The organism is Microbacterium sp. (assembly GCF_031179285.1).
In the GTDB taxonomy this organism is placed as follows: domain Bacteria; phylum Actinomycetota; class Actinomycetes; order Actinomycetales; family Microbacteriaceae; genus Microbacterium.
Genome location: NZ_JAPSHY010000023.1, coordinates 1 through 46540 on the forward strand (window position 1 = coordinate 1; position 46540 = coordinate 46540).

General features: G+C 68.7%; 42 protein-coding genes and 2 pseudogenes. 22 read left to right on the plus strand and 22 right to left on the minus strand.

Features of this window, described 5'->3' with window-relative positions:
* The 5 genes and pseudogenes from RIN18_RS13275 to pyrE form a co-directional block, all read right to left on the minus strand.
* A pseudogene (locus RIN18_RS13275) lies at positions 1–220 on the minus strand (ABC transporter permease); the annotation flags it as partial.
* Entirely contained in the window at positions 220–1107 is an 888-nt protein-coding gene (locus RIN18_RS13280) for an ABC transporter ATP-binding protein (protein WP_309104456.1), read from the minus strand. The gene RIN18_RS13280 and the pseudogene RIN18_RS13275, both read right to left, overlap by 1 nt.
* 674 nt (positions 1108–1781) lie before the next feature.
* Complete coding sequence (locus tag RIN18_RS13285; protein WP_309104457.1) at positions 1782–2939, minus strand: anhydro-N-acetylmuramic acid kinase; 1158 nt, start codon at positions 2937–2939, stop codon at positions 1782–1784.
* Between the two features lie 19 nt (positions 2940–2958).
* On the minus strand, positions 2959–3861 hold the full coding sequence (locus RIN18_RS13290; RefSeq protein WP_309104458.1) for an ROK family protein: 903 nt from the start codon (positions 3859–3861) through the stop codon (positions 2959–2961).
* The gene (gene pyrE / locus RIN18_RS13295) at positions 3858–4418 is read right to left on the minus strand and encodes an orotate phosphoribosyltransferase (protein ID WP_309104459.1); all 561 of its coding nucleotides are present in this window, start codon (positions 4416–4418) and stop codon (positions 3858–3860) included. Before pyrE ends, RIN18_RS13290 begins: the two co-directional genes overlap by 4 nt.
* Positions 4419–4494: 76 nt before the next feature.
* Here pyrE and RIN18_RS13300 point away from each other — a divergent pair, with 76 nt between their 5' ends.
* Together RIN18_RS13300 and RIN18_RS13305 are read left to right on the plus strand one after the other, a co-directional pair.
* The gene (locus tag RIN18_RS13300) at positions 4495–5340 is read left to right on the plus strand and encodes an exodeoxyribonuclease III (RefSeq protein WP_309104460.1); all 846 of its coding nucleotides are present in this window, start codon (positions 4495–4497) and stop codon (positions 5338–5340) included.
* Positions 5341–5358: 18 nt separating this feature from the next.
* Positions 5359–6168, plus strand: a complete 810-nt coding sequence (locus RIN18_RS13305; RefSeq protein WP_309104461.1) for an HAD family hydrolase — start codon at positions 5359–5361, stop codon at positions 6166–6168.
* Between the two features lie 12 nt (positions 6169–6180).
* On the opposite strand, the gene RIN18_RS13310 is transcribed toward RIN18_RS13305, so the two are convergent.
* A complete protein-coding gene (locus RIN18_RS13310) occupies positions 6181–8244 on the minus strand; it encodes a carboxypeptidase-like regulatory domain-containing protein (protein ID WP_309104462.1) in 2064 nt (687 codons plus the stop codon).
* Positions 8245–8492: 248 nt separating this feature from the next.
* On the opposite strand from RIN18_RS13310, the gene RIN18_RS13315 reads away from it, so the two are divergent.
* The 4 genes from RIN18_RS13315 to RIN18_RS13330 are packed head-to-tail and all read left to right on the plus strand — an operon-like array spanning position 8493 to position 11166.
* Positions 8493–8822, plus strand: coding sequence for a hypothetical protein (locus RIN18_RS13315; RefSeq protein ID WP_309104463.1), 330 nt, complete (start codon positions 8493–8495; stop codon positions 8820–8822).
* A 3-nt stretch (positions 8823–8825) separates the two neighbouring features.
* Complete coding sequence (locus tag RIN18_RS13320) at positions 8826–10037, plus strand: hypothetical protein (RefSeq protein ID WP_309104464.1); 1212 nt, start codon at positions 8826–8828, stop codon at positions 10035–10037.
* Between the two features lie 2 nt (positions 10038–10039).
* The gene (locus RIN18_RS13325) at positions 10040–10630 is read left to right on the plus strand and encodes a hypothetical protein (protein ID WP_309104465.1); all 591 of its coding nucleotides are present in this window, start codon (positions 10040–10042) and stop codon (positions 10628–10630) included.
* Positions 10627–11166, plus strand: coding sequence for a hypothetical protein (locus RIN18_RS13330; RefSeq protein ID WP_309104466.1), 540 nt, complete (start codon positions 10627–10629; stop codon positions 11164–11166). The genes RIN18_RS13325 and RIN18_RS13330 overlap by 4 nt, the downstream gene beginning before the upstream one ends.
* Here RIN18_RS13330 and RIN18_RS13335 read toward each other — a convergent pair.
* The 8 genes from RIN18_RS13335 to RIN18_RS13370 form a co-directional block, all read right to left on the minus strand.
* Positions 11138–11902, minus strand: a complete 765-nt coding sequence (locus tag RIN18_RS13335; RefSeq protein ID WP_309104467.1) for a hypothetical protein — start codon at positions 11900–11902, stop codon at positions 11138–11140. The genes RIN18_RS13330 and RIN18_RS13335 overlap by 29 nt on opposite strands.
* Before the next feature lie 86 nt (positions 11903–11988).
* Complete coding sequence (locus tag RIN18_RS13340) at positions 11989–13308, minus strand: C2 family cysteine protease (RefSeq protein WP_309104468.1); 1320 nt, start codon at positions 13306–13308, stop codon at positions 11989–11991.
* Positions 13309–13311: 3 nt separating this feature from the next.
* Positions 13312–13593: a hypothetical protein gene (locus RIN18_RS13345; protein ID WP_309104469.1), complete on the minus strand. Its 282-nt coding sequence runs from the start codon at positions 13591–13593 to the stop codon at positions 13312–13314.
* 116 nt (positions 13594–13709) lie between these two features.
* Positions 13710–14339, minus strand: coding sequence for a response regulator transcription factor (locus tag RIN18_RS13350; protein ID WP_309104470.1), 630 nt, complete (start codon positions 14337–14339; stop codon positions 13710–13712).
* Complete coding sequence (locus RIN18_RS13355) at positions 14332–15579, minus strand: sensor histidine kinase (protein WP_309104471.1); 1248 nt, start codon at positions 15577–15579, stop codon at positions 14332–14334. The genes RIN18_RS13350 and RIN18_RS13355 overlap by 8 nt, the downstream gene beginning before the upstream one ends.
* Positions 15580–15583: 4 nt before the next feature.
* The gene (locus RIN18_RS13360) at positions 15584–16288 is read right to left on the minus strand and encodes an ABC transporter permease (RefSeq protein WP_309104472.1); all 705 of its coding nucleotides are present in this window, start codon (positions 16286–16288) and stop codon (positions 15584–15586) included.
* A gap of 32 nt (positions 16289–16320) precedes the next feature.
* Positions 16321–17238 (minus strand): ABC transporter ATP-binding protein, encoded by a 918-nt coding sequence (locus tag RIN18_RS13365; protein WP_309104473.1) that lies wholly within the window; start codon positions 17236–17238, stop codon positions 16321–16323.
* Positions 17239–17375: 137 nt separating this feature from the next.
* Positions 17376–18011 (minus strand): dihydrofolate reductase family protein, encoded by a 636-nt coding sequence (locus tag RIN18_RS13370; protein ID WP_309104474.1) that lies wholly within the window; start codon positions 18009–18011, stop codon positions 17376–17378.
* Positions 18012–18237: 226 nt separating this feature from the next.
* Between RIN18_RS13370 and RIN18_RS13375 the strand changes: the two genes are divergently transcribed.
* The 8 genes and pseudogenes from RIN18_RS13375 to RIN18_RS13410 all read left to right on the plus strand — a co-directional run bounded on the left by RIN18_RS13375 (position 18238) and on the right by RIN18_RS13410 (position 25091).
* Positions 18238–18489, plus strand: coding sequence for a hypothetical protein (locus RIN18_RS13375; protein WP_309104475.1), 252 nt, complete (start codon positions 18238–18240; stop codon positions 18487–18489).
* A pseudogene (locus RIN18_RS13380) lies at positions 18471–19259 on the plus strand (DUF222 domain-containing protein); the annotation flags it as partial. The gene RIN18_RS13375 and the pseudogene RIN18_RS13380, both read left to right, overlap by 19 nt.
* A 72-nt stretch (positions 19260–19331) precedes the next feature.
* Positions 19332–19586 (plus strand): HNH endonuclease, encoded by a 255-nt coding sequence (locus tag RIN18_RS13385; protein ID WP_309104495.1) that lies wholly within the window; start codon positions 19332–19334, stop codon positions 19584–19586.
* Positions 19587–19697: 111 nt separating this feature from the next.
* Positions 19698–21041 (plus strand): sensor histidine kinase, encoded by a 1344-nt coding sequence (locus tag RIN18_RS13390; RefSeq protein ID WP_309104476.1) that lies wholly within the window; start codon positions 19698–19700, stop codon positions 21039–21041.
* Between the two features lie 41 nt (positions 21042–21082).
* A complete protein-coding gene (locus RIN18_RS13395; protein ID WP_309104496.1) occupies positions 21083–21766 on the plus strand; it encodes a response regulator transcription factor in 684 nt (227 codons plus the stop codon).
* 11 nt (positions 21767–21777) lie between these two features.
* Positions 21778–22980 (plus strand): benzoate/H(+) symporter BenE family transporter, encoded by a 1203-nt coding sequence (locus RIN18_RS13400; RefSeq protein ID WP_375163533.1) that lies wholly within the window; start codon positions 21778–21780, stop codon positions 22978–22980.
* Between the two features lie 132 nt (positions 22981–23112).
* Positions 23113–24003 carry an ATP-binding cassette domain-containing protein gene (locus tag RIN18_RS13405; RefSeq protein WP_309104478.1) on the plus strand — a complete coding sequence of 297 codons (891 nt, stop codon included), beginning with the start codon at positions 23113–23115 and terminating at the stop codon, positions 24001–24003.
* The gene (locus RIN18_RS13410) at positions 24000–25091 is read left to right on the plus strand and encodes an ABC transporter permease (protein WP_309104479.1); all 1092 of its coding nucleotides are present in this window, start codon (positions 24000–24002) and stop codon (positions 25089–25091) included. The genes RIN18_RS13405 and RIN18_RS13410 overlap by 4 nt, the downstream gene beginning before the upstream one ends.
* Positions 25092–25227: 136 nt before the next feature.
* Here RIN18_RS13410 and RIN18_RS13415 read toward each other — a convergent pair whose 3' ends face one another.
* Positions 25228–28689: a bifunctional proline dehydrogenase/L-glutamate gamma-semialdehyde dehydrogenase gene (locus RIN18_RS13415; RefSeq protein WP_309104480.1), complete on the minus strand. Its 3462-nt coding sequence runs from the start codon at positions 28687–28689 to the stop codon at positions 25228–25230.
* Positions 28690–28824: 135 nt separating this feature from the next.
* On the opposite strand from RIN18_RS13415, the gene RIN18_RS13420 reads away from it, so the two are divergent.
* The 3 genes from RIN18_RS13420 to RIN18_RS13430 all read left to right on the plus strand — a co-directional run bounded on the left by RIN18_RS13420 (position 28825) and on the right by RIN18_RS13430 (position 32896).
* The gene (locus tag RIN18_RS13420; RefSeq protein ID WP_309104481.1) at positions 28825–29751 is read left to right on the plus strand and encodes a LysR substrate-binding domain-containing protein; all 927 of its coding nucleotides are present in this window, start codon (positions 28825–28827) and stop codon (positions 29749–29751) included.
* Between the two features lie 198 nt (positions 29752–29949).
* A complete protein-coding gene (locus RIN18_RS13425; RefSeq protein ID WP_309104482.1) occupies positions 29950–30537 on the plus strand; it encodes a nitroreductase family protein in 588 nt (195 codons plus the stop codon).
* 46 nt (positions 30538–30583) lie between these two features.
* Positions 30584–32896, plus strand: a complete 2313-nt coding sequence (locus RIN18_RS13430; protein WP_309104483.1) for an excinuclease ABC subunit UvrA — start codon at positions 30584–30586, stop codon at positions 32894–32896.
* Here RIN18_RS13430 and RIN18_RS13435 read toward each other — a convergent pair.
* Both RIN18_RS13435 and coaBC read right to left on the minus strand, forming a co-directional pair.
* Entirely contained in the window at positions 32877–35024 is a 2148-nt protein-coding gene (locus tag RIN18_RS13435; protein WP_309104484.1) for an AAA family ATPase, read from the minus strand. The two genes, RIN18_RS13430 and RIN18_RS13435, sit on opposite strands and share 20 nt — an antisense overlap.
* A 70-nt stretch (positions 35025–35094) precedes the next feature.
* Entirely contained in the window at positions 35095–36312 is a 1218-nt protein-coding gene (gene coaBC / locus RIN18_RS13440; RefSeq protein ID WP_309104485.1) for a bifunctional phosphopantothenoylcysteine decarboxylase/phosphopantothenate--cysteine ligase CoaBC, read from the minus strand.
* 73 nt (positions 36313–36385) lie between these two features.
* Here coaBC and RIN18_RS13445 point away from each other — a divergent pair, with 73 nt between their 5' ends.
* Entirely contained in the window at positions 36386–37087 is a 702-nt protein-coding gene (locus RIN18_RS13445) for an NRDE family protein (protein ID WP_309104486.1), read from the plus strand.
* A 25-nt stretch (positions 37088–37112) separates the two neighbouring features.
* Here RIN18_RS13445 and RIN18_RS13450 read toward each other — a convergent pair whose 3' ends face one another.
* Complete coding sequence (locus RIN18_RS13450) at positions 37113–38084, minus strand: helix-turn-helix domain-containing protein (protein WP_309104487.1); 972 nt, start codon at positions 38082–38084, stop codon at positions 37113–37115.
* A gap of 88 nt (positions 38085–38172) precedes the next feature.
* On the opposite strand from RIN18_RS13450, the gene RIN18_RS13455 reads away from it, so the two are divergent.
* The 3 genes from RIN18_RS13455 to RIN18_RS13465 all read left to right on the plus strand — a co-directional run bounded on the left by RIN18_RS13455 (position 38173) and on the right by RIN18_RS13465 (position 39637).
* On the plus strand, positions 38173–38334 hold the full coding sequence (locus tag RIN18_RS13455) for a hypothetical protein (RefSeq protein ID WP_309104488.1): 162 nt from the start codon (positions 38173–38175) through the stop codon (positions 38332–38334).
* Positions 38335–38370: 36 nt separating this feature from the next.
* Entirely contained in the window at positions 38371–39003 is a 633-nt protein-coding gene (locus tag RIN18_RS13460) for a LysE family translocator (protein ID WP_309104489.1), read from the plus strand.
* A gap of 64 nt (positions 39004–39067) precedes the next feature.
* Entirely contained in the window at positions 39068–39637 is a 570-nt protein-coding gene (locus RIN18_RS13465; protein ID WP_309104490.1) for a hypothetical protein, read from the plus strand.
* Here RIN18_RS13465 and RIN18_RS13470 read toward each other — a convergent pair.
* Entirely contained in the window at positions 39622–40851 is a 1230-nt protein-coding gene (locus RIN18_RS13470) for a glycosyltransferase family 4 protein (protein ID WP_309104491.1), read from the minus strand. The genes RIN18_RS13465 and RIN18_RS13470 overlap by 16 nt on opposite strands.
* 2 nt (positions 40852–40853) lie before the next feature.
* The gene (locus tag RIN18_RS13475) at positions 40854–42080 is read right to left on the minus strand and encodes a glycosyltransferase (RefSeq protein ID WP_375163534.1); all 1227 of its coding nucleotides are present in this window, start codon (positions 42078–42080) and stop codon (positions 40854–40856) included.
* Between the two features lie 166 nt (positions 42081–42246).
* On the opposite strand from RIN18_RS13475, the gene RIN18_RS13480 reads away from it, so the two are divergent.
* Positions 42247–42837, plus strand: a complete 591-nt coding sequence (locus RIN18_RS13480) for a hypothetical protein (RefSeq protein WP_309104492.1) — start codon at positions 42247–42249, stop codon at positions 42835–42837.
* 26 nt (positions 42838–42863) lie between these two features.
* Here the strand turns inward: RIN18_RS13480 and RIN18_RS13485 are convergent, their stop codons facing one another.
* Both RIN18_RS13485 and RIN18_RS13490 read right to left on the minus strand, forming a co-directional pair.
* The gene (locus tag RIN18_RS13485) at positions 42864–43259 is read right to left on the minus strand and encodes a DUF6264 family protein (RefSeq protein ID WP_309104493.1); all 396 of its coding nucleotides are present in this window, start codon (positions 43257–43259) and stop codon (positions 42864–42866) included.
* Between the two features lie 100 nt (positions 43260–43359).
* The coding region (locus RIN18_RS13490; RefSeq protein ID WP_309104494.1) for a GEVED domain-containing protein at positions 43360–46540 on the minus strand (3181 nt) is incomplete at its 5' end.

Consider the following 46540-nt stretch of genomic DNA (forward strand, 5'->3'; position numbering starts at 1 on the left):
GCTGCACGGCGATCATCACCATCCCGAACACCAGCGCGGTCGGCGCCCAGATGTCGATGGAGCGGAGGCCGCCGGTCTCCGGCGTCGACTCCCGGAGCGCGGGGACGGCTCCGAGGCCGAGCAGCAGAGCGGTGGGGAACAGCACGCCGAAGAGCACGGTGGCGGAGTCGCGAAGGAAGAGTCTCGTCTCGATCTTGACCATCTTCATGAGCGCGCGCATCAGCGGTCCCTTCTCTCGGCGCGGGCAGTGGATTCCGGCGGGCGCCCCGTGAACGCCACGAACGCGTCGTCGAGGTTGCGCTGATCGATGCGGAGGTCCTCCGCCACGACCTGCGCCCTGGCGAGGGCTCCGGCGACGCTGGTGAGCAGTTGACCGCGGCCGGTGACCAGCCAGCGGTCGCCGGCGACCTCGACATCGGTCACCTCGGGAAGGGTAGTGAGAACGTCCCTGTCCAGCGATGTGCTCACACGGAACCGGACCTGCTGCTGCGCGCTCGACTGGGCGATCAATCCTTCGGGGGTGTCGACGGCTGCCACCCGGCCGCCGGCGATGACGGCGATGCGGTCGCTCAACCGCTCCGCTTCGTCCATGAAGTGCGTCACGAGCAGGACCGTGACGCCCGAGTCACGGACGCGCTCGATGAGGCTCCAGGTGTCGCGTCGCGCCTCCGGGTCGAGTCCCGTCGTGAGCTCGTCGAGAATCGCGATCTTCGGGCTGCCGACGAGTGCGAGCGCGATCGAGAGTCGCTGCTTCTGCCCTCCGGAGAGGGCCTTGTACTTCGTGTTGCGCTTCTCGGTGAGACCCAGGAGCTCCATGAGTTCGCGCCAGTCGGCGGGATGCCGGTAGAAGGAGCTGTACAGATCGAGGGCTTCGGCGACCGTGATCGCATCGGGAAAGCTGCTCTCCTGCAGTTGCACGCCCAGACGCTCCCGCACCTCCGCTCGATCCTTGATCGGGTCGAAGCCCAGCACCGAGATCGACCCGGAGTCGGGGGTTCGCAGGCCTGCGATGCTCTCGACGGTCGTCGTCTTGCCGGCCCCGTTCGGGCCGATGATGCCGAAGATCTCCCCCTCCTCGACCGTGAACGAGACGTCGTCGACGGCCACGTGCTGCCCATATCGTTTGTGCAGATTTCGTACTTCCAGAGCGGTCATACCGTGAAGCTACGGGGGACACGCACCCCGTCACATCGGCCGCCGAGGTCGGGCTCGGGTTGATTCCCGCCTCCACCGTTCGGTGGATGGACGGCAGCAGCCGGCATCCCGGTCCCGCCGATCCGGGGTGGAATCCCGGGCCGACAATCCGAGGTGGCCCCGGGCCCGACGATTCGAGGTAGACCGGACGATTCGAGGTGACCTTTCCGTCGATTGTTCCGGGATTCGTCCGAGGTACCTCGAATCGTCTGAGGGCCCGAGGTAGAACCCCGTCCCGAAGGACCGGGGTGGAATCCCAGGCCGACGGGCTCCGCGATCCGAGGTGGAGCCTAGGCCCGACGTTCCGAGGTAGACCGGACGATTCGAGGTGACCTTTCCGTCGATTGTTCCGGGATTCGTCCGAGGTACTTCGAATCGTCCGAGGGTCCCGAGGTGGAATCCCGGTCCCGATCCGAGGTGGGCCGGTCGGACTGAGGTAGACCGGACGATCCGAGGTGGAATCCCGGGCCGACGATCCGAGGTAGACCGGACGATTCGAGGTGACCTTTCCGTCGATCGTTCCGGGAATCGTCCGAGGTACCTCGAATCGTCCGCGGGCGCACTCACCGCGCGGCGGGTATCCGGACTCAGGACAGGGTCAGACTCTTCACCCGGGCGACGGGTTCCGGCATCCGAAGCGGCCCTGTTCCCGGGGTGACCGTGCCGAGGATCCGCGGCTCGCGCGCGCCGGTGCCGCCGGGGACGACGGCGGGCACGCCGTGCATCGTGCACCAGCCGATCAGCGCGAACAGGATCGCCTCTTTGCTGTCGGCAGAGGCTCCGAGCTCGTCGGCGAGCACGACATCGACGCCGGGGAGAGCATCGCGCAGTCCATCCATGATGAGCGGGTTGTGGCATCCGCCGCCCGAGACCGCGAGGAATCCGACGCCCGCCGCACGCACATCATTGGCGACCGTGCGGACCGTCAGCTCGGTCAGGGTGCGCACCACGTCGGCGACCGGGATCTCGCGGGTCTGCGCGGCGAGGTGCTCGCGCACGTAGTCGAGGTGAAAGTGCTCCTTGCCCGAGCTCTTGGGTGCGGGCAGGGCATAGTACGGATCCGCGAGGAGCGCGCCGAGGAGGGGTTGGTCGATGCGACCAGAGCGCGCGATCCGCCCGTCTTCGTCGTAGCCGCGCGCGTTCAGCTGTTCGGCCGTGACGACCGCGTCGACGAGCGCATTGGCGGGACCGATGTCGTAGGCCGAGAGGATGCCGGAGCCGGTGATCGTGATGTTCGCGATGCCGCCGAGGTTGAGGGCGGCGGATACCCCGGCGCGCCCGCGCAGCAGCAACTCGTCGAGGAACGACACCAGGGGCGCCCCGTGCCCGCCCGCGGCGATGTCGCGGATCCGCACATCGGACACCACGGGCACCCCGGCCCGTTCGGCGATCCATGCGGGCTGGCCGATCTGCAGGGTTCCCTGCGCCTCGCCAGCCTCGACCCAGTGGAAGACCGTCTGCCCGTGGGTGCACACGGCATCCACCCCGCCGACGGATGCTGCGGCGGCCGCGGCGACGTCGGCGAAGGCCTGACCGATCATGGTGTCGAGTTCGCAGACCTCGGCGAACGTGGTCGGCGAAGGCGGCAGTGCCGCGGCAAGACGGGCGCGAAGGGCCGGGTCGTAGGCGACACTGTCTTCGTACAGCACCGTCCCGTGCACGGCACCGTCAGCCTCGGTGAAGTCCACGACCGTCACATCGATGCCGTCGTGGGACGTTCCCGACAGCAGCCCGAGTACCCGCATCCGAATGTTCTCCCCGTCGCTACCGCAGCACGAGCGCCGCGGCGCCGATGAGCGGGCCCTCGTCGCCGAGACCCGATCGGACGACCCGGGCACGGCGCGAGTAGTCGTGGGCGGCGCTGGCGACCAGCGCCTGTTGCACCAGGTCGATGTAGTCGGCGGCTACCCGCGAGAACCCGCCACCGATGGCGACGACGTCGAGGTCGACGAGCGTGGCGGCATCCGCCAGCGACTCCCCCACCGCCTTCGCCGATCGCTCGATCGCGGCGCGCGCGACGGCGTCGCCGGCAGCGGCATCCCGGGCGAGGTCTTCGCCGGTGGCGCCTGCCCAGCCCTGCTGCTGCGCCCAGGCGGCGGATGCCGGACCCGACGCGATCTGCTCGAGCGTGAGCCCGCCCTCACGGCGCACCTGACCGAGGTGTCCGGCGTTTCCGGACGCTCCGGGAATATAGGCGCCGTTCACGACGAACCCGCCGCCGACGCCGGTCGACACGACGATCGACAGCGATGAGCGCGCTTCGCTCGTGGCTCCCAGCCACGACTCGGCGAGCGCGAGCGCCCCGCCGTCGTGTCCGAAGACGACCGGGATCTCGCGGCCGAGCACGGCGGCTGCGGCGATGCGCACGGCGTCCGCGAGGGGGTAGCCGTCGGCCTTGGGCATGTTCACAGGGAAGATCAGGCCGCGATCGCGGTCGATCGGGCCGGCGCTGCCGACACCGGCTCCGACGAGCTCGCCGTCGTCGGGCAGCAGCGTCAGGGCGTGCGCGACGATCGCCGCGACCGCCGAATCGAGCGATTCGGCCGTGGCCTCGCGTCCGGTCGGCTGCCGGCTGCGGCTTCCGGCGACGAGCGTGCCGTCGTCCGCGATGAGCGCGGCCTCCATCTTCGTGCCGCCGACGTCGACGGCCAGCGCATAGCGGGTCATTGCGGGTCGAGTCCGAGGTCGTCGAGGTCGAAGGCGGCGCGCCACTCCAGCCCTTCGGCTTCGATCGCTGCCTGCGCGCCGGTCTTGCGGTCGACGATCACGGCGACGGCGACGACCTCGGCACCCTCGCGGCGCAGCGCTTCGACGGCCTTCAGAGCGGACTGCCCGGTGGTCGAGGTGTCTTCGAGCACGACGACGCGCTTGCCCTTGGTGTCGGCGCCCTCGATCTGCCGGCCGCGTCCGTGATCCTTGGGCTCCTTGCGCACGACGAACGCATCGAGCGGGCGGTCGGTGGCGACGGATGCGTGCATCACCGAGTTCGCGATCGGGTCGGCGCCGAGCGTCAGCCCTCCGACCGCTGCGGCGTCGAGGTCGCCGATCAGGTCGAGCATGATCCGCCCGATGGCCGGGGCTGCGCGATGGTCGAGCGTGAGCTTGCGCATATCGACGTAGTAGGTGGCCTTCTTGCCGCTGGACAGCGTGAAGTCGCCGTGGAACACCGCCTCGGCGTTGATGAGGTCGAGAAGGGTCTGACGGTCTGCGTCGAGTGCGGTCACGGCATCCAGTGTAGAAGGAGCGAACGCCCGGATTCGGCGAGGTGTCGCTGTCGGAGCCCGCAACTAGGCTGGACGCATGCGCTTGGCCACCTGGAACGTCAACTCCATCCGCACCCGCGTCGCCCGCACCGTCGAATTCGCCGTGCGCGAAGACATCGATGTGCTGGCGATGCAAGAGGTCAAGTGCAAGCCCGAGCAGTTTCCCTACGCGCCGTTCGAAGAGGCCGGCTATCACGTCGAGGTGCACGGCCTGAACCAGTGGAACGGGGTCGCCATCGCCAGCCGCCTGCCGGTCACCGATGTGCGCACCGCCTTCGCCGGCATGCCGGGCTACGCCAAGGGACATGACGGTCCGGATGCTCCGCTCGAAGCGCGGGCGCTCGGTCTGATCGTCGACGGGGTCAGGGTGTGGAGCCTCTATGTGCCGAACGGCCGGTCGCTCGATGACCCGCACTACGTCTACAAGCTGCACTGGCTCGAGGCGCTGAAGAACGCCACTGCCGCAGAGCTGTCGGCGAATCCCGAGCTGCCGCTGGCCCTGGTCGGCGACTTCAACATCATCCCGTTCCCGCATGACAACGGCGATCCCGCGATCGTCGAGGGGGTGTCCACGCACGTTTCGCCGCTCGAGCGTGCGGCGTTCTTCGCGCTGGAGGATGCCGGGGTGTCCGACGTCGTGCGCCCGCTCCTTCCCGAGGGCTACACGTACTGGGACTACCAGCGGCTGAAGTTCCCCCGCAACGAGGGCATCCGCATCGACTTCATCCTCGGATCCCGCACGTTCGCGGATGCCGTCACCGGCGCGTCGATACACCGCAACGAGCGCAAGGGCGAGCAGCCGAGCGATCACGTGCCCGTCGTGGTCGACCTCGAGTTCGGCGCGGCAGACGTCGACGACGACCTGCCGATGATCTTCTCGTGAGCCGATGAGCGCCGTCGCGTGACCGTGCGGCTGATCGCGACCGATCTCGACGGCACGCTGCTCGACTCGACGTCGTCGGTCACGCAGCGCACGCGCCGCGCGCTCGACGCGGCTCGAGCACGCGGGATCCACGTGGTGCCCGTGACGGCCCGTCAGCCGATCGGCCTGCGTGCGATCGCCGCCGACGCGGCGTTTGACGGGTGGGCGCTCTGCAGCAACGGCGCGTACGCCGTGCATCTGGGTGACGGACGGATGCTGTTCGCCGAAGAGCTGCCTGCCGAGACCGTCCGCACGCTCGCCGAGGCGCTTCGCGCCAGCATCACCGGCCTGCTGTTCGCCAGCGTGCGCGAGGGCGGAGACGCATTCGTCGCGCAGCACGGCTATGCCGAGATCGCAGGTCACTCCGATCACAAGCGAGACCCGGAGACGATGGGCGGGGAGCCGCTCGATCACGTGCTGTCGGCGCCGAGCCTGAAGCTCGTGATCCGGCACCCGGAACTCGCCCCCGCAGCGCTCTTCGAGACCCTGCGCTCGCTCGGACTCACCGGGTTCGAGGCGACGCTCTCGGGGGCGCCGTTCGTCGAGGTGATGGCCGAGGGCGTCACGAAGGCGACCGGACTCGCCCGTCTGTGCGAGCACCTCGGGGTTGACCGCACGGATGTGGTCGCCTTCGGCGACGCGCTCAACGACGTCGAGATGCTGCGCTGGGCAGGTCACGGGGTCGCGATGGCCGCGGCTGCGGATGTCGTGCGGGATGCGGCCGATGAGGTGGCTCTGTCGAACGATGAGGACGGGGTGGCGCGGGTCGTGGAGCGGCTGCTGGGCTGAACCCGATCCGCGTCAGGAGACCGCGCGTCGCCGACGCGCGAGCGCCGTACCGAGCGCGGCAAGCAACAGCCCCGCGAGCAGAGGGCCGGCCGGTACGGTCGCGCCCGTTGCGGCCAGGCCGGATCCGGCTCCCGCCGCACCTCCCGGCGCCCCGGCCCCTGAGCCTGTGCCCGAGCCCGCGCCCGCGCCCGCCGCAGTGACTTCGATTGCCACGCTCACCTCGAGGTTCGACTCCTCGCCGATGGCCACGAGCAGATGCGAGCCGGCCGGAGCGCTCGCGGGAATGCGGAGGGATCCGCGGAGGTCTCCCTGGGCGTCGGCCTGGAGCGTGCCGAGCGCGATCGGATCAGAGCGGAGCTCGAAGGCGACCTTTTCGCCGGGCGCGAAGTCCTCACCCGTCACAGAGATCTCGCCGCCGGCTTTGACCGAGGCGGCATCGAGCGCCAGGGTCGGTACGGGCTGCGGGCACTCCACCGACAAGGCGAATTCGACGCCGGTGATCGTCTCACCCGCTGAGAGGTCGAACTGCTCGGCATCCTGGAGCGAGGTAGCCCCGCCCGCAAACTGCGTGCAGTACCCGGGAAGCTCGACGCCGACCGTGTACGTGCCGGCGGGCAGGATGCCGCCATCGATCGTGGAGTCCGGGCTGAATGCGAACGCCCCCCACGACGGGACCCGCGCGACTTCCTCCCAGCCATCGCTGCCCCACCGGTAGGCGATCACCGTCGCTCCCTCGCCGTCTGGCTCTCCGCCGCCGTCGAGAGAGATGGCTCCGCGGATGTCGCCGCCGAGCGCGAGATCGAAGTCGACACCGGTACGGTCAGCGTCGGCACCCAGCGCGACCGGGGTCGACTCGGATCTGGCCGCCGCGGACTCGTAGTACTGGGTCGCGTGGATCGGGTTGCTCAGCGGAGCACGCGTCTCGACCGTGTAGGTCCCGGGTGGAAGGGCGAGGGTGTACGCCCCGGCCTCGTCGGTGTAGGTCAGCCCGGCGAGCGACTCTCCGTCGTATGCGGTGACCGTTGCCGAGGCGAGCGGGCTCCCCGCGGCGGTCACGACTCCCGTGATGGCCGTCGCGGCCGCCAGCTGCGCATCGATCCCCGTGCGGCTCTCGCCGGCTGCGGCCGTGATCGCGGTCGCATCCTCCCTCAGCGGAGCATCGTCCCAGTACTCGGCGAACAACCGCTCATCGAACGCTCGGAAATGAACGATGTACGTGCCCGGGTTCACGCTGACGCTGTACCCGCCATCGGCCCCGATCTCGGCGTCGGCGATCCTCCCGCCGTCGACGGTCGAGACCTCGACGACGCCGGCTGCGGCAGCGCCGTCCGCATCGCGGGTCACCTGCCCACTGATGGTCGCGGGAGCACGGAGGGATGCATCGATGGCCGCCGTCACCTCGCCGCCCGTGACGCTGACGGCCGTGGCCGCGCCCGGGTCGTACGCGCCGTCCCAGAACTCTCGCGCAAGCGCGCCTGTGTCAGAGGGCGTGAAGCTGACGGTGTAGCTGCCTGCCCGCAATCCATCCACGCGGTAGCTGCCGTCGTGCTGGCTCATCGTGGTGCCCGCCGTTCCCGTTCCCGACGACACGGTGACGACGACGCCGGATACCGGAGTACCGTCGCTCTCGCGAGTCACGGTTCCGGTGATCGACCCGCCCGCCTGCAGCGAAGCGTCGATACCGGTGACGACGGCCGCATCCGAGACCGTGATCACTTGCGCACTCATGTGGTCGCTGGCGCCGTCCCAGTACTCGGAGAGCAGCCCCGAGCCTGTTCCCTCCGTCGCGAAGCGAGCGGTGTACTGTCCGGAAGCCAGTCCGCTCACGGCGTATGCACCGCTCTCATCGGTCACAGCGCCGAACGAGAACCCGCCGGCGGTGCTGGACACCGATACGACGACGCCGGCCACCGGCGTTCCGTCCGTCTCGCTCGTGACCACTCCCGTGATCGTCCCCGTGGCAGCGACGTCCTCGGCGGCCGCCGACACAGCTCCGGTCAACACCAGTGCGGCAGCGGCGGCACCCGCCAACAGCGTGCGGAGCATGCCGCGCCCGGCGGCTCGTCGTGACGTCATCGTTTCATCCCTTCCGGATGAAGGTCGCAGACGCACGGACACCGCTGTCACGCAGACCTCAGGCCCAGTGTGCCGATCGCGCGGCAACGTGTTCGTGTCGAATCTAGGGGCAACAGGCGGTCGAGGGGAATAGTCGATTCGTCGGAAGAACAACAGTGCAGGATGGGCAATTCTCCCCATCGCTGAAGAACCGCGACCCGAATACACTGGCGTCGCAGAACTACACCCATGCACTCCGGGGAGGACTAATGGGCAGCGGAGACGACGGTGTCAAGATCAGCGAAGAGGAGCTCACGGCGACTCTTACGACGCTGGCACAGACACTCGACCTGTTCAGCAACTTCGAGACCACGTTCACGAACCTGGCGTCCAACGTGCCGTACTGGAGCAACCTCGGCACGATCGACGACACGAGCGGCGCGCTCCAGGCCACCCTGCAGGATCTCTCCGACTCCGTCACGGACGTGGCCACCGAGTTGACCCTCGACCTCGCAGCCTTCTTCAACGAGGTCGAGAACGTGCGCGACTCCTGGGCGGAGCTGGATGCGGCGCTGGCCACGCTCAAGGGCGAGGACTGACGCATGTCGGACTACGGGATCGTGAAGTCGGGCTCCCATGTCATCGCGGTGCCCGACCGGATGCCCTGGGATACCGAGGCCGGATCTCCCATCCCCTCGGACACGCATCAGTTCGGTCGCCCGTTCTCGCAGACCGACCCGGCCCAGGCCGAGGCGATGCAGGAGAAGGCGTCCCAGCTCATCGCGCTCGCCTGGGCGATGCAGAGCGCGCAGACGACCCTCAAGAAGATCAGCGAGGCGGATCTCGGTGACGGTGACTCGCTCGACAGCCTCCGCTCCCACGCGGGCCAGTTCGCCGAGCAACTCGGCCCGCTCAGCGATGCGCTGACGAAGATCGGGTCCGGGCTGCTGGTCTACGGCTTCGCCATCGGCGAGATCATCCCGACCGCCGCCAGGGTCGGCGAGCGTCTCGACGAGCTCTGGACCCCGGTCTCGACCGCGAACGAGGCGTACACCGCCACCTTCGAGCAGTACGGCTACGGCCCTTATATCCCCGACAGCGACGCCGAGAAGGACATGAAGGCCGCGCACCGGGCCCTCGACAACGCCGTCGAGGCGTGGGAGACGAAGGCCGAGCGCGTCGACGTGCTCTGGAACAGCTGGATCGACGTGCACGACGCGGCCAACACCGCAGTCAAGGACGGCCTCGGTGACCTCGACTGGAACGACGTCATCAACAAGGTCTCGGATGACATCCACAAGTGGGCGTCCTGGATCTCCACCTATGCGGCCCTCGGCGCTCTCGTGCCGATCCCCGGCGTCCAGGAGGTACTCGGCGTCGTCGCTCTGACCGCCGGAGGCGTCGCCCTCTACATCTCCGCCGACCATGCCCTGGACGGCACCGGAACGTGGAGCGACGTCATCACCGACGGCATCAACGTCATTCCCATCACCGACATCGCCCTGCTGAGAAAGATCACGCAGGTTCCCGGAGTGGCTGAAGAGCTCATCAAGGCCGGCGGACGAGGCCTCGACGTCGACGACGAGGCGATCAAGGCCCTGTTGAACAAGTGGAAGCGCGAGTACGGCGAGAAGGTGCTGGCCGAGGGCTTCTCGAATCCGCGGATCCGGGATTCATTGAACGCGTATCTCGCGCTGGAGGCGAAGAAGGCGGCGGGCTCACAGGTGCCCGATCCGGAGTACCCGCCGGCAGATGAGGTCGAAGACCTGCGGCGTGACGCAGAGCGCATCGCCCGCCGTCGCGGCAAGCACTGATCGTGCCCGCTCGGGTACTGCTGTTCGAGCCGCCGCGCGGAGTTCTGATCGTGCCGAGATCGGCAGCGGAGATCGCTCTCGAAGACGCGGGGCTCCCCGATGCACCCGAGGCCGAGCGCACCCGCGTATTGACAACGATGGCGCACGACGCCGCCGAAGCGAACGCGACCGTCGTCCTGGTCTGGCAGGAAGGTTTCGCGCCCTTCGGGCTCTGGATACAGATCACTCCGATCTCCGGCATCCGGCTCGCGCGCGATTTCGTGCGAGGCGAGACGAGCGGCTGGGTCGGCCAGGTGCACGCCCCGCATATCGGTCCGGGACTCGAATGGTTCGCACCGGCATCCGAAGGGGAATCAGCCTCACGGTGGTCGGCTGTCTTCGCCGACGAGAATCTCTTCGTGAATCTGACCCTGAGTGCATCGTCCTTCGCCGACCTCGTGGCGCGGCGGTCGCTCGTGGAGAGCACGGTGCTCCCCTCGCTCGTGATCGCCGCGGATGCCGAGCCGTGGCGCTCTCTGGAGGAAGTCGGCTCCGGAATCGTCGCTGCCAAGGAGCCCTGGCCGCAGCTGACCGACGCGGAGCCGGCCGGATGAGCGCTTCTCTCCGCCGGTTGATCGCTCCGGCAGACCCGATCTATCGGCTGCCTCTTCACGACGGCTGGCGGCGGATGCCGGCGGACGACCCCCGCCTGACCGCGCGGCTGCCTCGCGAGGTGGGCTCGCTGCGCGGCGACTCGATCACGGCGATCCTGATGCCGGCGGATCGCGATGCGCCGCTCACCGCCCCGATCATCGAGCGACAGATTCGCGGCGAGAAGTTCGGAACACTCGACGCGCTGGTCGACGAGCAGATCGCCGCCGGTGCCAGTGCCACCCTCGGCGACCCGGCGATCCTGAGGCACGGCGTGCGAGAGACGGCGGGTGACGTCGAGGGATACGTCGTGCGCTATCTGCTGGCGACTCCGGGTACCGGGCGCCGGCGCGGCGTCGAGTTCATCGTCGCGTTCCCGGCGTTGCCCGACGACAAGCGGCAGGTGCTCGAGGCGCTGTATGACGGCATCATCGTCTCAGGCTCCTGGTGCGTGCCCAACGGGAATCCGCTCAGCCCACCGGAACCTTCCGGCGGTTGACCAGGCTCGGATTGCTCGTGTTGATCACGGTCGGCGTTCCGCTGGACGTGTCGATGAAGAAGACCCCGGTCTGACCCGCATCCTTCACCGGGAACGCCCACGTGCCACCGATCACCTCGGGCTGCGGGCCCTGGACCACGTCGAGCGGTTCCGGCATCTCGCCCTTGAGGACCTCGATCGGAGTGAGGGTCGCCGACGCGGAGAAGGCGGCGCGAGGTGTCTGCACGACGATGTCATGGTCGGCGCCGCGCGCGCTGGCGAAGACGATGATGTCCGCCTGCGCCGTCCAGGCCGCGATCTCCTCCTTCGTCGCGGTGGGGGCGGCCTCGGGCTGCCCGGCGATCACACGCTCGAACTTCTGCCAGTTGCCCCAGTCGTCGTGCACCCCGACGTTGCCGAACAGTTCGTATCCGTCCTCGCCGGCGGATGCGAGGACGAATATCCCCTCGTGCCGGGAGTCGAAGGAGGCCTCGGGCTGCGCCGCGAGGTAGTACGCGGTGCCTGCCGGCTTCGACACGGTGATCGTCGCGGCGGCATCGCCCTTCAACGTGTCATCGACGCGCACGATGGCGGTCTGGGCGGGGAACTCGGCTGCATCGGCATCCGCCACCGCCGGCTCCACGGACTCGACCGTGCCGAACGTGATCACGTCGGCACCGGCGACGAGCTCGCTGATCGGTTCGGATGGATTCGGATCGGAGACGCCCTGTGTCGTCGACGGTTGCGGGGTGGGCATTGCGTCCTCCTCAGGAACTGGACTGCACGCGGTGAGAACCATCAGCGCGGCGACGATCACCGCGAGGCCGTGCCATCTCGACGTGTTCATCGATTCGCGATCGAGACATCCGAGAACGACTCCGAGAAATCTTCCATGCTCATAGTGAAGTATCCGTCGTCGGGGTCGTTCAGCACACCACCGGCATCGGTGATCTGGGTCTGGTGGTTGTTGTTGTGGCCCCACGGATTGCGGATCACGACGTACTGCCGGCCGTCGACCTCGTAGGCATCGGTCACGGTCAGCGCGTGCCCGCCGTCCTGGAACCCGAGCTGACCGTGCGTGGCGGCAGCCACGACCGGGCGCCCGTCGTCGAGGGCGTCGTTCATGTCGTCGTAACTGTCGCCGACGTCGTTTCCACCCGTCGCGAAGTCCCAGAATCCGGAGTCGTCGTCCTTCGTGTCGGCGTCGTGACCGAAGATGTCCTCCATGACCTCGTGGGGCCACCCGCCGTTGTCGAACTCCTCGTAGCTGCCTTCGTGGATCACGTATGCGGCTTCGATGACGCGCACCCAGTCGGCCTGGTCGTTGTCGAGGAACTGATCGCTGCTGACCGTGATGTCCCCGTCGGCGAAGTGCACCGTGTAGGTGCCGTCCGGATTGACGGTGATCATGTCCCTGATCTTCTGCGGGTCGCCGTCGGCGAGACCCGCGAGCACCGCCAGCAGGTAGCAGTTTCCGGCGCCCCCCTGGTGGACGTCGGAGGGATCGGGATCGCCGTTGGGGTACAGAGTCGACGTGCCGTCGCCGGGGAGCTTGTCACCGGCCCTGATCGCCTCGAGGTCTGGGTCGGCGAGGCACGTCACGGCCTGGTCGTACACGGACTGCCAGTCGACGAACTTGTTGTTCCAGTCCGCGGCGACCTCGCCCCACGCGTCCTGGGCATCCCAGATGTCCGCCTCGAGCTGCTGGCGCTTCTCGACCTGCTCGTCATAGTCGTCGTCGCCTTCGACCGGAGCCTCGCCGTCGACGTAGGCGGCCTGAAGATCCTTCAGCGTCGTCCACCGCTCCTGGCACGTCACCGCGAGGGAGTTCAGCGCCTCCTGCTGGCCGGACGTTTCCGACCCGTAGTCGCGGAGCGCGATGCCGACGGGTCCGTAGATGGCGCCGGCGACGGCGATCCGCTCGGCGACATCGCCGATCGACGATCGCAGCTTCTCGGCCGCTTTCCCGGTGATGCGCCACTGCGTCATCTCGGAGTCCCGGATCGTGCGCAGCTGGGTGGCGAGCTGGCTCATCATGTTCCCGTGGTCGGACATCTTGCGCCCGCTCGAGAAGACGGTCTCGGGCTCGCCCTTCATCGACCGGATCTGCTCGCCTACGCCTGCGGCTTCGCCTGCGGTTCCCGCCTCGACATTCGCGCTCATGGGTCAGAACCACCTGTCCAGTCCGTAGTACGAGTCGACGACGTCGCCGATGTACGCCGAGATGTCCTCGAGAGAGGCGATGAGCTCTTCGCGCTTCGGCTCCCAGGAGCCGCAGAAGTCGCCGGCCAGACTGCTGAGCTCCGCCTTGTCGTACGGGTGATCGATCGCACCGCCGATGTCGGCGCTGCGCTCCGGTGCATCCTCCAGCTCGGCGATCGCCGATCGGATGGATTCTCTGACCCCCGTCAAGAGGTCGTAGTCGATGACGACTTTCTCCGCACTCATTCCGCACCCCCACGCTCATGGACGACGCTATCGGACGCAGTCGATTCCGCTGATGGGCAGAAGTCCCCATCCGTGCGGGGCTCACGCCAGGCGGTCTCGGCCGGGGCGATCGCTCGTCACTCGAGCAGCCCCCGCTGGAACCCGACCGCCACGGCTGCCGCACGGTCGCTGACGCCGAGCTTGGTGAAGATGTGCAGGATGTGCGACTTCACCGTCGCCTCACTGATGAACAGTCGCGCAGCAGCCTCACGGTTCGTCGCACCCACCGCGATCAGCCGCAGCACCTCGAGCTCACGCGCACTGAGCGGTGACTCGGGCGCGCGCACCCGACCCATCAGGCGCATGGCGACGGTCGGTGACAGCACCGCGTCGCCGCGGGCGGCCGCTTCTACGGCGCGCATGAGCTCGTCGCCGGGCGCGTCCTTCAACAGGTACCCGGTGGCGCCGGCTTCGATCGCTGGCAGCACCTCGCTGTCGGTGTCGTAGGTCGTGAGAACGAGCACGGATGTCGGCAGGCCGAGTTCGGCGAGGCGCTTGATCGCCGTGACCCCGTCCATCCGCGGCATCCGCAGATCCATGAGCACGACGTCGGGCGAAAGCGTCTGGGCGAGGGCGACGGCCTCCGCCCCGTCGCCCGCCTCCCCCACGACCTCGAAGCGCGGGTCGCCGGCGAACATGCCACGGAGCCCGTCGCGGACGACCGGATGATCGTCGGCGATGAGCACGCGGATGTGAGCATCAGTCATCGGCGGTCCTCCTCTCTTCCGAAGACCCTCGCGAGAGGGCCGGCACGCTCGCCGAGATGGCCGTGCCCTGGCCTGGTTCGGACTCGATCTCCAGGACCCCGGCCACGCGATCCACCCGCTGACGCATCGAGGTCAGACCGAATCCACCGCCCCGGCCTGCTCGCGCCGGGTCGAACCCCGCCCCGTCGTCACGAACGTCGAGAGTGACCACATCGTCCATGTACGACAGTGTCAGCCCCACCCGGCTCGCCGCCGCATGCTTGCCCGCATTGGAGAGCGCCTCCTGCGCGACACGCAGCAGCGTCACCTCCGCTTCGGGATGCAGCTGGCGGACGTCGCCAGTGGTGATGACGTCGACGGCCACCCCGTGCAGACGGCTCCATTCCGCGGCGGCGGTCGCGATCGCGTCGGGCAACCGGGTCGACTCCAGCTCTGACGGTCCGACGGCGTGGACGGAGCGCCGCGCCTCCGCGAGGCTCTCACGCGCGAGCGTGGTGGCATTGCCGAGGTGGCGTCGGGCGAACCCGTCGTTGCCGACGTCCATCGCGCGTTCGGTGGCGTGCAACTGCGTGATGACGCCGGTGAGTCCCTGCGCGATCGTGTCGTGGATCTCGCGCGCGATGCGCTGCCGCTCCTCGAGCACGCCTGCTTCGCGCGCCTGAACGAGCAGCTGCGCCTGCAGACCCTCGTTCTCGCGGATCGTCTGCTCGAGCTGAACCACCATGCGCTTGCGCTCCGCACTGTGTTCTCTCGTGACATCGCCGATGCTGCTGAAGAGGCCCACCGCCGTCACGATCGCGACGATGAACAGGAGGTGCACCAGGATGGCGGCCGGCATCGGCCCGGGAAGACCTCCGGTGAATGTCGTGACGCTGATCGCGGCGGTGGCCGTCAGCCCGACGAACCGCCAGCGGTCACGCAGGTACTGCCAGGAGTGGAGGTAACCGACGAATCCGAAGAACCCCGCGAACCACATGTCGCGGCTGCAGAGCAGCGCGATGAGCAGGATGAGACCGGTGACGTACACGGCACCCGCGGTGCGGCGAGTGCTCATCGTCCACATCCACGCCACCGCGAGCACCACGAGTCCGAGCGTGACCAGCCGGTCGCTCCACGCGTCCGTTGCGGTGATCATGGACAGGGTCGCCGACGTGGCGAGCAGAAGATACGGGGCGACCGCCAGCAGTCTCAGCAGTTGCTGCTCGCGGTGCTCCAGCTGCTTCGCGGACGTCGACGGCATCCGGCTACTCCCAGCGGAAGAACTTGGCTGCTGCGAGACTGATCACCACCGCGTAGACGGCCATGACCCCCAGCAGCAGAGGATCGGCCGCCGCGCCCGTCCAGACGTCGTTCAGGCTTTGGCGGAAAGCGCCGAGCGGGGTGAACTTCCCGATCGTCACCAAAGTAGCAGGCATCAGCGCGGCCGGCTGCATGATTCCGGCGAGATACGCCATGGGGAAGTAGAGCAGCACGCCGATGCCGTTGGCCGCTCGCCCACTCGGAGCGAGAGCTGCGATCAGCAGGCCGATGGCGAACATCGAGGCGGTGCCGAGAGCGAAGACGGCGGCGAAGGTCAGGGCGTTGGCGGGGAGCGCCGCCCCGAATGCCATGCCCGCGACCGCGAGAAGAGCACCGCAGCTGACAAGGGCGAGCACGACCTGCAGGAGCAGTTGCACCGTCAACAGGCTCGCCGGTCGCACCGGAGTGGTCGACAGCCGACGCAGGATGCCCTTCTCTCGATAGCCGGCGAGAGCTGTGGGCATCAGATAGAGACCCACGAGACCGATCGCGACGGCGATCACCATCGGAAGAAGGGTCGTGTCGTCGGGCCCGATCGAGTTGCCGAAGGCGATGAGGATGAACAGCGGGATCACGACGGTGAACAGCGATCCGGGCTCACGCAGGAGCAGCTTGGATTCGACGACAGTGAGCTTTGCAGTGGCGGACATGGTGTCTCCGGGGGATGAGGGGTGGACGCTTTTCAGAGGTCGAACGTGCGGCCGGTGAGGGCCGCGAAGGCGTCGTCGAGGGTTCGTTTGTCGATGCGCAGTTCGGTGGCGACGATGTGCTCGCGCGCCAGCAGCGCGGTCACAGCGGTGGCGAAGTCGCTCTTGCCCGACACGACGACGACATCGCCGCGCATCTGAGCGGACGTGACCCACGGCAGCTCGCGGATCGCATCGAGGATCGATGTGGCGGCATCCGAGTCCACGCGGAATCGCATGGAATGCTCGGCGTCGACGGCATTGATCAGCGCGGACGGCGTGTCGATCGCCGCGATGCGGCCATGGCTGAGCACCGCGACCCGGTCGCACAGCTCCTCGACCTCGTCCATGAAATGGCTGACGAGCACGACGGTCACGCCGGCATCCCGGATCCGTTTGATCAGCTGCCATGTCGCGCGGCGTGCCTGGGGGTCGAGCCCGGTGGTCAGCTCGTCGAGGAACGCGATCCGCGGGTTGCCGACGAGTGCGAGCGCGATGATGAGGCGCTGCTTCTGGCCGCCGGAGAGCTTGGCGAAGCGCACGTTTCGCTGATCGGAGAGACCCCATTCCTCGATCAGTTCGCGCCAGTCCTGCGGCTGCTCGTAGAACGAGGCGTAGAGGTCGAGCGCCTCCCACACCTTCAGGTTGTCGGGGAGCTCGGTGTGCTGCAGCTGCACACCGATGACCTGCCGCAGTCGCGGGCCATCGGCGATGGGGTCGAGGCCGAAGACCCGGACCGAGCCGGAATCCGCTTTGCGCAGACCCTCGAGGATCTCGACGGTGGTCGTCTTACCGGTGCCGTTGGGGCCGAGGATGCCGAAGATCTCGCCCTCCTCGACGGAGAACGTGACGTTGTCGAGCACGGTTCGCCCGGCGTAGCGCTTGGAGATGTCTGAGACGTCGATGACTGGCATGGCTCCAGCATTTCGCCCTCACTCATCACGCCCATCGCCCGAGAGGGTACGAAACGCGCGCTCGGGGCTGAGCCCGGAATCCACCGTTCGGTTGATGCGGAGGCGGCGCCCGCGTGCGTGGGGTGGCGCCCGAACGGCTAGCCGAACGTCCCCACCTCGGGGATCCGGTCGGTTCGCCCGTAGCGGAGCAGCGTCACACCGCCGTCGTCGGCGACGGGGGGCGCGATCAGGCGGAGCACCGACGGCAGTGCACCATCGTCGAACACCTTCTTGCCCCGTCCGAGCAGGATCGGATACACCCAGAGCTTCAGTTCATCGAACAGCCCCTCGGCGAGCAGCGTGTGCACGAAGTCGATGCTGCCGATCACGTGCACCTCCCGGTGCCGCTCCCGCAGGTCGGCGATCTCTGACGCGAGGTCGGCGCCGACACGGGATGAGCCCTGCCAGTCGAGGGTGATGGCGGCATCCCTCGATGCGACGTACTTGGGAACGCGATCGAAGAGCCGCCCGATCCATCCCTCAGGACCCTCCGTGTGCTGCGGCCAATACGCCGCGAAGATGTCATAGGTGCGGCGGCCGAGCAGGAGCGCATCCAGCCGTTCCATGCCTTCGCGTACTTGATCGCCCATCCCCGGGCTCGGGTAGCCCGCCTGCCAGCCGCTGAAACGGAAGCCGTCCGAGGGGTCCTCGTCGGCGGCGCCCGGTCCCTGGGCGACGCCGTCGAGGGTCGTGAACAGATCGATGACGATGCGTCCTGAGTCTGCCGTGCTCATGGTCTTCCCCTTCTCTTGCCCTCCTCCGCCGCGAGACTGCACATTCGCGCCGAGACGTCGGCGTTGCGCCACGGTCTCGGCAAGCGGATGCGGTCTCGCGGGTGAAGAGGTGAGTCGGGGGGATGCTCGCAAAGACCGGGCGGCTCGTCAAGAGGGGTGCCGCGAAACGGCGCGAGAATGCCGAAATGCCCTTTCCTAACTCGAACATATGTTCTATACTCGAAGCATGACGAATCCGCACCTCACCCCTTTGCTCGAGGCCATCGCGCGCCTCGAGAGGGCATGGGCGGATGCGGGTGGTGCTGACGATCTTTCGCGCCAGCAGCTGATCGCCGCCAGCGAAGGGGTGGGGGTGCTCCGTCGCCGCGTCGACGGACTGCACGCCGAGATCGCGGCGAGCATCGCTCACGAGTCGCGCGCCGAGCTCGGCCCGGACAGCCTGGCGAAGCAGCAGGGGTCCGCAATCCCGCCAGGCTGATCGCGGCGACGACCGGTGCATCCACCGGCGATGCCGCCCGCCTGGTGAAGGTGGGTGAGGCGACTGCTCCGCGCACGAACCTGATCGGGGAACCGCTGCCGTCGAAATATCCGGCTGTGCAGGCAGCGATGGGCGACGGGTCGATCAGCGCTGCCGGGGCGGCGCTGATCGTCACCCTCCTCGACCGCGCTCGCGTGAAGGTCGACATCGAACGGGTGGCGGAGGCAGAGCGGCTCCTCGTCGAGCGAGCGCAGAATCGGTCGCTCGACGACGTCCGCAAGCTGGTCACGCATGCCGAAGCGTGGCTCGATCCCGACGGCGTCGAACCCCGTGAGGAAGAGATGCGGGGTCGTCGCTCATTGACGATGTTCGAGCGCGACGGCTCTCTCCATCTCACGCTTCAGACGGATGTCGCTTCCGGCGCTCCGGTGAAGGCGGCGATCCAGGCGTACGTGACCGCCGTGTTCCAAGCGAGGGAGCAGGCCACGGATCACGATGCGGCCGATGCCGACCACCGCACCGTGCCGATGATCCAGGCCGACGCACTCGCGTCGATCTGCGCGCATGCGGTCGAGTGTGACAACAACGGCATGCCGCTCACCGGAGCCACCGTGGTCGTGCGCGTGAACCTCGACGACCTGACCGGAGGAACGGGATTCGCGACGATCGACGGCACGGATCAGCCGGTCAGCATCGCCACCTGCCGGCAGATGGCGGCCGGCGGCGGCGTGATCCCGGCCGTTCTCGATTCCCGGGGCGAGATCCTCGACTGGGGTCGTGAACGGCGCCTGTTCAGCCGCGCGCAGCGACTCGCGCTCGTCGAAAGAGACGGCGGATGCGCGATGTGCGACCTGCCACCGCAGCTGACCAAGGCGCACCACCTTCGATGGTGGTCGCGCGACGCCGGCCCGACCGATCTCAGTAACGGCATCCTGCTCTGCGAATCGTGCCACCACCGGATACATGAGAACGGCTGGGAGATCGACATCGACGGCACCGGCAGCGCGGCGCGCGTCTGGTTCATTCCGCCGCCGCATGTCGATCCGGCCCGGACCCCTCGGCTCGGCGGCCGGGCGCGCTACTCGATCGCGGCCTGAGTCGGCCCCGGTCGGCGCGGTCGCGATCGCACGGTCACGGCTGAACGGTTCCCTGCAGACATCCACCGCGCGGGGGATGCCGCACCGATCGCGCAGCCGTACGGTGGAGGGATGCCCGCAGCACCGTTCACCCGCACGCCGACGGCTCGAGAGCTGCGCAGCGACCTCATCCTCGCGGCCGTCATGTTCGCGGGCGCGATCCTCAGCGCCGCCCTCTCGACCATCGCCGAGATGTACGGCGACGAGCAGGCAGAGCCGTGGACGGCCCTCGTCTACGCGGTGGTCGTCACGGCCCCGCTCGCCGTTCGCCGCCGCTGGCCGGGAATCGTCGCCATCGTCGTCGCGCTGGCCTACTTCGTCGCGATCAGCCTGCGCGTCCCCGAGATCTATGTCGGCAACATCGCCATGTTCGTCTCGCTCTACACGGTCGGCGCCTGGATGAACGACCGCCGTCGCGCGCTCATCGTGCGCGTCGGGATCATCCTCGGGATGTTTGCCTGGCTGATCATCGTCATGTACGGCGAAGCGATCGCGGAGGCCGACAAGGCGGAGGTCGCCGCCGGAGCCTTCTCGCCGTACGTCGCGTTCATGATGATCCAGATCCTGCTGAACGCGCTCTACTTCGGCGGCGCGTACTACTTCGGCGAGCGCTCCTGGCATGCGGCCCAGTCACGGGAGGTCCTGGAGCAGCGCACCGTCGAACTCGAGCGCGAGCGGGAGGTGACGGCCGCGCAAGCGGTGGCGCTGGACCGCGTCCGCATCGCCAGAGAGCTGCACGATGTCGTCGCCCACCACGTGTCGGTCATGGGTGTGCAGGCCGGAGCCGCCCGACTCGTGCTCGACCGCGACCCCGAGGCGACCAGGCGCATCCTCACCGGGATCGAAGGCTCGGCGCGCGATGCGATCCATGAGCTGCGCCAGCTGCTCGAAACACTGCGCACTCCCGGAGGCGAGACCGCAGACGGCGCTTCCACCCTCACGCTCGACGACATCCGAGACCTGGTCGACGCATCGAACGAAGCGGGATTGCCGACCGCGTACTCCGTGATCGGCGAACCGGTGCATGTGCCGTCACTCGTCGCCGTCAATCTCTACCGCATCGTGCAGGAAGCACTCACCAACGCGCGCCGCCATGCCGGCGCCGACGCCACGGCCGATGTGCGCGTCCGCTTCGCCGCGGGCAGTGTCGAAGTCGAGGTGGTCAACACCGGCCGCGTCGTCACGGCGGTGCGGCCGGGGCTCGGGCAGCTCGGGATGCGGGAGCGGGCGATCGCGTCCGGCGGCACGATCGACCTCACCCCGCGCCCGCTCGGTGGCTTCCGGGTGCGTGCCACGGTGCCGCTGCCCGACACCGACACCGACGCCGCGACGCGCGAGCGTACGACCGCGTCGACGACGCCCACCCCCTCCACCTCACCCGCCCCCGCCGCCGCCGCCGAACGAGGAACCCCGTGACAGATTCCCCCATCCGCGTCCTCCTCGTCGACGACCACGCCATGCTGCGCGCCGGCTTCCGCACCATCCTCGACAGTCAGCCTGACATCACGGTCGTCGGCGAGGCATCGACCGGTGCAGAAGCCGTGGCCCAGGCATCCGCTCTTCATCCCGACGTCATCACGATGGACGTGCAGATGCCCGATATGGACGGCATCGAAGCGACCAGGCTGCTCGTCGCCGACCCGCAGATCGCCGCCGCGATCGCCATCGTCACCACGTTCGACCACGACGACTACCTCTATGAGGCATTGGATGCCGGAGCGAGCGGCTTCCTGCTGAAGAACGCCGCGGCCGAGGATCTCATCGCAGCGGTTCGCGCGCTGGCGGCGGGCGACGGGATGCTGGCCCCCGAGGTGACCCGGCGGGTGCTGGCGCGCTTCGCCACCTCGAGGACGACGGCGACAGCGACGCCGAGCCCGACGAAGACGGTGCCCGAGCCTCGCGCTCAGCAGCCGACCGCCGGCGCACGTCGCTCCCCCCTCGCCGAACCTCTCACCGACCGTGAGGCCGAGGTGCTCGCCCTGCTCGCCGATGCGCGAAGCAACGGCGAGATCGCGGCAGCGCTCTTCATCGGCGAGGCGACCGTGAAGACGCATGTCTCCCGCATCCTGCAGAAGCTCGGCGCGCGTGATCGCGTGCAGGCCGTGGTTCTCGCGCACCGACTGGGCCTGGCCGGCCCATAGCGAAGAGCCCGATGGGCGACTCACGCCATGATGGTGGGGTGTCCGTCGTCACTGCCCCTCTCTCGCGCCCGATCATCGCCGGTGTGGTCACGGCGCTCGTCGGATTCACGAGCTCCTTCGCGGTGGTGCTCACCGGCCTCGACGCCGTCGGCGCCTCGGCGAGCCAGGCGGCCAGCGGACTGCTCGCCCTCAGTCTGACGATGGGACTCGCCTGCATCGTTCTCGCCTGGCGATACCGGATGCCGATCACCTCGGCCTGGTCGACGCCGGGCGCCGCGCTCCTCGCCGCCACCGGCGCGGTCGAAGGCGGCTGGTCGGCTGCCGTCGGAGCGTTCCTCGTGACCGCCGTCCTCATCCTGCTCACGGCCCTGTGGCCCGCGCTCGGCGCCCTGATCGCCCGCATCCCGCCATCCATCGCGCAGGCGATGCTCGCGGGCGTCCTGCTGCCGCTGTGCATCGCTCCGATCACCGGCATCGTCGCCAACCCCTGGGGCGTCGTGCCGGTCATCCTCACCTGGCTGATCTTCGCCCGCCTGGCCCCGCGCTGGGCGGTGCCGCTGGCCTTCGTCGCGGCGGCCGCCGTCGTCACCGTCTCGCTCATCCGCGGCGGCGCGCCGCTCGACATCGGGCTGCTTGTACCTCGACTCGAGCTCACCATGCCGACCGTCACCGTCGGCGCCCTCGTCGGTCTCGCGCTGCCGCTGTTCATCGTGACGATGGCCTCGCAGAACGTGCCCGGCGTCGCCGTGATGCGCAGCTTCGGTTACGAGGTGCCGTGGCGCCCGGCCATGCTCGTCACCGGAATCGGCACCGCGCTCAGCGCACCCGCCGGCGGCCACGCCATCAATCTCGCCGCGATCAGTGCCGCACTGGCCGCCGGCCCCGACGCCGACCCCGACCCGGATCGCCGCTGGGTGGCCGGCGTCTCGACCGGCGGCTCCTACCTCGTGCTCGGCGGCTTCTCCGCTGCCTTCGCCGCCCTCGTGCTGCTCGCACCCGAGGCCGTGATCCCCGCCGTCGCAGGCCTCGCCCTCTTCGGCGCGTTCGGCTCTGCCGTGCAGCAGGCGATCGATGACCCTGGCGAGCGCATCCCGGCGGTGGTCACCTTCGTCGTCGCGGCATCGGGCATCGCGGTCCTCGGAGTAAGCGCGGCGTTCTGGGCGCTCGTGGCCGGACTCCTGGTGCGCACCGTGCTGCACGCCGGACGACACTGACGCCGGCCGACGCTGACGCCCACCGCGATGTGATCTCCCCCACAGGGAGGACAGCCCGCGACAGAGCCACGCACCGCAGGATCAGCCACGCGGGGGATGCCCCCGGCAAGCCTCCTCCCTAGCGTGGAAGACATGAACCAGCTCGAACTCCACGGCATCACGAAGAGCTACGGCTCGCGGCGCGTGCTCGACGATGTGTCCTTCTCGGTCGCCCCCGGTCGCCTCACGGGATTCGTCGGCGGCAACGGTGCAGGCAAGACCACCACGATGCGCATCATCCTCGGCGTGCTCGCCACCGACGAAGGCCGCGTCGACCTCGCAGGCAGCCCCGTCACCACCGATGACCGCCGCCGCTTCGGCTACATGCCCGAGGAGCGCGGCCTGTATCCGAAGATGAAAGTGCTCGAGCAGATCGTCTACCTCGCCCGGCTGCACGGCTTCGGCAAGGCGGATGCCGCCGCCCGTGCGACGGAGCTCCTCACCGAACTCGGACTCGGCGAGCGCCTGGATGACACCATCGAGTCGCTCTCGCTCGGAAACCAGCAGCGCGCCCAGATCGCGGCGGCGCTCGTGCACGATCCGAAGGTGCTGATCCTCGATGAGCCCTTCTCGGGCCTCGACCCGCTCGCCGTCGACGTCGTCGCCGGCGTCCTCCAGGCGGCGGCAGCGCAGGGCGCATCGATTCTCTTCTCATCGCACCAGCTCGATGTCGTCGAACGGCTCTGCGACGACCTCATCATCCTCGCCGGCGGCACCGTCCGCGCCTCCGGCTCGCGCGAGGCGCTGCGCGCCCAGCACTCCTCCGACCGCTATGAGCTGGTCTCCGCGGGCGACGCCGGGTGGCTTCGCACCGAGCCCGGCGTCACCGTCGTCGACTTCGAGGGCGGCTACGCCCTCTTCGACGCCGACGGCCCCGAAACGGCTCAGCGCGTGCTGCGCTCCGCCGTCGAGCGCGGCGACGTCGCCAGCTTCGCCCCCCAGCATCCGTCCCTCGCCCAGATCTTCAAGGAGGTCATCCAGTGAGCACCTCACCCGCCCCGATCCGTGAGACGAACGGCATCTGGCTCGTCGCCGAACGCGAGATCACCTCGAAGTTGCGCAGCAAGGCCTTCATGATCTCCACCGGCATCCTGCTGCTCATCGCCCTCGCCGGCATCCTGATCGGCGGCTTCGTCAGCAAGAACCCCGAGGCGACGAAGATCGCCGTGACGTCCGAGACGGCAGCCGTCGTCGAGGCGCTGCCGAACGTCGCCGTCACCGAGGTCGCCGATCGTGACGAAGCCGAATCGCTGCTGCGCTCCGAAGACGTCGAGGCCGCGGTCATCCCCCACGACGGCACGCTCGGATACAGCGTCATTGCCCTTCGCGACGCCCCGAGCTCGATCGTCATGGGACTCGCCGAGACGCCCGAGGTCGAGATCCTCGAACCCGCGACGACGAACCCACTGCTGCGCTACTTCATCGCGCTCGGCTTCGGCATCGTATTCCTGATGGCGGCCTCGACTTTCGGCGGCACGATCGCCCAGAGCGTCGTCGAAGAGAAGCAGACACGCGTGGTCGAGTTGTTGATCTCGGCGATACCCGCGCGCACGCTGCTGGCAGGTAAGGTGATCGGCAACACCGTGCTCGCGATGGCGCAGATCCTCGCACTGGCCGCGATCGCGACCGTGGGCCTGATCGTCACCGGGCAGACCGAGGTGCTCGCCACCCTCGGCTCTCCCATCATCTGGTTCGCCGTCTTCTTCCTGTTCGGCTTCATCCTGCTCGCCGCCCTGTTCGCCGCTGCGGCGTCGATGGTCTCGCGTCAGGAGGACATCGGGGCGACCACCACACCGCTCACGCTGCTGGTGATGGCGCCGTACTTCCTGGTGATCTTCTTCAACGACAACCCGCTGGTGCTGGGGATCATGTCGTACGTGCCGTTCTCGGCACCGGTCGGGATGCCGATGCGCCTCTTCGTCGGCGAGGCGCAGTGGTGGGAGCCGATCGTCTCGCTGCTCATCCTGCTCGGCACCTGCGTCGCCGCCATCGCGATCGGCGCGAAGATCTACGAGAACTCGCTGCTGCGCATGGGATCCCGGGTGAAGCTGAAAGAGGCACTGCGCGGCTGAGGATGCCGGCGGATGCCGGCGGATGCCGGAACCCTGTCACCGCCGAGACCCCCTGTCGCAGACGTCTGCAACAGGGGGTCTTTCGGCTTTATGGAGGGGGTTTCGGCATTCTGTGCGACCACCGCGGCGCGGCGAGTCAGATCACGTCGTCGGCGAGCGGCGTCGGGTTGCCGAAGCGGTGGTTCGTGATCGAGATCGCCTGCTCATGCAGGAACGGCAGCATCTCCACGCGCCCTGCGCCCGTCACGGCGTGCGACCACACCGCGACGTCGGGCGATCCCCCGAGGGCCGTGTGCAGCGCAGATGCATCGCCGCCGACGAGCCGCACCCGCTGCCAGCGGCGCTCGGCCTTCGCGAACCGCTTGATCCAGGCGGCATCCTTCTCGTGCTTCACCGTCACGCCGTGCGCGCGCAGCGCCTTCTCGATCGCGGCCGGCAGTTTCGGCGTCGACACCGTGAACGGGCTGCCACTGCGCACCGCGGCCGCGAGCACCCGGACGGCCTCGACGAGCGGGGTGTGCTCCGCGATGCGCACATCGACGTCGACCGGCCGGTAGCGGAAGAGATTCCGCTCCACACCCAGTTGCGAGCGGTCGGTCACCGCTCCGAACTCATCGACCCAGGCCCGCTCGTCCGACGCTGCGGCTCGCAGCAGCCAGTCGGTCTCGATCCGGTCGAGGTCGGCGGATGCCGCATCCAGCAGTCGCTGCACATCTGGCGCAACCGCGGCCCCTGCGGCCGCCTCCGGCGGCTCAGCCGGAATCCAGTCTCCGAGGCCGAACAGGTAGTTCGGGCCGCCCGCCTTGGCGCCCGCACCGACGGCCGAGCGCTTCCAGCCGCCGAACGGCTGGCGCTGCACGATGGCCCCGGTGATGCCGCGGTTCACGTAGAGGTTGCCCGCCTCGACCTGCTCGAGCCAGGTTGCGACCTCGGTGGAGTCGAGCGCGTGCAACCCCGCCGTGAGGCCGTAGTCCACGGCGTTCTGCAGGCGGATCGCCTCATCGAGGTCCTTCGCACGCATGATGCCGAGTACGGGTCCGAAGAACTCGGTCAGGTGGAAGTACGACCCCTCGGCGACGCCCGTCTTCACGCCCGGCGTCCACTGCCGACCCTCGTCGTCGAGCTTCTGCGGCTTCACGAGCCAGCGCTCCCCCTTCTCCAGTTTCGTCAGCGCCCTGAGCAGCTTGCCCTCGGCGGGCTCGATGATCGGACCCATCTGGGTCGCCGGGTCATCCGGCAGCCCCACCCGCATCGAGGTCACGGCATCCACCAGCTGTCGCTCGAAGCGCCGCGAGTCGGCGACCGAGCCCACGAGGATCGCCAGGGATGCCGCCGAGCATTTCTGGCCGGCGTGGCCGAAGGCACTGCGGGCGACGTCAGCGGCCGCGAGGTCGAGATCGGCTGACGGCGTCACGATGATGGCGTTCTTGCCGCTGGTCTCGGCGAGCAGCGGCAGATCCTGGCGGAACGAGCGGAACAACTCGGCCGTCTCATATGCGCCGGTGAGGATCACCCGGTCGACCACGGGGTTGGCCACGAGGCGGGTTCCGAGCTCCCGCGAGGCGAGATCGACGAGGACGAGGAGGTCGCGCGGCACACCCGCCGCCCACAGCGCCTCGATCATGACGGCGCCACAGCGCTGGGTGAGCTTCGCCGGTTTAATGATGACGGCCGAACCCGCGGCGAGCCCGGCTAGCACGCCGCCCGCAGGGATCGCGATGGGGAAGTTCCACGGCGGGGTGACCACCGTCACCCGCGACGGCACGAATTCTGCCCCCGCGATGGCCTCCAGGTCCTTGGCACGCTCGGCGTAGTAGTGGGCGAAGTCGATCGCCTCGCTCACCTCGGGGTCGCCCTCGGCGATCGTCTTGCCGGCCTCGTGCACCATGATCTCCAGCAGCTGCCCGCGGCGCGCGGCGAGTTCCACGCCCGCACGGTGCAGCACGGCCGCGCGCTCGCTCGCCGGCAGCGCCGCCCACCTCTCGGCGGCGACCTCGGCGGCAGCGAAGACCGCGGCGAGCTGCTCGTCCGAATCGATGCGGGCGTCGGCGATGGCATCGACGCCGAGCGTCGTGTTAACCGAGCGCTGCAGGATGTCACGGCCCCAGGCGCGGTTCGCCGCAAGAGCCGGGTCGGTGTCCGCCTGGTTCTCGAATCCCTCGATCGTCGGCGGCTCGGACTCGAGCTCCGCCACCTCCGCTGCCCGATCCTGGACCCGGTTCGGCCGAGGCAGTTCCCGGTCGGCCTCCAGCGCCTCGAGCGAGCGCTCGAACCGCTCGCGCTCGCGCCGCAGCAGCTCTTCATCGCTCGCGAGCTCGAACACCGCCGACATGAAGTTCTCGGAGCTGGCGTTCTCCTCCAGGCGTCGGACGAGATACGCGATCGCCACATCGAACTCGGCCGGGTTGACCACCGGCGTGTAGAGCAGCAGGCGGCCGACATCCTTGCGGACGGCTTCGGCCTGGCCCGTGGCCATGCCCAGCAGCATCTCGTACTCCACGGCATCCGTCACGCCTCGCGCCTGCGCGAGCAGCCACGTGTAGGCGATGTCGAACAGATTGTGGCCGGCGACGCCGATGCGCACGGCATCCAACCGCTCCGGTGTCATCGACCAGTCGAGCACCCGCTTGTAGTTGGTGTCGGAGTCCTGCTTGGTGGAGTAGGTGGAGAGCGGCCATCCGTGGATCGCGGCATCCACGTGCTCCATCGCGAGGTTCGCGCCCTTGACGACGCGCACCTTGATCGGCGCGCCCCCCTTCGCACGGCGCGCAGCCGCCCACTCCTGCAGCCGCTGCATCGCGGCGAGAGCATCCGGCAGATAGGCCTGCAGCACGATCCCGGCTTCGAGGTTCTCGAGCCCCGGCTGATCGAGGATGGAGGTGAACGCCGCGATGGTCAGGTCGAGGTCGCGGTATTCCTCCATGTCGAGGTTGATGAACTTCGCCCTGCCCGCTGCTTCGGACCGTGCAGCGAGCTCATACAGCGGCGTGAGCTTCGCGACGACATCGGCGACAGCCTCGTCGAACGACCACATCGACAGCTGACTCACGACGCTCGAGACCTTGATGGAGACGTAGTCGACGTCGTCCCTCGCCAGGAAGTCGAACGTGCCCTGCAGTCGGCGCCCCGCCTCGCGCTCACCGAGCACGGCCTCGCCGAGCAGGTTCAGGTTCAGGCGATTGCCGCTCTTACGGAGCTTGCTGATGGCGGGACCCAGCTTCGAGGGCGTGGCGTCGAGCACCAGATGCCCGACCATCGCCCGCAGCACTCGCCGGGCGATCGGCACGACGATGCCCGGCATCTTCGGAGCCATGACGCCGCCGAGCCCGATGGCCCTTCGCAGGTACCACGGCAGCAGCTTCGGGGTGATGCTCGAGAGCTCCGCGAGCTTGCGGCCGGCGACGCGGAGGTCTTCGGGGCGCATCACGCCGTCGACGAAGCCGACGGTGAAGGCGAGACCGTTCGGGTCCTTCAGAACCTCGGCGAGGCGCTTCGCCGCCGGTTCGACGGGGTGGGTCTCACTCTCCGAGAGCCAGCGTTCGACGAGCGCTGTGACCTCAGAGGTGCAGGGGGATGCGGCGACATCGGCGGCGGCCATCGACAGGAACCTCCAGGTAGGGGCGCACGCCCGGGGCGCGTGCGACTGGATCATTGTCAGGCCGCTCGCTAGGCTCCGTCTATCAACCGATTTGCGTGAGTTCTGTTCACGTTCGCTGAACGATCTGGAGACGGGATGCTCGACGTCAACCGGCTGCGCATGCTCGTCGAACTCTCCCGCCGCGGAACCCTCTCCGCCGTCGCCGACGCGCTCTCGTACAGCAAGGCGTCGGTGTCGCAACAGCTCAGCGCGCTGGAGCGGGAAGTGGGGGTGCCGCTGCTTCGCCGGGTGGGACGAGGCGTGCAGTTCACGCCGCAGGGCAATGTGCTCGTGGCGGAGGCCATCACCATCCTCGACCAGCTCGAGCACGCGAAGGTCGCCGTCGCCGAGTCGCTGACCGAGGTGACAGGCACCGTGCGCGTCGCCGTCTTCCAATCGGCAGCGCACTCGCTGCTTCCCCGCTCGCTGGAGGCGCTGAGGGACCAGCATCCGGCCCTGCGGGTGGAAGTGACCGAGAGCGACCCCGAGAAGGGGCTCGTCGGAGTCTCCAGCCGCGAGTTCGACCTGATCCTCGCCGAGCAGTACCCGGGCCGCACCCGGCCGATCCATGCGGATCTCGATCGGGTGGTACTCGCACACGACGCGATCCACCTCGCGCGCCGGCCGGACGGCGAAGGCGGCAGCCGGGCGACGAGCGGGGCGGATGCCGTCGCCGCGCTGCGCTCGACCGCGATGGCGCCGTGGGTGATGGAGCCGGCGGGAACCGCATCGCGCGCCTGGGCGGAGCAGCTGTGCCGGACGGCGGGCTTCGAGCCGGACGTCCGCTATGAGATCGCCGATCTCACCACCCACGTCCGGCTCATCCACGCCGGTCTCGCGGTCGGGCTGCTGCCGGAGCTCGTCTGGGCGGGCGACGCACCGCCGGTCGAACTGACCCCGCTCCCCGACAAGCCGCGTCGCGAGATCTTCTCGTCCGCCCGGCGCGTGTCAGCGGCGGCTCCCTCGATCCGCGCGGTGCGCCGGGCGTTGCTGTCCGCGGCGACGCACATCCTGCCCGACTGAGTTCCTACCGACACGGCCCACCGAGACCCACAGTCCGCGCCCAGACCCACAATCATCTGCGTCGATGAGTGAGGGTTTCGACGCAGGGTGCGAGTCTGAGTGACTTCACCCGCGCAGGGGAATATACATGCGAATGAATTGGTTTACTCCGGGGTAACGGACGACGGAGTTCGACCCACTCCACTGAAAGGCACTTCCGTGAACACCCCCCTCCACGACCGCACTGCTCCGACCGAGCACCCCGTCCTCGACATCCTCGCGGCGCGCTGGAGTCCCCGAGCCTTCGACGCGGACCGCCCGATCGACGAGGCCAGGCTCGCCACCGCACTCGAGGCGGCACGCTGGAGCCCCTCGGCCAACAACGTCCAGCCGTGGCGATTCATCGTCGCTCGCCGTGGCACCGCTCTTCACGCCCAGATCGTCGACGCACTCATGGGCTTCAACCAGGCGTGGGCGGGCAACGCGTCCGCCCTCATCGTCGCCGTCGCTGAGACCGAGACCGCCGACGGCACCCCGATCACACACGCCGTCTACGACCTCGGTCAGGCCGTCGCGCACTTCTCGGTGCAGGCGCACCACGACGGACTCGCCGTGCACCAGATGAGCGGTTTCGACCCGGAGGTCATCCGCGAGTTCGCCGATCTGGAGCCGCGATTCGCGGCGCTGACGGTCATCGCCGTCGGCGAGTTCGGCGACGTCGACTCGCTGCCTGAGGTGCTGCGGGAGCGCGAGGTCGCGCCGCGCGTGCGCCGCCCGATCGACGAGACGGTGATCCTCAGCGCCTGAGTCCGTTCGAGCGAAAGATGTCGGTCGCTCGACCTAGGGTTCGAGCATGGATGCTGTGCAGAGGCCGAAACTCCGAGCCGCCCCCATCAGCGTGATCCGCGCGCGTACCAACAACCTGCGCGACGTCTCGCTCGACGTCCCGAAGCGCGTGATGACCGTGTTCACCGGCGTCTCCGGCTCGGGCAAATCCTCACTCGTGCTCGACACGATCGCCGCCGAGGCGCAACGGCTCGTGAACGACTCGTATTCGACGTTCATCCGCTCCCGCATGCCGCAGATGCCGGCTCCCGACGTACAGTCGATGAACGGCCTGACCTTCACCGTGCTGATCGACCAACGCCGCTTCACCGGAAACGCGAGGTCGACGGTCGCCACGGCGACGGATGTTGCATCGCTGATCCGCCTGGTGTTCTCGCGCATCGCCACCCCGTCGGCCGGTTACTCCCCCGCATACTCGTTCAACGACCCGTCCGGAATGTGCCCGACCTGCGAGGGGCTCGGCACGGTCTACGACATCGACATCGAACAGCTCATCGACCCCGAGAAGAGCATCGACGAGGGGCCCGTGCGATTCAGCCTGTTTCGCCCGGGGGTCTATCGCTGGAAGCGCTTCGCCCACAGTGGTCTGTTCGATCGGCAGAAGCCGCTGAAGGATTACACCGAGCACGAGATGGAGCTCTTCCTCTACGCTGATCAGCTCAAGCTCCCCGACCCCGACCCGCAGTTCCCGCAGAGCGCTCGCTTCGACGGCGTCATCACGCGTATGCGCGACGTCTTCCTCGCACAGCGCCCGGTGAAGATGTCGAAGCAGGTGCGAGAAGAGCTCGACCGGTTGGTCACCCACCACACGTGTCCCGAATGCGGCGGCGCCCGGGTCAACGAGGCGGCGAGGAACAGCCTTATCGAGGGGCACTCGATCGCCGACTGGATGCGGATGCCGGTGGCAGAGCTGCGCCGCATGCTCGACGGACTCACCGACGCCCGAGTGGCGCCGGCCGTCAGCGGCATCCGCCACGTGCTCGATGCGCTGCTGTCGGTCGGTCTCGGCTATCTCACCCTCGACCGCGAGTCGTCGACGCTCTCCGGCGGCGAGGCGCAGCGCGTCAAGATCGTGCGGCACCTAGGCAGCGCCCTCACCGAGGTCACCTACGTGTTTGACGAGCCGAGCGCAGGGCTGCACCCCGCCGACATCCAGCGCCTCGTCGCACTTCTGCAGCGCCTGCGCGACGCGGGCAACACCATCCTGGTCGTCGAGCATCATCCGCAGGTGATCGCCGTGGCCGATCACGTCGTCGACATCGGACCCGGTGCCGGAACGGCGGGTGGCGCGGTGCAGTTCGAAGGCACACCCGAGCAGCTGCGTCAGAGCAGTACGCTCACCGGGCGCCTACTGGCCGAACCGCTGCGCCTCTCCGCTACGCCGCGCGCTGCGAGCGGCCACATCCGGGTCGCCGATGCCCGTGCCCACAACCTCGGTGGATTCGACGTCGACGTCCCGCTCGGCGTCCTCACCGCGATCACCGGCGTCGCGGGTTCCGGCAAGAGTTCGTTCGCAACGGTGGAGCTTCCCCGACAGCACCCGCAGTTCACGGTCGTCGGGCAGGATCCGCTGCGCGGTGGCATCCGGTCGACCATGCTCAGCATCCTCGGCATCGCCGACACTGTGCGCCAGGCGTTCGCCGACGCGTCGGGGCTCGACCCGTCGTGGTTCAGCTTCAACGGTCGGGGCGCGTGCCCGGTCTGTCGCGGCAAGGGCCACGTCACCACAGAGCTCGCTTTCCTCGACGACGTCTCGCTGCCGTGCGAGGCGTGCGGCGGTCTCCGATTCAACGCGACCGCGCTCGAGGTGCGGCGGGACGGGTCGACGATCGCCGACGTGCTCGCGTCGACGCCCGCCGACGTGGCAGAGCTCTTCCCCGATCGCGCCGAGATCGCCGCCGCGCTCGACTGGGTGCGACGCACGGGACTCGGCTATGTTCCGGTCGGGCGTTCGCTCGACACGCTCTCGGGCGGTGAGAGGCAGCGACTCCTCCTCGCCAGGCATCTCAGCGATCCTCGCCGCGACCCTGCCGATCGGATCGTCCTCGACGAACCGACGGCGGGGCTTCATCCGAGCGACGTCGACACGATCAACCGGCTCTTCGACGATCTGCTGGACGAGGGTGCGACGCTCGTGGTCGTCGAGCACAACCTCCGTGTCGTCGCGCGCGCCGATCACGTCATCGACATCGGCCCCGGTGCGGGATCCGAAGGAGGGCAGCTCGTGTTCGCCGGGCCGCCGGCAGAGCTCGTCCGCCACGAGGAGTCGCTCACCGGGCGAGCTCTCGCCGCTGCCTCGATCAGCCGGTCGCCGCGGTGAGCGAGAGGCCAGACCCGTCGACCGCGACGTCGACCCGCACGGTGTCGCCGTCGTGCACGCCGCCCGAGAGGAGCGCGGTCGCCAGCCGGTTCTGCACCTCGGACTGGATGAGTCGCCGCAGCGGCCTCGCCCCGAAGATCGGGTCATACCCGCGTTCGGCCAGCCACGACCGGGCATCGGGTGTGACCGCGAGCGTGAGCCGGCGGTCGTGCAGGCGGCGCTGCAGCTGATCCACCGACAGCTCGACGATCTGCGCGAGGTCGTCTTCGGACAGCGCCTGGAACATCACGATGTCGTCGAGACGGTTGAGGAACTCGGGCCGGAACGACTGCCTCACGAGCGCCATCACCGACTCGCGCTTCTCGTGGATCGACAGCATCGGGTCGATGAGGATGGGCGAGCCGATGTTGCTGGTGAGCACGAGGATGACGTTCGAGAAGTCGACCGTCCTCCCCTGACCGTCGGTGAGGCGCCCGTCGTCGAGCACCTGCAGCAGCACATCGAACACCTCGGGGTGGGCCTTCTCGACCTCGTCGAGAAGGATCACGCTGTACGGGCGGCGTCGCACCGCCTCCGTGAGCTGACCGCCCTGCTCGTACCCGATGTATCCGGGAGGGGCACCGACGAGACGCGAGACCGAGTGCTTCTCGCCGTACTCGGACATGTCGATGCGCACCATGGCGTGCTCGTCGTCGAAGAGGAACTCCGCCAGGGCCTTCGCGAGCTCGGTCTTGCCGACACCGGTGGGCCCGAGGAAGAGGAACGAGCCGGTCGGGCGGCCCGGGTCACTGATGCCCGCGCGGGAGCGGCGCACGGCATCCGACACCGCCTTCACCGCGTCCTTCTGACCGATCAGCCGCTTGCCGAGCTCGGCCTCGAGGTGCAGCAGCTTCTCGCCCTCGCCCTGCAGCAGGCGCCCGACCGGGATGCCGGTCCAGGCGGCGATGACACCGGCGATGTCCTCGTCGGTGACCTGCTCGTTGACCATGCGGCCCTCGGATGCGGTCGCCGCCTCCGCCTGCTCGGCCTCGGCGATGTCGCGCTCGAGGCGTTTGATCGTCTCATACTCGAGCTTGGAGGCTCGGGTGTAGTCAGCCTCGCGCATCGCCAGGTCGCGCTGCGTGATGGCGTCGTCGAGCTGCTTCTTGAGGTCTCCGACACGGTTGAGGCCCTGACGCTCGCGGGCCCATCGTGCCTCCAGCTCGGCGAGCTCCTTCTCGAGCTCGCCCAGCTGCTCGCGCAGCGTGCTCAGCCGCTCCTTGGACGCGGCGTCCTTCTCCTTCTTCAGCGCCAGCTCCTCGAGCTTCATCCGGTCGACCTGGCGCTTGAGCTGGTCGATCTCGACGGGAGAGGAGTCGATCTCCATCTTCAACCGCGACATCGCCTCGTCGATCAGATCGATGGCCTTGTCGGGCAGCTGCCGGGCCGGCAGGTACCGGTTCGACAGAGCGGCCGCAGCGACCAGTGCGCTGTCCGAGATCGTCACCCCGTGGTGCGCCTCGTAGCGACCCTTGAGACCGCGGAGGATCGCGATGGTGTCCTCGACCGAGGGCTCTCCCACGTAGACCTGCTGGAACCGGCGCTCGAGAGCGGCATCCTTCTCGATGAACTCGCGGTACTCGTTGAGAGTCGTCGCCCCGATCATGCGCAGCTCGCCCCGCGCGAGCATGGGCTTGAGCATGTTGGATGCCGCGACCGAGCCCTCGCCGCCGCCGGCGCCCATGAGCACATGAAGCTCGTCGATGAAGGTGATGACCCGCCCGTCGGACTCGGTGATCTCCTTCAGCACGCTCTTCAGCCGCTCCTCGAACTGGCCGCGGTACATGGCACCGGCCACCAGGGCCGAGATGTCGAGGGAGACGAGTTCCTTGTCTTTGAGGGACTCGGCCACGTCCCCGGCGACGATGCGCTGGGCGAGCCCCTCGACCACGGCGGTCTTGCCGACGCCCGGCTCTCCGATGAGGACGGGGTTGTTCTTCGTGCGGCGGGTGAGCACCTGGCTGACACGGCGGATCTCGTTGTCACGGCCGATCACCGGATCGAGCTTTCCCTGACGGGCACGGTCGGTGAGGTTGATTCCGAACTGCTCGAGCGCGGACTGCTGGTCTTCCTGTGCAGGGTTGGTCATCGCTCCTCCTGGGAGTCTCCTTTTCAAAGTTGAGTTGTGATGACTCAACTTTACCAGAGCGGATGCCGCATCACGAGCGCGCCGCCACGATCGCGTCCCACACCGCACCCGCGACGTCGCGCTTCGACCCCGCCACCGAGGCGAGGACTCCGGTCTCGCTGACGATGCGCACCGCGTTGTCGGGTATCTCGAAGCCTCGATCCCACCCGACCTCGTTGACGACCAGCAGATCGACGCCCTTGCGCTGACGCTTGCCATGCGCACGCTCGAGGAGCTCAGCTTCGTCGTTCGGCGTTTCCGCGGCGAAGGCGACGATGACCTGGCCGGCAGGCGCCCGGCCGGCCAGACGTGCAGCGGCGAGACCGGCGACGATGTCTTCGTTCTCGACGAGCTCGATCGAGGTCAGCGGCCCCGCCTCCTTGGTGAGCTTGCGCTCCGCGACCGTGGCCGGCCGGTAGTCCGCGACGGCTGCGGTCATCACCACCACATCGGATGCCGCGGCCGCCTCCGCCATGACGGCGCCGAGTTCGGCCGCCGTGCCCGCCGACAGGATGCGGATGTTCGGATGCCGCCCAGCATCCTGCAGCACATCCCGCGAGACGTTCGTGGCCACCAGCTGCACCTCGGCTCCCCGCTCCGCCGCCTCGACGGCGAGAGCCGTGCCCTGCCGGCCGCTCGAGCGATTGCCGAGGTAGCGCACCGGATCGATCGGCTCCCGCGTGCCGCCGGCCGAGACGACCACGCGGAGTCCGTCGAGGTCTCGTGCGGCGAACACGGCGAGCGCGGCCGCGACGATCTCCTCGGGCTCGACCATGCGCCCCGGTCCCGAGTCGCCGCCGGCGAGTTCTCCCTCGGCGGGACCGACGATGCGCACGCCGCGCTCGCGCAGCGTCGCGATGTTCGCCTGGGTCGCCGGGTGCTGCCACATCTCGGCGTGCATGGCCGGAGCGATGACGACGGGGGCGGTGGTGGCGAGCAGCGTCGTGCCGAGCAGGTCGTCGGCGATACCCGCGGTCATCGTGGCGATCGTGTTCGCTGTCGCCGGCGCGATGATCACGAGCTCGGCGGCCTGGCCGAGCGCGACATGTCGCACGCGCGCGACGTCGTCGTGAACACTGGTCGTGACAGGATGCCGACTGATCGCCTCCCACGTCGGCGTGCCGACGAAGCGCAGCGCATCGTCCGTCGGGATGACGGTCACATCATGCCCCGCCTTGATGAGCAGGCGCACGAGGTGCACCGTCTTGTAGGCGGCGATGCCACCGGTCACTCCGACGACGATATTCACCCCTTGATTCTGCCCCAGGGGAGGACGCCGTGGGCCGCCCTTCCGCGTCCGACGCGCACCTAGACTGGCGGTCGTGTGCACGGTCGTGATCGATGTCGAGGATGTGGGGCGGGCGCGGTTGCTCGCGGTGCGCGATGAGGATCCACTGCGCGAGTGGGACGCGCTGGGCGCGTGGTGGCCGGAGCAGTATCCAGGAGTATCAGGCATCCGCGACCGCCGGGCCGGCGGCGCCTGGCTCGCCGTGAACAGCGCCGAAAGGCGACTGGCCGTGTTGCTCAATCGAGCCGACGTGCTCGGGCTTCCGCCCGACCACGTGCGATCGAGAGGCTCGCTCGCGTTGGAATCCGTCGTGGGCCGATCCCCCGTGGCCCCCCTGCCGATGCACGGCTTCAATCTGCTCGAGGTCGGCCCGGACGGCGCGCGCGTGCTGTCGTGGGATGGCGACGTGCTGCGCGACACGTCGATTCCGGCCGGGGTGCACATGATCGCCCACGACGATCTCGACGATCCGGCCACGCCGCGGATCGCCGCGTGGTTGCCGGAGTTCCGCGCTCTCGAGGAGGCGGGTGAAGACCGCGACTGGGTGGACCGGTGGACGACGCTGCTCGCATCGAGCGCGCACCTGTCGCCCGAGGACGACAGGGCGATCATCCGCGACAACCGCCCGCACGGCTACCCCACCCAGTCGCTCCTCTACTGCGTGGCATCCGTCGGGCCCGCCGGGATCGACGTGCGCGACCAGGCGCTCCCCCGCCCGGGCCACTGGTCGGCGTGAGCGGTCGCTCGCCGATGCTGGCCGGCTACGCCGCGGGCATCTCCGAGTCCGTGCACGAGAACCGGGCGCGGTACGCCGTCGGCGTCACGCCGAGCACTCGCGCGAAGTTCTGCCGCAGAACGGCGGCCGATCCGAAACCGCATTCCTCGGCGACCTGATCGAGACCGAGGTCGGTGCGCTCCAGCATCCGCTGCGCGTGGATGATCCGCTGGCGCGCGAGCCAGGCCGCCGGTGTCGCGCCGTACTCGGCTTTGAACCGGCGGGCGAAGGTGCGCGGCGACATGAGTGCTCGCGCGGCGAGCTGATCGACGCTGAGTTCATCTCGCAGGTGCTCGACCGCCCAGTCGGCGACCGCCGAGAGTGAATCACTGGCGACCACCGGGATCGGCCTGTCGATGAACTGCGCCTGGCCTCCGTCGCGCTGGGGCGGCACCACCATACGCCGGGCGATCCGGTTGGTGAGTTCTGCGCCGACCTCCAGGCGCAGAAGGTGAAGGCACGCATCGAGGCCGGCCGCCGTGCCCGCACTGGTGATGATCCGCCCGTCCTGCACGAACAGCACATCGGGATCGATGTCGATCTGCGGGTACATCGCCGACATCTCGTCGGCGTACATCCAGTGCGTGGTGGCTCGGCGCCCGTCGAGCACGCCGGCCGCTGCGAGGATGAACGACCCGCTGCAGACGGTCAGCACCCATGCGCCCCGCGCAACAGCATCGCGAGCGAGTTCGATGAGCCGCTGGTCGATCCTTCCCCAATAGGGCCTCGGCACCGGGCAGAACACCACCAGGTCGGCCTCGTACGCGAATGAGAGGTCGTTCTCGACGTTGATCGAGAAGCCGAGCTTCGACTGCACGACGCCCGCCTCCGGGGCGACGATGCGGAAGTCGAAGTTCGGCACACCGTCATCGGATCGGTCGAGGCCGAAGGCTTCGCAGGCGACACCGAACTCGAACGGCGCGAATCCATCCTGAACGACACAGGCGACGGTTTTCATGGGCACTCCCGGGGCTTGGCAGTTTTTCTACGATTAACGTCCTTCCTGCCACTCGTGGCGGAAGAACTTCGGTCGTAGCGTTTCTGCCATGATACTCATCATCCTCCTCGCCGCCACCGCCATCTGGGCGATCGTCGCGGGCATCATCGAGATCCGTCGAGACGGATACCGCCAGGAACCGACCGACTGGAGCCGTGTCGCAGAGCGCGACGTGCTCCACCGTGCCGAGTCCGGGCACGCCTACCGCTGAGCGCCGAGCTCGGCGTCAGCCCGGTAGGGTCTGTTCATGATCCCGATCGACAGCCTCCTGGCGTTCCTCGTCACCTCGGTGGTGATCATCGTGATCCCCGGGCCGAGCGTGCTGTTCGTGATCGGCCGATCGATCGCCCTCGGCCGACGCGCAGGTCTGCTCAGCGTGATCGGCAACGCCCTCGGCACGATCCCCGCGGTGGTGGCGGTGGCCTTCGGCGTCGGGGCGATCGTCGCTTCGTCCGTCGTCGCCTTCACGATCATCAAAATCGCCGGTGCCGCCTACCTGGTATGGCTCGGCATCCAGGCGATCCGGCACCGCCACGCGTCGACCGCAGCGTCCGACCGTGCGCCGTCCTCTGCCGCGAGATTGCTCCGTCAGGGCTTCATCGTCGGACTCACGAATCCGAAGACGATCGCGTTCTTCGTCGCCGTCCTGCCACAGTTCGTCGCCCCGGCATCCGGCGCCGTCTGGGCCCAGCTGCTGCTTCTGGGGCTCTCCTTCCAGGCTCTCGCGCTCGTCTGCGACTCGGTCTGGGCCCTCGCGGCCGGTACGGCACGAGCCTGGTTCGCCCGTTCCCCTCGTCGCATCGTGGCACTGTCGGGCACCGGAGGCGCGATGATGATCGGTCTCGGCGGCACGATGGCGCTCACGGGCTCCAAGAGCTGAGCTGTCGGCCGGCGCGAGCGGCGATCTTCACCACACCACGTCGAACAGGACTACGCTCATCGACATGAGCGAGCCGCAGCAGCCTCCCGTCCCGCCTTCCGAGCAGGTGTCGCCCGCGCTCCCGCCGGCCCCGCCCGCAGCTGCACCGCAACAGCACCCCGCGGCGCAACCGGCGCAACCCGCGCAGCCGGTCGCCGCGCATCCGGCACCTCAGTCCTACCCCGCGCAGCATCAGCCTCAGGCGGCGCCGCAGCCGCCCTACCCTCCCACGATGCAGCAGTCTCCGGGCCAGCAGCCCTACCCGTCCTACGCAAGGGACCGGGCCGGCGGTGGCAACTCACTCGGTCGCGTCGCGTTCATCGTCGCGGCGATCACCCTCGCGGTCGAACTGCTCTCGATCCTCATGTGGCCGATCCTCTATCGCACGGGCGAGATGGAGGTCGCCGACGTCCTGAACACCGCCGTGCGGCTGCTGACGTTCGCGGGCTTCGCTGCGGCGCTCGTCCTCGGCATCGTGGCTCTCCGCCGCGAAAGGGCGAACCTGCTGGCGGGAATCGCCGTCGGAATAGCGGGTGCCGCCGTGCTGGGCATCGTGTTCGGCTGGATATCCGGACTGTTCTACAGCTTCATCTGACGCGAGTCGAGCACGCGCTCGTACACTTCGAGCATCGCCGCGGTCCGCGACGACTGAAGGAAGGCCTCGGCGACCTCCGGAAGTGGCGACGGCGCTGTGCCCGCCCTGATGTCGGATGCCGCCGTGCGCAGCGTCTCCGTCAGCGCCTCCGCACGTCGCGCGTCGAGGTCGCCGGTCGAGGCGCCTTCGACCGGGGGGACGGCCCACAGACCCCCGCCGAGTTCTGCCGCGATGTCGGGGTCGCTGATCACCGACGGCGTCCCGAGCGTCGCCGCCTCGAACGGCGTCATGCCCTGGGTCTCGAATCCGATCGACGTCTGCACGAGAGCGTCGGCCGCGCTGATCCGGGCGAGCGTCTCGGGATAGGTGAGCCGGCCGGCGAACCGCACCCCTGGGAGGCCGGCCACGATCCGCTCGGCGGCTGCGCGCTGCGCTCCGCCGCCGATGATCTCGAGTTCGGACTCCACGCCTGATGCGGCATAAGCCTCCAGGAACGGCAGCAATCGTTTTTCCGGACTCATCCGCCCCAGCCAGACGAAGCGCGGCGGTCCCGGCATCCGCTCGACCGCGGCCGCGGCGAGTGTCGCGTCGCGCAGGTCGTCGTCGATTCCGTTCCAGATCACGTCCACGTCCGCGAACACGCCATGCCGCTCGAGGCGTTTCGCGAAGTGCGTCGAGGGCGCGGTGACCGCATCGGCGCCGGCGGCGAGACCGCGCAGATACGCCCAGCCGTCTGATCCGGCGCCCGCGGCGCCGCCACGCAGCGACCACCGTCGCCAAGCGTTCAGGGCGGCGAGCGCGGGGCGATGCAGCCGAGTGACGGCGCGGATGCCGACATCGACGCGGTTGTGCATGGTGTGCACCACCGGGATGCCGTGGCGCCGCGCGAACCGGTGGCCGATGAAGGCGCCCCAGAAGTCCGCCTGTACGTGCACGAGATCGACCCGAGGCCGGTGGGTGAGCGCGTGATCGAGGAATCGGTCGGCCGAACGGCCCGGCCAGCTCATCGAGTACTCGCGGTCCGGGGTGATCGGCACAGATGGCAGGTCGACGGACGCGGGATCCGCGGCCGACGCGCGCGGGCCGTGCATCCGCGGCCCGACGACCGTCACGGTGTGACCGGCGCGCTCGAGGAACTTGCGCTGCAGCCGCATCGACACCTGAGCACCCCCGAGCGAATCGAGATGCTGATCGCCGAAGAAGACGATGTGCATGACTAGGCGGGCAGCGGCTCGTCGCGGTACAGCGCCTCGAATGTGTCGAGAGTGCGGTTGATGTCATGGATGACCACACCGTCGAGCGACGCCTGCTGCATGCGCTCGTACTCGGCGGGTTCCGCCGTGAGGACGTCGGTCAGTCGCGCCGTGAGCTCATCGACATCGCCGGGCTGGAAGAGGTAGCCGTTCTCGCCGTCGTGGACGAGGTGCGGGAGGGCGACGGCATCGGCTGCGACGACGGGGAGGGCGGATGCCATCGCCTCCATCGTCGCGATCGATTGCAGTTCGGCGATCGAGGCGATGGCGAAGACCGATGCCCGGGAGTACAGGGCCCGTAGCTCCTCATCGGAGATGCGACCGTGGAAGGTCACCTGCTCCGACAGCCCGAGTTCGGCGGTCAGATGCTCGAGGCTCTTGCGCTGATCGCCGCCGCCGACGATGTCGAACGTGACGTCGAGCGCGGGATCGAGCTTCGCGATCGCCCGCAGGATGACGTCGATCTGCTTCTCGGCCGTCAGCCGCCCGACGAAGATCACACGATTCTTCTCGCGCTGCCCGAGCACGGGGGAGTAGTGGGAGCGGTCGATTCCGCAGCTGACCGGGATCACGCCCTTGATGTCGACCGTGCGCTCGAGGAAGTCGGCCGCGCGCCTGGTCGGCGTCGTCACCGCCCGGACCGTCGACAGCGTGCGGCGGGCATCGCCCCAGGCGAACTTCACGATGTTGCGGTCGACGACGTCCGGGAAGATCGAGTGATCGAGGATGTTCTCGGGCATGACGTGATTGGTGGCGACGACGGGAATGCCGCGCTCATGCGCGATCCGGGCGAGGCCGCGACCGATGATGATGTGCGACTGGATGTGCACGACATCAGGCTGCACCCGGTCGAGGACCTTCCGCGCATAGTGCTTGGAGCGCCATGGCCAGACGAAACGCAGCCAGTCGTGCGGGGTCCACCTCACCGAGGGCAGGCGGTGAAGCGTCATCGGCTCGCCCTCGATGACCTCGGTGCGCGGCTGCGCGCGCCGGTACGCCTGATTGGGCGCGGAGACGTGCACGTCGTGGCCCCGCTGCACGAGTCCTGCGGCGAGGCGCTCGGCGAATCGGGCCGCTCCGTTGATGTCGGGGGCGAAGGTGTCACAGCCGATCAGGATCTTCAGGGGGAGACCGGCGGAGGGCGCGCTCGACGGTGCGGTCGCAGGGATCGGATCGTCGGGGGAGGTCACAGATGCTGCCTTACGGTACGGCGTCCACGGAATAGGAGCCCGGATCGGGCGCTGGCCACTCTACCCGAGGGCTCAGCGGACGCCGATCAGCCATTCCGGAGAACTCTCGAGGCGGGCATCCGCTCGCACATATCGAACTCGCGGGTTCTGCCCGTAGCGTGGAGGCATGCGACTGACTGCCGACGCCGATCCCTCGCTCTGGATCCCCGTGACCGACTCGTTCGGGTGGCGGGGCAGGCGGCATCGCAAGGCCGCGATCCGGATGCTGTTGAGCCAGGTGAACGGGGCGATGGGTGCCGTCGAACGTCCGGGCTCCCGGCTCGGAGCCTGGGCGATGAGCCAGGCAGCGCCCCTCATGATGCGCAAGGCCGACGGGCGGGTGCTGGTGTGGACGTGGAAGGCTGAGCCGGAGCTCATCGTCGTGATGGCGACCGCGCAGGCCCTGACCCTCGACCTGCGGATCGCGCGTGCATCGATGCCGATGGACTATGACGACACCGAGTCGTTCCGCAGCACCGGGCTCGGCGTGGGCGAGAAGCTCGTCGTTCCGGTGCCGCCGTCGCCGGCGGCGCCGCCCTTCGCCACCTACACCTGGGATGCGGGCACGCACCTCGTCACCGTCACCGCCATCTGCAGCGACCGTGAGCGATTCGGCACGCTCATGGGCGCTCTGGACGACCTCGCGCGCAGCATCCGCATCGCCGACGATCTCGCGGGCGGGGAGTCGCCCGACGTGCTGCGGCTCGGGCCGGCGTGAGCGGCCCCGGCTTCGACGCGGTCTGATCAGCTGCCGACGCTGACGCTCATCAACCAGACGGCGATACCCCAGACGCCGAGCGCGGCGACGAGCCCGACGATCGGCACCCACCACGACAGGCGGCGCTGCACCATGCGCACCACACCCCACACGACCGCCCCGAGATAGACGAGCGGCGGCACGAGCAGAGCCGCGTAGAACGCGGCGCCCAGCAGGTCGTAGTTGCACGCTCCGTCCGCGCCGCAGCCGTCGGACATCATCGACAGGAACAGACTGAAGAAGGCGACGCCGGCGATGACGATCCCCCCGAGCACCATCAGGATCACCGAAACGACGACGTCGGCGACTCGGACGGGCGGCTTCTGGCCCGGCGCGGGGTGAACGGGAGCCGGAGGAGCAGCATACGAGGGGTGGTCGGTCACGCGGCCACTCTAGCGGGGTCGGCTCCCGAACGGACGAGGCCCCCTCCGACTCGCGGAGGGGGCCTCGATCATTCAGCAGCAGCTGCCGCGCACTTGTGGATCAGGAGGACTCGTCCGCCTTGTTGCGACGCGAACGGGCGATCATCAGCACGGCCCCGCCCACGAGCAGCAACAGGACTCCGCCGATGACGATGCCCCAGGCCACATCGCCGCCGGTGACGGCGAGCGGGTCCGGCTCGATCGCATCGTGCACTGTGCAGAGCTGGCTGCCCGCGGCGCAGATCGGCTCTTCGCCGGTGATCGCGACGACGTTGCCCAGCCGGTGATCGCCCTGGTTCGCCCACGACTTCACCATCACCGCGTACGACACCGTGATGATCTCGCCCGACGGCACGGCGCCGACGATGCGAATCGTCGAACCCGAGGCCGTCGCGGTGATCCCGTCAGCGGATGCCGTCGGCTGACCCGTGAGGGTCGCGTCATCGAGGACGGCGGCCATGTGGTCGGTGTAATCGACCGGCACGTCGTCCGCCGCCGCGTTCGTCGAGACGTTGGTGAAAGTCAGCGTGTAGACGATCCGCTGGCCCTCTGCGACGTTCGCACCGGACGCGGGGTTCGCCGACTTCGTCACCACGACGTTGGAGACGTTGTTGATCGTGCAGTCCGGGCGCTCATCATCCGAGGGCACGCACTCCGCCGGCGGCTCCTCCCCCGCGTTCACGAGGAAGTTGCCGAGCCGGTCGTCGCCGCGCGCACCGTCCGCGTTCACGGTCACCTCGTAGGTGACGGTGACCAGCTGGCCCGGTTCGAGCGCACCGGTCACCGAGAAGCGGCCGTCAGTGATCTCCGACACGAGCAGCGCGACGTCGGATGCTGTGGGCACCGCGGTCACCGTCGCATCATCGAGGACCTGGGTGAGCACGTCATCGCGGTCGACCGACACAGCAGCGGTGCCGGTGTTCTCGAAGTGCAGCGTGTACGTCATGACCTGTCCCGGCCGGACCGTGGCGCCCGCAGCAGGATCGACCGTCTTCCAGTCATCCAGCGCACCGATGAAGTGCTCGGTGATCGGCGGCACGAAGGGCGGGCACGTCGCATCGCCATCCGCGCACACGTATGGCGGAACATCCGGGGTGAGGACGTTCGTGGCGATGTTGTCACCGCGTTCGCCATCCGGGCGGATCGTCACCTGGTACGTCACGGTCGCCGTCTCGCCGACGCCGAGGTCGCCCTCGATACGGATCGCTTCGGCATCGGCGTCGTACACGGCCGTCACGGTCTCGACACTCGATGCCGGCGCCGTGGTCAGGTCGGCGTCATCGAGGATGCCCGACAGATCGTCAGTCGTGTCGATGGCGCCGGTGGCCTGGCCGTCGTTGATGAACGTCAGCGCGTAGGTGACGACCTGTCCCGCCGCGACGTCGGAGCCCGAGGCCGGGTCGGACGACTTCTGCGGAGTGATGCGCGGCATGACGATCTCCACGGGGGGAGTCGGCGGGTCGCAGATCACACCGGCACCGCACACCGGCGTCGCCACGTTGACGAGGTCGGCGTCTCCGCGGTTCGTGACCGTCACGGTGAAGGTGATCTCCACCGACTCGCCGACGGCGACCGGACCCGACCACAAGAGCACCGGAGTGCCGAAGGTGGGAGCGGGAACCAATGAACCGTCCGACGCGACCGCGGTCACATCACCGTTGTAGGTCGCGTCGTCCAGCACATCCGACAGGTCGTCCGTCACACCCGCCGGAGCCGACAGCGTGTATGCGGCCTCCCCGTCATTGGTGACGGTGATCGTGTACTCGATCACGTCGCCCGGCTCGACGCCGTCGGTCGGCGTCGCCGTCTTCGTCACGGAGAAGTGGCGGATCGGGTTGCTCGTCTCCGGGCAGCCCTCCACCTCGCACGATCCGTCGGCGTTCTGCACCACGTTGGCCAGCAGGTGGTTCTCCTGGTCGGCGTAGGCAGCCACGACGACGGAGTACGTCACCGTGGTGATCGTCCCTGCGGGAACGGATCCGGTGATCACGAGGTCGGTGCCGTCGAGTTCGGCGGTCAAGCCGGCATCCGAGACCGAGATCGAGCCGTCCACGAGGGCGGCGTCATCCAGCACGTCGGAGAGGTCGTCGATCTTGTCGACCGCCGCCGCCGTCTCGCCGTTGCTGGCGAAGCTGATGGTGTAGGTGACCGTCTGGCCCGCCTCGACGGCTGCACCATCGGCCGGATCGACGGACTTCGTGATGTCGAGCTCGGCACCGGGGATCCGGACGTCGGCACAGTTGTCCGCGCCGGGTTCCGTCTGCTCGGCCGGGACGCACACCTCGTTGTAGAGGACGTTGTCTCCGGCAGACGAGTCGTACGTCACGGTGTACGAGACGGTCACGCTGTCCCCCGCGGCGAGCGGGCCGGACCAGGTGAGGGTCTGCGCATCGGCGTCGAACACCGCACCGTCGGCCGGGCTGACGATCTCGCCGAACTCGGCGTCGTCGAGCACCTCGCTGAGGTCGTCGGTGGCGATCGCCGGAGCATCCGCGGTGTAGTCACCGGGACCTTCGTTCGTGACCGTCACCTCGTAGGTGACCTCGCCACCGTCGACGGGGAGATCGGCCACATCAGAGGTCTTCGTCACCGACAGGCGGGGCAGTTCCCCTTCGACGGAGGCACACGCCTCACCCGTCACCGGGTCTGTTCCGTCCTCACCTGCGGGGTCGCAGAGCGGGGTCGCGGGCGGCGGGCCACCCGGCACGTACGGCGTGTTCGGCTGCCACGCGACGTTGCGCACGACACCGTCACCGCCCCCCGCGAGGGTCACCGTGTACGTGATCTCCACAGATTCGCCCGCAGCGAGCGGACCCGCCCAGGAGATGTGTGTCGGCGAGATGAACGCCGGCGCCGGAATCGCGGATCCATCGGATGCGACCGCCGCGGCATCACCGTTGTACTCCGCGTCGTCCACGACGCCTGCGAGGTCGTCGAAGACGGCTGCCGGGTCGTCTGCGGTGTAGTCGTCGGTGCCGATGTTCGTCGCGGTCACCGTGTATGTCACGGTGTCGCCCGGGCGCGAGTCGGCCGTGAAGGTCGACGTCTTCTCGATCGTGATCTCCTGATCGAGCACCGCGACCGGGTAGTCCTCCACCTCGCCGGCTGTGGCAGAGCCGGTCGGCAGGAACTCGGTGACGCCGGCCGGGAAGAGCCGGAAGCGCGCGTAGGTCTCGCTGGTGGTGGTGGCCGCAGGGAAGGTCACCGCGTACTCGGCGGTGCCGCTGGCGGCCGGCACTGGA

What these genes read in the sequence shown, in the direction of transcription:
- RIN18_RS13285 (WP_309104457.1), bottom strand. Translation starts at nt 2,939, where the DNA reads ATGCGGGTACTCGGGCTGCTGTCGGGAACGTCCCACGACGGCATCGAT.
- RIN18_RS13290 (WP_309104458.1), bottom strand. Translation starts at nt 3,861, where the DNA reads ATGACCCGCTATGCGCTGGCCGTCGACGTCGGCGGCACGAAGATGGAG.
- RIN18_RS13300 (WP_309104460.1), top strand. Translation starts at nt 4,495, where the DNA reads ATGCGCTTGGCCACCTGGAACGTCAACTCCATCCGCACCCGCGTCGCC.
- RIN18_RS13310 (WP_309104462.1), bottom strand. Translation starts at nt 8,244, where the DNA reads ATGACGTCACGACGAGCCGCCGGGCGCGGCATGCTCCGCACGCTGTTG.
- RIN18_RS13315 (WP_309104463.1), top strand. Translation starts at nt 8,493, where the DNA reads ATGGGCAGCGGAGACGACGGTGTCAAGATCAGCGAAGAGGAGCTCACG.
- RIN18_RS13320 (WP_309104464.1), top strand. Translation starts at nt 8,826, where the DNA reads ATGTCGGACTACGGGATCGTGAAGTCGGGCTCCCATGTCATCGCGGTG.
- RIN18_RS13330 (WP_309104466.1), top strand. Translation starts at nt 10,627, where the DNA reads ATGAGCGCTTCTCTCCGCCGGTTGATCGCTCCGGCAGACCCGATCTAT.
- RIN18_RS13335 (WP_309104467.1), bottom strand. Translation starts at nt 11,902, where the DNA reads ATGCCCACCCCGCAACCGTCGACGACACAGGGCGTCTCCGATCCGAAT.
- RIN18_RS13340 (WP_309104468.1), bottom strand. Translation starts at nt 13,308, where the DNA reads ATGAGCGCGAATGTCGAGGCGGGAACCGCAGGCGAAGCCGCAGGCGTA.
- RIN18_RS13345 (WP_309104469.1), bottom strand. Translation starts at nt 13,593, where the DNA reads ATGAGTGCGGAGAAAGTCGTCATCGACTACGACCTCTTGACGGGGGTC.
- RIN18_RS13350 (WP_309104470.1), bottom strand. Translation starts at nt 14,339, where the DNA reads ATGACTGATGCTCACATCCGCGTGCTCATCGCCGACGATCATCCGGTC.
- RIN18_RS13355 (WP_309104471.1), bottom strand. Translation starts at nt 15,579, where the DNA reads ATGCCGTCGACGTCCGCGAAGCAGCTGGAGCACCGCGAGCAGCAACTG.
- RIN18_RS13360 (WP_309104472.1), bottom strand. Translation starts at nt 16,288, where the DNA reads ATGTCCGCCACTGCAAAGCTCACTGTCGTCGAATCCAAGCTGCTCCTG.
- RIN18_RS13365 (WP_309104473.1), bottom strand. Translation starts at nt 17,238, where the DNA reads ATGCCAGTCATCGACGTCTCAGACATCTCCAAGCGCTACGCCGGGCGA.
- RIN18_RS13370 (WP_309104474.1), bottom strand. Translation starts at nt 18,011, where the DNA reads ATGAGCACGGCAGACTCAGGACGCATCGTCATCGATCTGTTCACGACC.
- RIN18_RS13375 (WP_309104475.1), top strand. Translation starts at nt 18,238, where the DNA reads ATGACGAATCCGCACCTCACCCCTTTGCTCGAGGCCATCGCGCGCCTC.
- RIN18_RS13385 (WP_309104495.1), top strand. Translation starts at nt 19,332, where the DNA reads ATGTGCGACCTGCCACCGCAGCTGACCAAGGCGCACCACCTTCGATGG.
- RIN18_RS13390 (WP_309104476.1), top strand. Translation starts at nt 19,698, where the DNA reads ATGCCCGCAGCACCGTTCACCCGCACGCCGACGGCTCGAGAGCTGCGC.
- RIN18_RS13395 (WP_309104496.1), top strand. Translation starts at nt 21,083, where the DNA reads ATGCTGCGCGCCGGCTTCCGCACCATCCTCGACAGTCAGCCTGACATC.
- RIN18_RS13400 (WP_375163533.1), top strand. Translation starts at nt 21,778, where the DNA reads ATGGGCGACTCACGCCATGATGGTGGGGTGTCCGTCGTCACTGCCCCT.
- RIN18_RS13405 (WP_309104478.1), top strand. Translation starts at nt 23,113, where the DNA reads ATGAACCAGCTCGAACTCCACGGCATCACGAAGAGCTACGGCTCGCGG.
- RIN18_RS13415 (WP_309104480.1), bottom strand. Translation starts at nt 28,689, where the DNA reads ATGGCCGCCGCCGATGTCGCCGCATCCCCCTGCACCTCTGAGGTCACA.
- RIN18_RS13420 (WP_309104481.1), top strand. Translation starts at nt 28,825, where the DNA reads ATGCTCGACGTCAACCGGCTGCGCATGCTCGTCGAACTCTCCCGCCGC.
- RIN18_RS13430 (WP_309104483.1), top strand. Translation starts at nt 30,584, where the DNA reads ATGGATGCTGTGCAGAGGCCGAAACTCCGAGCCGCCCCCATCAGCGTG.
- RIN18_RS13435 (WP_309104484.1), bottom strand. Translation starts at nt 35,024, where the DNA reads ATGACCAACCCTGCACAGGAAGACCAGCAGTCCGCGCTCGAGCAGTTC.
- RIN18_RS13450 (WP_309104487.1), bottom strand. Translation starts at nt 38,084, where the DNA reads ATGAAAACCGTCGCCTGTGTCGTTCAGGATGGATTCGCGCCGTTCGAG.
- RIN18_RS13455 (WP_309104488.1), top strand. Translation starts at nt 38,173, where the DNA reads ATGATACTCATCATCCTCCTCGCCGCCACCGCCATCTGGGCGATCGTC.
- RIN18_RS13460 (WP_309104489.1), top strand. Translation starts at nt 38,371, where the DNA reads ATGATCCCGATCGACAGCCTCCTGGCGTTCCTCGTCACCTCGGTGGTG.
- RIN18_RS13465 (WP_309104490.1), top strand. Translation starts at nt 39,068, where the DNA reads ATGAGCGAGCCGCAGCAGCCTCCCGTCCCGCCTTCCGAGCAGGTGTCG.
- RIN18_RS13470 (WP_309104491.1), bottom strand. Translation starts at nt 40,851, where the DNA reads ATGCACATCGTCTTCTTCGGCGATCAGCATCTCGATTCGCTCGGGGGT.
- RIN18_RS13480 (WP_309104492.1), top strand. Translation starts at nt 42,247, where the DNA reads ATGCGACTGACTGCCGACGCCGATCCCTCGCTCTGGATCCCCGTGACC.